This is a genomic window from Amycolatopsis sp. NPDC059235 (assembly GCF_042754125.1).
Taxonomy (GTDB): Bacteria; Actinomycetota; Actinomycetes; order Mycobacteriales; family Pseudonocardiaceae; genus Amycolatopsis; species Amycolatopsis albidoflava.
In genome coordinates, this window is record NZ_JBHZAG010000006.1 from 157,919 (window position 1) to 214,737 (window position 56,819).

The 56,819-nt window shown below is 69.0% G+C and carries 55 protein-coding genes (2 of these 55 running past the window's edge); 29 read left to right on the forward strand and 26 right to left on the reverse strand.

What is annotated here, in order from left to right; translation table 11 throughout:
* From ACFXI3_RS06490 to ACFXI3_RS06505, 4 genes are all read right to left on the reverse strand, one after another.
* A protein-coding gene (locus tag ACFXI3_RS06490; protein WP_378398419.1) for a helicase HerA domain-containing protein crosses the window boundary here: on the reverse strand, positions 1-435 show its beginning. The gene continues 2,835 nt to the left of window position 1, outside the view; 435 of the gene's 3,270 nt are visible here — the first part of the coding sequence; the start codon lies at positions 433-435; its stop codon lies beyond the left edge, outside the window.
* Positions 432-1,058, reverse strand: coding sequence for a hypothetical protein (locus tag ACFXI3_RS06495; RefSeq protein WP_378398421.1), 627 nt, complete (start codon positions 1,056-1,058; stop codon positions 432-434). Before ACFXI3_RS06495 ends, ACFXI3_RS06490 begins: the two co-directional genes overlap by 4 nt.
* A gap of 69 nt (positions 1,059-1,127) precedes the next feature.
* Positions 1,128-2,738 carry a KGGVGR-motif variant AAA ATPase gene (locus ACFXI3_RS06500; RefSeq protein WP_378398422.1) on the reverse strand — a complete coding sequence of 537 codons (1,611 nt, stop codon included), beginning with the start codon at positions 2,736-2,738 and terminating at the stop codon, positions 1,128-1,130.
* Positions 2,739-2,742: 4 nt separating this feature from the next.
* The gene (locus ACFXI3_RS06505) at positions 2,743-3,318 is read right to left on the reverse strand and encodes a TIR domain-containing protein (RefSeq protein WP_378398424.1); all 576 of its coding nucleotides are present in this window, start codon (positions 3,316-3,318) and stop codon (positions 2,743-2,745) included.
* A 192-nt stretch (positions 3,319-3,510) separates the two neighbouring features.
* Here ACFXI3_RS06505 and ACFXI3_RS06510 point away from each other — a divergent pair, with 192 nt between their 5' ends.
* Positions 3,511-4,479: an SEFIR domain-containing protein gene (locus tag ACFXI3_RS06510; RefSeq protein ID WP_378398426.1), complete on the forward strand. Its 969-nt coding sequence runs from the start codon at positions 3,511-3,513 to the stop codon at positions 4,477-4,479.
* Between the two features lie 288 nt (positions 4,480-4,767).
* Here ACFXI3_RS06510 and ACFXI3_RS06515 read toward each other — a convergent pair whose 3' ends face one another.
* Together ACFXI3_RS06515 and ACFXI3_RS06520 are read right to left on the reverse strand one after the other, a co-directional pair.
* The gene (locus tag ACFXI3_RS06515; protein WP_344279412.1) at positions 4,768-5,673 is read right to left on the reverse strand and encodes a serine hydrolase; all 906 of its coding nucleotides are present in this window, start codon (positions 5,671-5,673) and stop codon (positions 4,768-4,770) included.
* A 4-nt stretch (positions 5,674-5,677) separates the two neighbouring features.
* Complete coding sequence (locus ACFXI3_RS06520) at positions 5,678-6,556, reverse strand: LysR family transcriptional regulator (protein ID WP_378398427.1); 879 nt, start codon at positions 6,554-6,556, stop codon at positions 5,678-5,680.
* A 111-nt stretch (positions 6,557-6,667) separates the two neighbouring features.
* On the opposite strand from ACFXI3_RS06520, the gene bla reads away from it, so the two are divergent.
* The 8 genes from bla to ACFXI3_RS06560 all read left to right on the forward strand — a co-directional run bounded on the left by bla (position 6,668) and on the right by ACFXI3_RS06560 (position 12,464).
* Positions 6,668-7,564, forward strand: a complete 897-nt coding sequence (bla, locus tag ACFXI3_RS06525; protein ID WP_378398429.1) for a class A beta-lactamase — start codon at positions 6,668-6,670, stop codon at positions 7,562-7,564.
* Complete coding sequence (locus tag ACFXI3_RS06530) at positions 7,561-8,082, forward strand: D-alanyl-D-alanine carboxypeptidase (RefSeq protein ID WP_344279404.1); 522 nt, start codon at positions 7,561-7,563, stop codon at positions 8,080-8,082. Before bla ends, ACFXI3_RS06530 begins: the two co-directional genes overlap by 4 nt.
* 133 nt (positions 8,083-8,215) lie before the next feature.
* The gene (locus ACFXI3_RS06535) at positions 8,216-8,974 is read left to right on the forward strand and encodes a hypothetical protein (protein WP_378398431.1); all 759 of its coding nucleotides are present in this window, start codon (positions 8,216-8,218) and stop codon (positions 8,972-8,974) included.
* A gap of 172 nt (positions 8,975-9,146) precedes the next feature.
* The gene (locus ACFXI3_RS06540) at positions 9,147-9,893 is read left to right on the forward strand and encodes a hypothetical protein (protein ID WP_378398433.1); all 747 of its coding nucleotides are present in this window, start codon (positions 9,147-9,149) and stop codon (positions 9,891-9,893) included.
* 169 nt (positions 9,894-10,062) lie between these two features.
* Positions 10,063-10,794 (forward strand): hypothetical protein, encoded by a 732-nt coding sequence (locus ACFXI3_RS06545; RefSeq protein WP_378398435.1) that lies wholly within the window; start codon positions 10,063-10,065, stop codon positions 10,792-10,794.
* Between the two features lie 40 nt (positions 10,795-10,834).
* Entirely contained in the window at positions 10,835-11,560 is a 726-nt protein-coding gene (locus ACFXI3_RS06550) for a decarboxylase (protein WP_344279393.1), read from the forward strand.
* A gap of 53 nt (positions 11,561-11,613) precedes the next feature.
* Complete coding sequence (locus tag ACFXI3_RS06555) at positions 11,614-11,976, forward strand: VOC family protein (RefSeq protein WP_378398437.1); 363 nt, start codon at positions 11,614-11,616, stop codon at positions 11,974-11,976.
* A 32-nt stretch (positions 11,977-12,008) separates the two neighbouring features.
* Positions 12,009-12,464, forward strand: coding sequence for a MarR family winged helix-turn-helix transcriptional regulator (locus ACFXI3_RS06560; protein ID WP_378398439.1), 456 nt, complete (start codon positions 12,009-12,011; stop codon positions 12,462-12,464).
* Here ACFXI3_RS06560 and ACFXI3_RS06565 read toward each other — a convergent pair whose 3' ends face one another.
* Positions 12,465-13,097, reverse strand: a complete 633-nt coding sequence (locus tag ACFXI3_RS06565) for a hypothetical protein (protein WP_378398441.1) — start codon at positions 13,095-13,097, stop codon at positions 12,465-12,467.
* Positions 13,098-13,226: 129 nt separating this feature from the next.
* On the opposite strand from ACFXI3_RS06565, the gene lexA reads away from it, so the two are divergent.
* Positions 13,227-13,880: a transcriptional repressor LexA gene (gene lexA / locus ACFXI3_RS06570; protein WP_344279381.1), complete on the forward strand. Its 654-nt coding sequence runs from the start codon at positions 13,227-13,229 to the stop codon at positions 13,878-13,880.
* Between the two features lie 64 nt (positions 13,881-13,944).
* On the opposite strand, the gene ACFXI3_RS06575 is transcribed toward lexA, so the two are convergent.
* From ACFXI3_RS06575 to ACFXI3_RS06590, 4 genes are all read right to left on the reverse strand, one after another.
* A complete protein-coding gene (locus ACFXI3_RS06575) occupies positions 13,945-15,204 on the reverse strand; it encodes a Bcr/CflA family multidrug efflux MFS transporter (protein ID WP_378398443.1) in 1,260 nt (419 codons plus the stop codon).
* A gap of 104 nt (positions 15,205-15,308) precedes the next feature.
* Positions 15,309-18,446, reverse strand: coding sequence for a GH92 family glycosyl hydrolase (locus ACFXI3_RS06580; protein WP_378398445.1), 3,138 nt, complete (start codon positions 18,444-18,446; stop codon positions 15,309-15,311).
* A gap of 121 nt (positions 18,447-18,567) precedes the next feature.
* On the reverse strand, positions 18,568-19,431 hold the full coding sequence (locus ACFXI3_RS06585) for a phosphotransferase (RefSeq protein WP_378398447.1): 864 nt from the start codon (positions 19,429-19,431) through the stop codon (positions 18,568-18,570).
* A gap of 15 nt (positions 19,432-19,446) precedes the next feature.
* Positions 19,447-19,914, reverse strand: coding sequence for a glycine-rich domain-containing protein (locus tag ACFXI3_RS06590; RefSeq protein ID WP_378398449.1), 468 nt, complete (start codon positions 19,912-19,914; stop codon positions 19,447-19,449).
* A 163-nt stretch (positions 19,915-20,077) separates the two neighbouring features.
* Here ACFXI3_RS06590 and ACFXI3_RS06595 point away from each other — a divergent pair, with 163 nt between their 5' ends.
* From ACFXI3_RS06595 to ACFXI3_RS06615, 5 genes are all read left to right on the forward strand, one after another.
* Positions 20,078-21,271, forward strand: coding sequence for a helix-turn-helix domain-containing protein (locus ACFXI3_RS06595; protein WP_378398451.1), 1,194 nt, complete (start codon positions 20,078-20,080; stop codon positions 21,269-21,271).
* Between the two features lie 137 nt (positions 21,272-21,408).
* A complete protein-coding gene (locus ACFXI3_RS06600; protein ID WP_344279364.1) occupies positions 21,409-21,717 on the forward strand; it encodes a cupin domain-containing protein in 309 nt (102 codons plus the stop codon).
* A 79-nt stretch (positions 21,718-21,796) separates the two neighbouring features.
* Positions 21,797-22,624 (forward strand): peptidoglycan-binding protein, encoded by an 828-nt coding sequence (locus ACFXI3_RS06605; RefSeq protein ID WP_378398452.1) that lies wholly within the window; start codon positions 21,797-21,799, stop codon positions 22,622-22,624.
* A gap of 57 nt (positions 22,625-22,681) precedes the next feature.
* Positions 22,682-23,500 (forward strand): LLM class flavin-dependent oxidoreductase, encoded by an 819-nt coding sequence (locus tag ACFXI3_RS06610; protein ID WP_378398454.1) that lies wholly within the window; start codon positions 22,682-22,684, stop codon positions 23,498-23,500.
* Between the two features lie 46 nt (positions 23,501-23,546).
* A complete protein-coding gene (locus ACFXI3_RS06615) occupies positions 23,547-24,569 on the forward strand; it encodes an NADPH:quinone reductase (protein WP_378398456.1) in 1,023 nt (340 codons plus the stop codon).
* On the opposite strand, the gene ACFXI3_RS06620 is transcribed toward ACFXI3_RS06615, so the two are convergent.
* On the reverse strand, positions 24,562-25,422 hold the full coding sequence (locus tag ACFXI3_RS06620) for an SDR family NAD(P)-dependent oxidoreductase (RefSeq protein WP_378398458.1): 861 nt from the start codon (positions 25,420-25,422) through the stop codon (positions 24,562-24,564). The genes ACFXI3_RS06615 and ACFXI3_RS06620 overlap by 8 nt on opposite strands.
* Positions 25,423-25,489: 67 nt before the next feature.
* On the opposite strand from ACFXI3_RS06620, the gene ACFXI3_RS06625 reads away from it, so the two are divergent.
* The gene (locus tag ACFXI3_RS06625) at positions 25,490-26,062 is read left to right on the forward strand and encodes a TetR/AcrR family transcriptional regulator (protein WP_378398460.1); all 573 of its coding nucleotides are present in this window, start codon (positions 25,490-25,492) and stop codon (positions 26,060-26,062) included.
* A 25-nt stretch (positions 26,063-26,087) separates the two neighbouring features.
* On the opposite strand, the gene ACFXI3_RS06630 is transcribed toward ACFXI3_RS06625, so the two are convergent.
* The gene (locus ACFXI3_RS06630; RefSeq protein WP_344279346.1) at positions 26,088-26,543 is read right to left on the reverse strand and encodes a MarR family transcriptional regulator; all 456 of its coding nucleotides are present in this window, start codon (positions 26,541-26,543) and stop codon (positions 26,088-26,090) included.
* A gap of 96 nt (positions 26,544-26,639) precedes the next feature.
* On the opposite strand from ACFXI3_RS06630, the gene ACFXI3_RS06635 reads away from it, so the two are divergent.
* Positions 26,640-27,515, forward strand: a complete 876-nt coding sequence (locus ACFXI3_RS06635; protein ID WP_378398462.1) for an alpha/beta fold hydrolase — start codon at positions 26,640-26,642, stop codon at positions 27,513-27,515.
* A gap of 392 nt (positions 27,516-27,907) precedes the next feature.
* Positions 27,908-28,336, forward strand: a complete 429-nt coding sequence (locus ACFXI3_RS06640; protein WP_344279339.1) for a DoxX family protein — start codon at positions 27,908-27,910, stop codon at positions 28,334-28,336.
* 20 nt (positions 28,337-28,356) lie between these two features.
* On the opposite strand, the gene ACFXI3_RS06645 is transcribed toward ACFXI3_RS06640, so the two are convergent.
* Positions 28,357-29,382 carry a LacI family DNA-binding transcriptional regulator gene (locus tag ACFXI3_RS06645; RefSeq protein WP_378398464.1) on the reverse strand — a complete coding sequence of 342 codons (1,026 nt, stop codon included), beginning with the start codon at positions 29,380-29,382 and terminating at the stop codon, positions 28,357-28,359.
* A 118-nt stretch (positions 29,383-29,500) separates the two neighbouring features.
* Here ACFXI3_RS06645 and ACFXI3_RS06650 point away from each other — a divergent pair, with 118 nt between their 5' ends.
* The 4 genes from ACFXI3_RS06650 to ACFXI3_RS06665 are packed head-to-tail and all read left to right on the forward strand — an operon-like array spanning position 29,501 to position 34,501.
* The gene (locus ACFXI3_RS06650) at positions 29,501-30,937 is read left to right on the forward strand and encodes a purine-cytosine permease family protein (protein ID WP_378398466.1); all 1,437 of its coding nucleotides are present in this window, start codon (positions 29,501-29,503) and stop codon (positions 30,935-30,937) included.
* A 20-nt stretch (positions 30,938-30,957) separates the two neighbouring features.
* Positions 30,958-32,022, forward strand: a complete 1,065-nt coding sequence (locus tag ACFXI3_RS06655) for a C45 family autoproteolytic acyltransferase/hydolase (protein ID WP_378398467.1) — start codon at positions 30,958-30,960, stop codon at positions 32,020-32,022.
* Complete coding sequence (locus tag ACFXI3_RS06660; protein ID WP_378398469.1) at positions 32,019-33,611, forward strand: amidohydrolase; 1,593 nt, start codon at positions 32,019-32,021, stop codon at positions 33,609-33,611. The genes ACFXI3_RS06655 and ACFXI3_RS06660 overlap by 4 nt, the downstream gene beginning before the upstream one ends.
* Before the next feature lie 32 nt (positions 33,612-33,643).
* The gene (locus tag ACFXI3_RS06665) at positions 33,644-34,501 is read left to right on the forward strand and encodes an LLM class flavin-dependent oxidoreductase (RefSeq protein ID WP_378398471.1); all 858 of its coding nucleotides are present in this window, start codon (positions 33,644-33,646) and stop codon (positions 34,499-34,501) included.
* Positions 34,502-34,562: 61 nt separating this feature from the next.
* On the opposite strand, the gene ACFXI3_RS06670 is transcribed toward ACFXI3_RS06665, so the two are convergent.
* The 3 genes from ACFXI3_RS06670 to ACFXI3_RS06680 form a co-directional block, all read right to left on the reverse strand.
* Entirely contained in the window at positions 34,563-35,024 is a 462-nt protein-coding gene (locus tag ACFXI3_RS06670; RefSeq protein WP_344279323.1) for a MarR family transcriptional regulator, read from the reverse strand.
* Positions 35,021-36,379 (reverse strand): MFS transporter, encoded by a 1,359-nt coding sequence (locus ACFXI3_RS06675; RefSeq protein ID WP_378398473.1) that lies wholly within the window; start codon positions 36,377-36,379, stop codon positions 35,021-35,023. Before ACFXI3_RS06675 ends, ACFXI3_RS06670 begins: the two co-directional genes overlap by 4 nt.
* A 278-nt stretch (positions 36,380-36,657) precedes the next feature.
* Positions 36,658-36,972, reverse strand: coding sequence for a hypothetical protein (locus ACFXI3_RS06680; RefSeq protein WP_378398475.1), 315 nt, complete (start codon positions 36,970-36,972; stop codon positions 36,658-36,660).
* Positions 36,973-37,429: 457 nt separating this feature from the next.
* Here ACFXI3_RS06680 and ACFXI3_RS06685 point away from each other — a divergent pair, with 457 nt between their 5' ends.
* On the forward strand, positions 37,430-37,843 hold the full coding sequence (locus ACFXI3_RS06685; protein WP_378398477.1) for a hypothetical protein: 414 nt from the start codon (positions 37,430-37,432) through the stop codon (positions 37,841-37,843).
* Positions 37,844-38,185: 342 nt separating this feature from the next.
* On the opposite strand, the gene ACFXI3_RS06690 is transcribed toward ACFXI3_RS06685, so the two are convergent.
* From ACFXI3_RS06690 to ACFXI3_RS06700, 3 genes are all read right to left on the reverse strand, one after another.
* Positions 38,186-39,499 carry a M14 family zinc carboxypeptidase gene (locus tag ACFXI3_RS06690; RefSeq protein ID WP_344279315.1) on the reverse strand — a complete coding sequence of 438 codons (1,314 nt, stop codon included), beginning with the start codon at positions 39,497-39,499 and terminating at the stop codon, positions 38,186-38,188.
* Between the two features lie 109 nt (positions 39,500-39,608).
* Entirely contained in the window at positions 39,609-40,262 is a 654-nt protein-coding gene (locus ACFXI3_RS06695; RefSeq protein WP_378398479.1) for a hypothetical protein, read from the reverse strand.
* Positions 40,263-40,412: 150 nt separating this feature from the next.
* Complete coding sequence (locus ACFXI3_RS06700; protein WP_344279309.1) at positions 40,413-41,270, reverse strand: NAD(+)/NADH kinase; 858 nt, start codon at positions 41,268-41,270, stop codon at positions 40,413-40,415.
* A gap of 65 nt (positions 41,271-41,335) precedes the next feature.
* Here ACFXI3_RS06700 and ACFXI3_RS06705 point away from each other — a divergent pair, with 65 nt between their 5' ends.
* A complete protein-coding gene (locus ACFXI3_RS06705; RefSeq protein ID WP_378398480.1) occupies positions 41,336-42,571 on the forward strand; it encodes an FAD-binding protein in 1,236 nt (411 codons plus the stop codon).
* A 49-nt stretch (positions 42,572-42,620) separates the two neighbouring features.
* Here ACFXI3_RS06705 and ACFXI3_RS06710 read toward each other — a convergent pair whose 3' ends face one another.
* From ACFXI3_RS06710 to ACFXI3_RS06725, 4 genes are all read right to left on the reverse strand, one after another.
* Positions 42,621-44,795 (reverse strand): helix-turn-helix domain-containing protein, encoded by a 2,175-nt coding sequence (locus tag ACFXI3_RS06710; RefSeq protein ID WP_378398482.1) that lies wholly within the window; start codon positions 44,793-44,795, stop codon positions 42,621-42,623.
* A 39-nt stretch (positions 44,796-44,834) separates the two neighbouring features.
* Positions 44,835-47,942, reverse strand: coding sequence for a DEAD/DEAH box helicase (locus ACFXI3_RS06715; RefSeq protein ID WP_378398516.1), 3,108 nt, complete (start codon positions 47,940-47,942; stop codon positions 44,835-44,837).
* Positions 47,939-49,156, reverse strand: a complete 1,218-nt coding sequence (locus ACFXI3_RS06720; protein WP_378398483.1) for an SEFIR domain-containing protein — start codon at positions 49,154-49,156, stop codon at positions 47,939-47,941. Before ACFXI3_RS06720 ends, ACFXI3_RS06715 begins: the two co-directional genes overlap by 4 nt.
* A 136-nt stretch (positions 49,157-49,292) precedes the next feature.
* Positions 49,293-50,006 (reverse strand): hypothetical protein, encoded by a 714-nt coding sequence (locus tag ACFXI3_RS06725; RefSeq protein WP_378398485.1) that lies wholly within the window; start codon positions 50,004-50,006, stop codon positions 49,293-49,295.
* A gap of 649 nt (positions 50,007-50,655) precedes the next feature.
* On the opposite strand from ACFXI3_RS06725, the gene ACFXI3_RS06730 reads away from it, so the two are divergent.
* The 4 genes from ACFXI3_RS06730 to ACFXI3_RS06745 are packed head-to-tail and all read left to right on the forward strand — an operon-like array spanning position 50,656 to position 53,831.
* Positions 50,656-51,630, forward strand: coding sequence for an amino acid ABC transporter permease (locus ACFXI3_RS06730; RefSeq protein ID WP_378398487.1), 975 nt, complete (start codon positions 50,656-50,658; stop codon positions 51,628-51,630).
* On the forward strand, positions 51,627-52,412 hold the full coding sequence (locus tag ACFXI3_RS06735) for an amino acid ABC transporter ATP-binding protein (RefSeq protein WP_378398488.1): 786 nt from the start codon (positions 51,627-51,629) through the stop codon (positions 52,410-52,412). The genes ACFXI3_RS06730 and ACFXI3_RS06735 overlap by 4 nt, the downstream gene beginning before the upstream one ends.
* The gene (locus tag ACFXI3_RS06740) at positions 52,409-53,398 is read left to right on the forward strand and encodes a transporter substrate-binding domain-containing protein (RefSeq protein WP_344279298.1); all 990 of its coding nucleotides are present in this window, start codon (positions 52,409-52,411) and stop codon (positions 53,396-53,398) included. The genes ACFXI3_RS06735 and ACFXI3_RS06740 overlap by 4 nt, the downstream gene beginning before the upstream one ends.
* Positions 53,399-53,447: 49 nt before the next feature.
* Positions 53,448-53,831 (forward strand): VOC family protein, encoded by a 384-nt coding sequence (locus tag ACFXI3_RS06745; protein WP_378398518.1) that lies wholly within the window; start codon positions 53,448-53,450, stop codon positions 53,829-53,831.
* 1 nt (position 53,832) lies between these two features.
* Here the strand turns inward: ACFXI3_RS06745 and ACFXI3_RS06750 are convergent, their stop codons facing one another.
* On the reverse strand, positions 53,833-54,525 hold the full coding sequence (locus tag ACFXI3_RS06750) for a GNAT family N-acetyltransferase (RefSeq protein ID WP_378398491.1): 693 nt from the start codon (positions 54,523-54,525) through the stop codon (positions 53,833-53,835).
* Positions 54,525-55,874: an aminotransferase class I/II-fold pyridoxal phosphate-dependent enzyme gene (locus tag ACFXI3_RS06755; RefSeq protein WP_378398493.1), complete on the reverse strand. Its 1,350-nt coding sequence runs from the start codon at positions 55,872-55,874 to the stop codon at positions 54,525-54,527. Before ACFXI3_RS06755 ends, ACFXI3_RS06750 begins: the two co-directional genes overlap by 1 nt.
* A gap of 188 nt (positions 55,875-56,062) precedes the next feature.
* On the opposite strand from ACFXI3_RS06755, the gene ACFXI3_RS06760 reads away from it, so the two are divergent.
* A protein-coding gene (locus ACFXI3_RS06760) for an ABC transporter ATP-binding protein (RefSeq protein ID WP_378398495.1) crosses the window boundary here: on the forward strand, positions 56,063-56,819 show its 5' portion. It continues 74 nt past the right edge of the window; only the first 757 of its 831 coding nucleotides appear in the window; its start codon is at positions 56,063-56,065; the stop codon falls past the right edge of the window.

A 56,819-nucleotide genomic window follows, 5' to 3' on the forward strand; every position in this document is an offset into this window, starting at 1 on the left:
TCCGCTGACCAGCGCCGAAGTGCTCTCCCACGGCACGTCGCCGCGTTCGCACACCCGGCGCACGAAGCTGCGCACCTGCGGCTCCCCCGAGTCGTCCGAGCGCAGCAGGCCTCGCCGCAACGCGTCGGCGGTGTCCTCCCAGAACGCGTCGCCCGCGGTGAGATCGTCGAGGAAGAAGTAGCCGCCCGCCCGGTGCGCCGCTCGCCGGACCATGCCGAGCAGGTGGGTTTTGCCGACCCCCTTCATGCCCTGCATGACCAGCCCGATCGGGCTCGGCCCGTCGCTCGCCGCGGCGTCGCGGATGCCGACGTCGATCGCGGCCATCACGTCGGGATGCAGCCCGTCGACGTGGTACGGCGAATCCCGCCACACGTGGTCAGGCGTGTCCGCCCAGTCGAAGCGCAGCGTGGCCAAAACCGCTAGATGTTCGATCATGACGCCTCGATGGAGAGCAGATGATTGTCCTCACCGCCGATGCGCACGGCCGCCTCCTTGTCCTCGGCGGTCAGTGCCTTGCGGTTGGACTCGGGCACCAGATGCGCCTGCCCGGTACGGCTGAGCTGCTTGAGCACCGCGTCGACCTCGGCGACCGCCGCGTCGCCCAGCAACGGCCGCAGATCCGCCAGGCCGACCCAGTCCCGGGGCGAGCGGGCGAGTTTCCGGTACGCCGTCCGGATCAGTTCTTCCAAGTCCGCCGCCTGCGGAGCATCGCTGCCCGCGAACACCTCCTTCAGCGAGACCCGGTGCAACCGCAGGTACTCGAAAAAACCGTGCAGCGCCCGATAAGCCACCACGGTCAGCGTGCTCCGCACCGGTTGCGGCGGGGACAGCGCGCCCAGTTCCTGCTCGCACCATTCCCAGCCGTCGTCGGTGAGCTGGTGCACGAACGCGCGGCCGGATTTCCTGCTGCTGACGTAGCGTTCGTTGAGCTTGAGCCGGTCCCTTCCGTCGAGCGCGAAGCCCGCATCCCTGCGCAGCTCCGGGTTCGACATCTCCCGGCCGTGCACCATCAGCGCGATCATCGCCGCGGACTGCTTGTGGCTCAGTCTTTCGTGCATCCGCCGTCCTTCCTCGGGGCATCCCGGCCGCGGGCGCGGCCGGGGCGTTCTGGGGTCGCGCGGGTGCGGCTAGCTGCCGTTCACCCGCACGTCGAGCACTCGCTGGGCCCACGCCAGGGCGTTGCGGACCCGTTGCGGCGGCGGCACCGCGCCGTCGTCGTCGCGGCGCGGGCGCAGCAGCACGGCGAGGTCCGCGCCGAGTTCCTGCGCGCGCACGCTGTCCCCGGCTCCGACCGCGGCCAGCATTTCGCTGGCGAGATCGTCGACGACGTCCCACAGTCCCGGCCGCAGCCGGGCGTGCACCGCTTGCCGCAGAAGGGAAACCAAATCGGACTGGCCGGTGTCGACCAGTGTGCGGCCCGCGCCGATCTCGTCGGCGAGGCTGCGCGCGACCTTCGCCGGTCCGGTCGCCGGGCCGAGTCGCAGGTACCGCACGCTGCCGAGATAGCCGGACAGGTCGCGGGGGTCGGTGCCCTCGGTGAGCACCAGGATCAGCTTGCGGTCGTGGCCCAGCGTGCGGTGCAGGAACAGTTCCGCCTCCGCGGATTGCCAGCGGCTCGCCTTGCCGTCGATCACCAGGCACAGGTGCTGCGCCTCGGTTTCCGCCCGGCCGAGCCGCGACCGGTCTCCGGACAGCGATTTCCCCACCTGGACCCCGAGTTTCTCGAGTTCTTCCGCCACCGCCCGGGACGCCGTCAGGTTCGAGCGCGGCATGCTCACCTGGATGTCGTAGGCGAAATCCTCCTTCTGCGGGCGCACCGCGGCCACGTACGCGTCGCGGTTTTCCTCCAGCAACTCGGTGCGGTCAAAGGAATGCGCGATCACCGCGGCGACCGTTTCGAGCGCGAAGCCGACCTGGTCCGCGCCGGGGCTTTCCTCGTGCAGCACCGGAAGCTGCTCGCCGAAGGTCCAATACGACACGTACGGCAGGGTCAGGTGCCGGGCCATCGTTTCCGGCGCGACGTCCTGGTCGAGCCAGGGTTCGAACAGGCTTTCGGTCTCCTCGACGCAGAACTTCCGCCACTTCTCCGACCGGTCGTACTCCTCGCGCGTGTCGAATCGCGAGAGCACTGGCAATACCGGCAGCTGCGGACGGTCGTACGGCAGGGCGTTGCGGGCGACGTTGGCCCGTTTCGCGATGTCGACCGCGCCGCGGACGCTTTGCCGGTTCGCGGTGTAAAGGACGACGAGCCGGTCCGGCAGGTGCGCCGCGCAGATGCCGCCGACGTCGGAGATTCCGGTGCGGCTGTCGAGAAGAACGTAGTCGTAGTTCGAGGTCCAGTGCTCCCGGCACTTTTCGAGATACGCGCCGAAGCGGTCGTCGTACAGGCTTTCCCAGTCGATTCCCTGCACCTGCGCGGGATAGTCGAGGCTGTCGCGCCCGGCGGCGAGGAAATCCAGGGTGCCCGGCGAGTTGTCGCCCGCGGCCAGCCGGAGGATGTGCCGGTCCGGCCGGACGGTTCCGGCCCGGAAGTCGGCCACGAGGTCGACCACGCCGCCCTCCGGTTCGCGGTCCAGCATCGGGCGGAAGTAGTCGCTCAGGCCGGGCGCTTCGAGGTCCCAGTCGACGCACAGCACGCGATGGCCCCAGCGCGCGAGCAGCACGGCGATGTTGGCCAGCGCGAAACTGCGGCCGACGCCGCCCTTGAACGAGTAGAACGTGATCACAGTGCCGGTCATCGGCTCAGAATTTCGGGACGCGGGAGGTCGGCGGGTCGTCCGGGGCCGGGGTGAGCACGGGCCAGTCCGGCCGCCACGGAGGAGCCGCGCTGATCAATTCCTCCACCTCCGCGGCGATTTCGTTCATTTTGTCGTGGAAACCGATGTACTTGGGCGAAACCTGGAAATGCTCGTACGGATGGTTCCAGTCGGTCAGGTTCTGCCACCGGCGCTGATGCGCGAACGGCGGGAAATTCTTCGAATCGGCGTAGATCACCGGATAGATCAGCGTCGCCGGACGGTCGCCGCCGGCGAGTTTCTCCCGATGCGCCATCGACGCCCATTCGGCGAGGCACCATTCGTTGTAGAAGTACTGCCCCGACGCGACCGGGACGAGAATCCTGGTGCGCTGCAACGCGTTGCGCAGTTCGTCCGGCCAGCGGTCGCCGACCCGGACCGCACCGTCGAAGAACACCCGGACCTCCCGGTCGAGGTTTCCGTCGAGCAGTTCGCGCAGCCGCGGCTGGAAATGGTTGCGCACCCACCGGGCGATCGGATCCGCGGTCCGCAGATAACTGATGAAAACGTCGTAGTGGTACACCTGGGCAGCGCTCCCCGTCGACTCCCGCGTCCTGGCGATCCGACCTCTCGGCCCCCGACGATACCTTTGGCGGCCGCCTCGACAAGGGACAGATTCTGGACACTTTGTGGCCGAAAACCCGCGCCCGCCCGCCGGGTCCGGAACCGGGACCGAAACTGGACCGGTCGCCGCCGCCGGAATTCGAGGAGCCCGATGTCCGCCCCCGCCGCACCCCGGATCTTCATCAGCTACGCCCACGACACCGCCGCCGAGCACTACCGGCAGGTCGGGACCTTCGCCACCTTCCTCCGCGCCCGGATCGGCCTCGACGTCCGGCTGGACCAATGGGACGACTCCTCCCGGCTCGACTGGTCGGCCTGGGCGATCCGGAACATCCGCGCCGCCGATTTCGTGCTGGTGGTCGCCTCCCCGAACTACCGGCGGCGCGCGGACGGCGAGGCGCCCTTCGACGAGGGCCGCGGCTCCCAGTTCGAGGCGCGGATCATGCGCGACGCGCTCACCCGCGACCTGGAGCGCGAGACCAGCCGCATCCTGCCGGTGGTGCTGCCGGGCGCTTCCGTCGAAGACATCCCGGCGTTTCTCACCCCGTATTCCACCACGCATTACCGGGTCCCGGAATTCACCGACGACGGCGTCGCCGGGCTGATCTCCGCGATCACCGGACGCAGCCAGAACGAACGCCCGGTACGCGGGATTTGGCGCGGCGCAACGGATTCCGCGGCCGCACCGGTGCTGGCGACCGAACTGCCGTGGCACGAGAAGAGCGCCGACATCACGGCCGGCTCAGCGCGGATCGACGGGATCAGTTACGAGCACAGCGTCGTTTTCCGCACCTCCGGACCGACTTCCGGAGCGTGGGCGTTCGCGGAAATCGACCTCGGCGGCGCGTACGCGCATTTCACCGCGGTCGCCGGCGTGCTCGACGACGCCGAAGACGCGGCTTTCCAGACCGGCCTGTTCTGCATTCGGCTCGACGGGGAAATCCGCCACCTCGACCATTCCGCTTTCGGCAGCCCGCGCCACACCGAACTCGACGTCACCGGCGTCCGGCGGCTGCGACTGGAGATCCGCCGCCCCGCCGCGGGGGTCTCGCCGACGGGACCGGCCGCCGGGACCACGCGCCCCGCGGCACTCGCCTGGGGGAATCCGACCCTGCGCTGAACTGCTGTTTCCTGCTTCCGAGGAAACAGGAAACCCCTTGTCCGCCCTCCTTCCCGGATCGCATTCTGGGTGCACGCCGCTCGTTCCGGGCGGGTCGCCGAGAATCACGGAAAACCGGAAAACCGCGAATTCACGCTGTTTCGCGGCCGGGATTTTCCGTGCCTGGATCCGGGAGGGAGGTGCGCGGAAATGCAGACGCACGGAATCGTTCTCATCCTCACGCTGCTGGGCCTGGCCTGAGGCGGAGCCGGCCGGATTCGCCGCGAGGGCGGATCCGGCCGGACCGGCTTATCCGCGAGCCCGCAAATGGTCCCGCAACGCCCGCGCGACCCGCGCCATCAAGATCTCCGCTTCCGGCTGGATCGCCGCGGGCACCCGGGATTCGGTCAGCGCCGCGACCGCGAACGACTGGCCGTCCGCATGCTCCACCACCCCGATCTCGTGCCGCAAGTTCAAGAGAGTCCCCGTTTTCGACGACCACTTCGCGGAATCCGACGCGAAATCCGGTGCCAGCCGTTGCCGCAGCAGGTTGTCGCCCATCAGTTCCCGCACCCGCGCCGACACGTCCGGGTCAATCTTCGACGGCGTCCACAATGCAGTCAGCAGGTCGGCGAACGCGCGAGCCGAACCCGAACTCGCGCGCGAAACATCCAGTTGCCGCACCGGATGCCCTTGTCCCTCGGTCACCGCGCCGATCGCGAGCGAGTGCGCCAGATGCACGTCGGCCGCGGCGAATCGTTCCACCGGCGTATCGCTCAGCTCCCGCACCGAATGCCGCACCGAGATGCCGGCGATGCCCCAGTCCCGCACCGTCCGCGTGACCTCCGCGGGCGAGGTGAGAGCGAACAGTTCGTCGGCCGCGGCGCTGTCGCTGATCGAGGAAGCCAGGTACATCAGGTCAGCCACCGCGACCCGCGCCGGATGGCGAAAGCGCGACAGGCCGGTCGGCCCCGCGGTGTCGATGCGGTCGGGTTCGATCTCCACCTGCCGCGCGCCGTCCAGTTCGCCGCGCCGGATCCGGTCCTGGGTCACCGCCACGAGCGGGACCTTGACCAGCGACGCGGTCGCGAACTCCAGGTCGGGCTCGATCCCGATCTCGCGGCCGGACCCGAGGTCCCGGACGAGGAACGAGCCGCGCAGCCCGCCTTCGTCGAGTTCGTCCCGCAGCCGCGCCAGCAGCGCCTCAGTGTTCACCGCGTCAGTCTGCCGCAAGGCTCGCGCCGAGACAGCGGGCGATCGCGGCGCGCAGCGGCGTCCGCACCCGGTCGACGTCGTCGCCCAGCCCGGCCGCCACGTCGTACCCGCGCGCCAGCCGGACGCCGCCCGCCGGACGCCACGCCAATCCCAGTTCCCGCGCCTGATCCGCCGAGCACAGCAGCAGATCCGCCGACCCGATCACGCTCGCAGCGGCCGTCGTGAGCGTCCCGGCGACCTCGACCTGCGCGGGCAGCAACCCGGCCGCGTCCCGCGCGCGGAACACCCGGTCGCGAACATGCGGCACGTCGTCCTCCGGCTGCACCCACACCCGGCGGCGCGCACCGGCCGCCCGGCCCGCGCGCAGGGTTTCCAGGTACACCACGGCTTCGTCCGGCTCCGCCTCGCCGGCCAGCCCGAGCGGCACCGTCCACACCCCGTCTTCCGGCGGCACCGCGACGAGCGCGGCCCGCACTTCCTGCGTCCGCACCAGTTCCGCCCGCTCAGCCGGCCCGGCGACGCGAAACTCCAGGAACACCTCGACCGTCCGCGCCTGCGCCTCGAGCTCGGCGAGGTCGCGAGTGGTCGACGTGTCCGGGACCGCCAATCGCAACGGCCGCCGACGCGCGCGCTGAGCGTCGTGTTCCATCGCCTCAGCGAGGCGGACCAGGCGTTGCGCCGACGGAAGCAGGTCCCGCCCGAACGGCGTGAGCTGCGCACGCCGCGTGGACCGGTCGAACAGCCGCTCCCCCAGGTGCCGTTCGAGCGCGGCGATCCGGCGGCTCGCCACCGGCTGCGGGATCTGTGCGACCGCCGCCCCGCCGGTGAAGCTCCCCGCTTCGGTCACGCTCACGAACGCTTTGCAGCTGCCGACCAAGTCCACGACCAGAGCTTATGCCAGATTCGCATCATCTCGCACAAAAGTGTCTTGGCCCGCATGAACCGGCCGGGGGCACGCTGCTGGGGAGTTGATCGACTTCGGAGGGAGAACCCCGTGTTCCGCAGGCTGACCCTGGCCACGTTCGCATTGGTCGCGCTAGCCTCATGTGCCACACCAGCAACACCGGAATCCCCGGCGAGCGCGGCGCAGTCCGCCGCGCCGGTCGCGGCCAAAACCGTCGTCCAGCCGGATTTCGCCGCGCTGGAAAAGGCTTTCGACGCCCGGCTCGGCGTCTACGCGATCGACACCGGCGACGGCCGCGAGGTCGCCTATCACGCCGACGACCGCTTCGCCTACGCATCAACGCACAAGGTGTTCAACGCGGCAGCCATCCTGCACCGCGGGGACGATCTGACCCGGACGGTCACGATTCGGCAAAGCGATCTCGTGCCCAACTCCCCGATTACGGAGAAGCACATCGGGGAGCAAATGTCGTTACTGAGCGTCCTCGACGCTGCGCTGCGTTACAGCGACAACACTGCGGATAACCTCATGTTCCGCGAAATCGGCGGTCCCGCCGGGCTGGCCGCGGAGGTCCGCGGGCTGGGCGATACGGTCACCCACGTGGACCGCATCGAGCCCGCTCTCAACGAGACGAGCCCTGGTGACGTCCGGGACACGACCACCCCGCGAGTCTGGGCCAAGGACCTGCGCGCCGTCGCGCTCGACTCGGGACTCCCGGCGGACAAGCAGGCCGTGCTCACCAAGATCATGCGCGCCAACACCACCGGCGCGAACGTGATCCGCGCCGGCGTGCCCGCGGACTGGCAGGTCGCGGACAAGACCGGATCCGCCGATTACGCCACGCGCAACGACATCGCCGTGGTATGGCCGCCGAACCGGGCTCCGATCGTGCTCGCCGTGCTGTCCGACCGCCCGCGGAAGGACGCGAAGTCCGACGACAAACTGATCGCGCAGGCCGCCGCCGCGGTCGTGAAGGCGTTGCAGTGACCGGAATCTACCGAGTGATCACCCACGTGCTCGCGGTGCTTTTCGTGCCCGTCGCGTGGGTGGTCGCGCGGGGCCGGGCGCGGCACGTCGCGTGCCAGTGGGCGCTGGGGGCCCGCTATCCGGCCGAAAACCTCGCCGGGCTCACGCCCGGCACGCACGCCGCGTTCACCGCGGCGCGCACCGAAGCCTTGTGGCAGCACGGAATCCTGCTCGGCCTGACGTCCGGCCACCGCGACGCCGCCACGCAGGCCGACCTGTTCCACGCCGAAGTGCAGCGCGCCGGTTCGCACGAACTCGCCCTGCACCTCACGCTCCCGCCCGCGCAATCGCAGCACGTGCAAGGCGTCGCGCTCGACGTGCGGCCTTACGAAGGCGCGCAGTGGCTCGAAGTCCACGGTGGACGGTTCGGCCTGTATCGCGTGTACGACAACGAATGGTGGCACTTCGAGTACCACCCGAACGGCCGCCCGCAACGGCTGCCGCACCCCGGTTACGCGACGACCCGCGCCGCCAGCTGAGGCTGAATAGTCCACAGTGGACCCCGAAGTCACGGATATGTGACGAAACCGGGCAAGCCGTAACGAACCTCCGCATCGGGCGATAAGCGGATGTGCCCGGGGGCGTCCCGGGCCTGTCCCGAACGGAAATCGCATGATTCGCCCGGTCTCGAACCGTCTCTTCCTGCGCTACGGCACCGTCGCGGCCGCCGCCACGCTCGCGTGCACCGCCTGCTCCGGCTCCGGTTCCGGCGGAAACGCCGCGCAGCCGCCCGCCGCCGCCAGCCCGGCCGCGAGCTCTTCGGCCGCGCCGGCCGCCGCCCCTCCCGACGCCGCGACCGTCGGCGAAACCGTCAAGGCCGCGATGAAGAAGTCGACCGCGGTCCACGTCAAGGGCTCGAAGAGCGAAGACGGCAAGATGAAGGTCGACATGCAGTTCAACAAGGACAGCGTGAGCGGCTCGATCGAGAAGGACGGCGTCGAGGTCCCGGTGCGGCGCGTCGGCGACAAGGTCTGGATGCGGTTCAGCAAGTCGCTGACCAAGGAGGCCGGCCTGCCCGCCGAGGCCGCCGCGATGGTGAACGACAAGTGGGTGTCGCTCGACTCCCAGCTCGGCCAGGGTCTCGGCGAGGCGTTCAAGCTGTTCCTGGACTACGACGTCTTCGTCGGCTCCACGGCCGACGACGCCGCCAAGCCCGGCTACTCCGCGGGCGAACCCGCCGACGTCGCGGGCACTCCGGCGCTGCGGTACAAGAACGGCACCCGGACGATCTTCCTCGAGGCCGCCGGCTCGCACCGCTTGCTGCGCCTCGAATCCCCGTCGGAAGGCACCATGGAGTTCAGCGGCTGGGACCAGCCCGTCCCGGCCCAGGCCCCGCCCGCCGCGGAGATCTACTCCGGCCCCGGCTCCTGATCGGACTCCCCTCGCGCTCCCGCGCCGCTCGGGAGCGCGAGGCCTTCGTCCACTGTGGACAAAAGCGTCACGAATCCAATACAGAGCCAGACAGAGGCGTAACAGACCGCTGGACCAGGCGATAAGCGGATGCGCCCGGGGATGTCCCGGGCCTGTCCCGAACGGAAATCGCATGATTCGCCCGGTCTCGAACCGTCTCTTCCTGCGCTACGGCACCGTCGCGGCCGCCGCCACGCTCGCGTGCACCGCCTGCTCCGGCTCCGGTTCCGGCGGAAACGCCGCGCAGCCGCCCGCCGCCGCCAGCCCGGCCGCCAGCTCATCGGCCGCGCCCTCCGCCGACCCGCTCGACCCCGCGGCCATCAAGGCCGCGATGAAGAAAGCGACCGCGGTCCACGTCAAGGGCACGAACAACAACCGCGGCGAGATGAAGATCGACCTGCAGATGAACAAGGACAGCGTGAGCGGCTCGATCGAGCAGGACGGCGTCGAGGTGCCCGTGCTGCGCGTCGGCGACAAAGTCTGGATGAAGTTCACCAAGTCGCTGACCAAGAAGGCCAAGCTGCCCGCCGCGGCCGCCGCGATGGTGAACAACAAGTGGGTCTCGCTCGACTCCCAGCTCGGCCAGGGTCTCGGCGAGACATTCAAGCTGGTCACGGACTACGACGTCTTCGTCAGCGGCATGGCCAGCGAGACCGACCAGCCCGACTTCTCGACAGGCCAGCCCGCCGAAGTGGCAGGCACCCTGGCACTTCGGTACCAGAACGACAACACGACGATCTTCATCGAGGCCGTCTCGCCGCACCGCTTGCTGCGGATGGAGTCCCCGAAGGACGGCACGATGGAGTTCAGCGGCTGGGACCAGCCCGTCCCGGCCCAGGCGCCGCCCGCCGCGGAGATCTACTCCGGCCCCGGCTCCTGATCGGACTCCCCTCGCGTTCCCGCGCCGCTCGGGAGCGCGAGGCCTTCGTCCACTGTGGATCCGGATCACGGATCCATGACAGCGGCGGACAAGCCGTAACGGACGACTGGAGCAGGCGATAAGCGGATGCGCCCGGGGGTGTCCCGAGCCCGTCCCGAACGGAAATCGCATGATTCGCCCGCTCCACAAACGTTTCCTCCTGCGCTGCGGAGCCATCGCCGCCGCGCTCGTGTGCGCCGCTTGTTCCAGCTCCGGCGGCACTCCTGCCCAGTCGCCGGCCAGCGCGGCCCCGAGTTCGCCGGTCAAGCCGGCCGACGCGCCGCCGGACGCCGCGACGGTCGGCGACACCGTCTCGGCCGCGATGAAGAAATCGACCGCTGTCCACGTCAAAGGCAGCGACGGCCCGACGAAGTTCGACGTGCAGCTCAACAAGGACAGCGCGAGCGGATCGATCGAGAAGGACGGCGCGGAGATTCCGGTGGTCCGCGTCGGCGACAAGCTCTGGATCAAGTTCACCCGCGGGATGGCCAAGATCGCCGGGCGACCCGCTGGGGCCCGCTCTCCGCTGGACGACAAGTGGGTGTCCATGGACTCGCCGATGGCCCAGGGGTTGGGCGAGGGGGTCAAGATCTTCCTGGATCGCGACGTCCTCGTCGGCGCCATGGCCGACGACCTCGACCAGCCCGGCTACTCCGCGAGCGAACCCGCCGACGTGGCGGGCACTCCGGCTGTGCGATACGAGAACGGCGGCAGGACGATCTTCCTCGAGGCCGCCGGCTCGCACCGCCTGCTGCGGTACGAGTCCCCGAAGCAAGGCACGATGGAGTTCACCGGCTGGGACCAGCCCGTCCCCGCCAAGGCCCCGCCCGCCGCGGAGATCTACTCCGGCCCCGGCTCCTGAAGTTCTGCCAGCCGGGCGAACGAGTGCGACACTGCCCGAGATGATCGGTCTGCTGTATCCCACTCGCGATTGCGCCGAAGACGACTTCACCGCCCTGGCCGGGTGCCTGGACGCCCGGCCAGGCGTGGAATTCGCCTACGTGCCCTGGGCCCGGCGCGTGGTCGAGCGGGAAAACGTCCAGGCCGCCGTGCGCGAGCTGAGCGAACCGGACCGGCTGGTCCAGGCTGCGGGGACCTTCACGACGTCGCCGCGCGTGGTCAGCTGGGCATGCACGAGCTGCAGTTTCCTCGACGGCGTCGCCGTGGCCAAGACGCAGACCGACGCCCTGACGGACGCACTGGATGTCCCGGCGAGCAGCACATCGCTGGCGTTCCTCGCCGCCGCGCATCGGCTCGGTTTGGAGCGGATCGCGCTCGCCTCGGTGTACGCGCCCGAGATCACCGACGCGTTCGCGGCATTCCTTGCCGAGGAAGACATCGCCACCGTGCACGCCGTGTCGGCCGACGCCGGTTCCGACCGCGACCTGGCAACCTGGGACAGCGCCCAGATCCGCGACCTGGTCGATTCCGCGGCCTCCCCGGACGCCCAAGCCGTCCTGGTCCCGGAGACCGCCCTGCACACCGCGCCGCTGCTCGCCGAACTCGAAAAGCGCGCGGGAAAACCCGTGCTCACCGCGACGCAGGTGACGCTGTGGCACTGCCTCACCCTGCTCGGCCGACCAGCCGCCGGACCGGGTCTCGGCGCCCTTCTCGCCCATCCGCACTGATGTCCACTGTGGACAGATGAGTACCCGGGGCGGATCGCGGGTAGCCACCGATCATGAGCAGCCACCTGATCGCCGTCGCCGTCGACTGCCGGGACGCTGACGCGCTCGCCGAATTCTGGCGGGAAGCGCTGGGCTATCCGCGGGCCGAGCGGTGGCCGGACAGTCACGGACTCACCTACGTCGAACTGAAAGCGCCGGACCGGCCGTCGCTGCTGTTCCAGCCGGTGCCCGAGGGGAAGGCCGGCAAGAACCGGCTGCACCTGGACATCGCGCCGGACACGGTCGAGCAGCGCGACGAGGTCGCCCGCCTCGTGACGCTGGGCGCGAGAGTCATGGAAGATCCGGAAAACGACCACTGGATCGTGCTGAAAGACCCGGAAGACAACGAATTCTGCGTGCTGCCCCGGCGGTCCTGACCCGCGTCCGGCCGGGGGCTACGATCTTCGCCGTGCCCGACTCCCGAGTGCCCGCGCAACCCGACCTGGGGATGCTCGCCGGGCGACTGCTGTTCGCGGTGCAGCGGGAACTGTTCACCGCGCTGGCCGCCGAAGGCTTCGGCGACCTGAGCCCGCGGCACGGCGCGGTGCTCGCCTACCTCGGCCCGGACGGTGCGCGCGCGACGGAACTGTCCCGGCTGTCCGGACGGCGCAAGCAGGTCATCGGCACGATGGTCGACGAACTCGAAACCCTCGGCTACGTCGAACGCCGCCCCGACCCGGCCGACCGGCGCGCGAAACTCGTCTGCCCGACCGAGCGCGGGTCGGCCATGATCGGGGCCTCGACCCGCGTCCTCGCCGGGATCGAGGACCGGCACGCCCAGCGGCTCGGGCGGGGCGAGTACGCGGATTTCAAGCGGGCGCTGGCCGAGGTCACCGACCAGCAGCGGCATTTCGCGGGGCAGTGATCACTGGCCCGGGCGCCCCTGGTGCGGCGGACCCTGCGGAGGCCATTGCCCCGGCATCGGCTGCTGCGGATACTGCTGCTGGGGTTGCTGCGGGTACGGCTGCGGCACTCCCGGAGCGCCGTACTGCTGCGGATACTGCGGCGGAACCGGAGCCGGCTGCGGATATTGCTGTCCCATCGGAACCTGCGCCGGATACTGCGGCATCCCCGGAACCGGTGCCCCGTAAGGCATCCCGTAGCCCACGGGCGGAGGCGTCTTCGCCGACACCGCGGGCAGCCACAGCACCACCGCCAGGACGGTCATCAGGCCGAACGCGGCGCTGTCCCACCAGGAATGGGCAAGGATCACCCCGGCGAGCGAGCACACCAACTGCAGCGGCACGCCCCATAGCAGAATCCGGCCGACCGATTGCCGTCGCGCGAAAATCATCCCTATGCCGACGAGCACGACGATCGCCAGCACCAGGGACAACGCGAACAGGTAATCGGAGGCGCGGACGCGGCTTCCGCCGCTCACGATTTCCCCGACCGACCAGATTCCCCCGCGTACCGCGTAAATCTCCAGCACCACGAGCAACACCGCCACCGCGATGCCGATCCCCGTCACCTTCGGCCGTTCCCTCGGCTGAGTCATCCCCGGTCCCCTCCGTCACCCTCCGGAGGGACAAGCCTACCAACCGCATCCACAGTCCACAGTGGAGCAACCGCGGGAACAACGCCCCCGGCCCCCGCGACCGGCCCGGACGCCCTCTACGATCGGCCCGTGACCGCCTACGACGACGTCTTCGACCACCTCGACGCTTCGGCCCTGCCCGAGCGGCAGCAGCACATCCTCGCCACCATCCGGGACTGGGTGGGCCAGCACGGGTATTCGCCGAGCACGCGCGAGATCGGCGAAGCGGTCGGATTGCGGTCGACGTCCTCGGTGTCGAAGCATCTCGCCGCGCTGGAGGACAAGGGTTTCCTGCGCCGCAGCTCGACGATGTCGCGGCCGATCGACGTGCGCGCGTTCCTCGGCGACGTCCCCTCGCGCGACGGCGGCGACTCCGTGCCGGTGCCGGTGGTCGGCGACATCGCGGCCGGCACGCCGATCTCCGCGCTGGAGCACGTGGACGATGTCCTGCAACTGCCGCGCGGGCTCACCGGCCGCGGCACCGTTTTCGGGCTTCGCGTGCGCGGCGATTCGATGGTCGACGCGGCGATCTGCGACGGCGACATCGTGGTGGTGAAGCAGCAGCACGAGGCGCATTCGGGGCAGATCGTCGCCGCGATGATCGACGAGGAGGCGACGGTGAAGGTCTACCGCCGCCGCGACGGGCACGTCTACCTCGAGCCCCGCAACCCGGCCTACGACGTGATCGACGGCGACCGGGCCGCGGTGCTCGGCGTGGTCGTCTCGGTGCTCCGCAGCATGTGAAGGTCCGTGAGGGGAACCCCGAGGGAATCAGAGTCCCTCGGGGTTCCCCTCACGGACAGCGGGGTCAGTCGACCGCCACCGGAACCCTGGTGTCGACCAGTTCGTCCTGCTCGACCGCCCGGCCCTGCCACGGCCGCGCGATCAGCCACAGCACCAGCCCGGACACCACCAGTCCGCCGAACATCACCGTGGCCATCGCGGCCGCGTTGTTGCCCAGCAGGCCGACCACCGGCGAGACCGCCGCGCCGACGCCGAACTGCACCGCGCCCAGCAGCGACGCCGCCGTCCCGGCGTTGTTCCCGTGCGCGTCGAGCGCGACCGCGGGCGCGTTCGGCAGGATCAGCCCGGCGAAGAACAGCACCGCCCACACCGGCACCGCGACGCCGAACATGCCGCCGAACCCGGTCAGCGCGGTCGCCAGCAGCACCGCCGCCGAGCCCGCCGCGGCGAGGCTCGCCACGAGCAGCACCTGGTGCGGTTCGAAGCGGTTCATCAGCCGGGCGTTGACCTGCGTCGCGGCGATCAGCCACACCGCGCTCGCCCCGAACATCAGGCCGAACTGCTGCTGGTCCAGCCCGTACTGCTGCTGGAACACGAACGACCCGCCGCTGACGAACGCGAACAGCCCGGCCATCGCGAACCCGGCCACCAGCACCAGCCCGACGAACGAGCGGTCGGTGAACAGGCTCCGGTAGGACCGCACGGTCGCCCGGAGCTGGAACGGCTGCCGCCGAGCGGGCGGCAGCGTCTCCGGCAGCGCGAGCGCCGCCGCGATCCCGCTCGCCAGCCCGATCGCGGCGAGCACCACGAACACCCCGCGCCAGTGCGTCCACGCCAGCAGCGCGCTGCCGAGCGTCGGGGCCAGCACCGGGGAAACGCCCATCACCAGGATGAGCTTGGACAGCAGTTTCGCCGCGGCGCGATCGGTGTAGAGGTCGCGCACCACGGCCAGCGCCAGCACCGCGCCCGCCGAGGCGCCCAGCCCCTGCAGCACGCGCGCCGCGCTCAGCAGCTCCACCGTCGGCGCCACCAGGCACAGCAGCGACGCGACGACGTGGATCAAACTTCCCGCGACGAGCGGGATGCGCCGCCCCATCGCGTCCGAAAGCGGGCCGGCGATCAGCTGGCCGAGCCCGAGCCCCAGCACCGTTCCGGTGAGGGTCAGCTGGATCGTCGACTCCGTCGTCGACAGTTCGCGGGTGATGTCCGGCAGCGCCGGCAGATACATGTCGATGGACAGCGGCCCCAGTGCCACCAGAACGCCGAGCACGAGCACCAGCTTCAGCTGGCTCCCCGCGTTCGGCGCTTCGCGTGTTTCGTTCACGCCACTCCCCTTCGTCGTGAGCACTTGGGCACCTACGAAGAAGACGGCCGAGAAATTCCGGAACCCGCGAACAGATCACACCCTGGGAATCCTGCTTGACAAACTCACCCGAGGCCGAGGGCGAAAACGTGGAGGTCCGGATCGGCCGGAAGAGTCACCGTCGCGATCTTCTTGCCCGCCGGGATTTCCAGCGGCGACGTGGCGTAAACCGAGGCGCCGATTCCCTGGCCGCCGGGCTGATTCCGGTGCGCGGTGCGGGCCACGAGCGTATTGCCGAACACTGGTTCGGTATTTCCGCCCGGCAACACCCAGTCACCGAACGAAAGATCGGCGGTCGCCGTCGTGCCGTCGGTGAACGCGACGGTCGCGCTCCCGCGATGGTCTCCGTTCGTCGCCGAACCGACGAAAAGCAGGCGGCCGGCTGAAGTTCCACCCAGATCGAGCTTCTGCCCGGAGGCCACCGCGTTGTCCGGGCGGCCGGACGGCGCGGCGGGCCAGACGAACGTCGTACCCGCAGCGTGTCCGGTCGAACCCGGAGCGAGACCGGCGTCGGCCAGCGCTTTCCGCGAATAGCTGTTTCCGGCACCGTCGAAATTCGCCGAACCGCCGTCGCCGTCCTCGGAAATTCCGACGTTGCCGAAGGATCCGGCCAGGCTTCCCTTCGGCGCGACCAACACAATTATCGAGGAAGAAACCGAATGTCCCTGGCCGCGCAACGTTACGGGCACTTCGTAGTAACCCGCGCGAGTTCCCGCCGCGGCCGTAACGGTCAGATCCGTTTTCCCGCTTCCGGTGCGGTCGTCGAGCCGCACCGAACGCGGGCCGGACACGGTGATTCCGGCCGGGGCCGACGTCGCCAGGTTCAGCGAGCTCAGCTGTCCGCCGAGCCGCTGGCCGTTCACCGCGACGGTGCCGGAGCCACCCGGTTCGACGGTGACCTGGTTGGCCACCGAGGCGACGTACGGCTCCTCGCCGTCCCGATAGGACGGTGGCTGCGTGTTCGCGGCCCAGTTCCGGTCCGGCTGCGCGGACAGCGCGAAGTCGAGCCGTCCGCCATTGCGCGCCAGGTCCTGCGGCAGCGACGTCCGATCCCACCGATGCCCGTTGAGCGCCAGACCGTGGACGTACTGCGTGGTCGTCGAAGCGCCCGGCGCACGGAGGTCGAGGGTGCGGCCTCCCGGCAGCGTCAGCACCGCGCGCTCGAACAGCGGGCTGTGCACCGTGAGATCCGGCGTGCCCGGGGTCGACGGGTAGAGCCCGAGCGCGGCCCAGACGTACCAGGATGACTGCGCGCCGAGGTCGTCGTTGCCGGGTTCGCCGTCCGGCGTCGCGCTGAACAACGTGGTCGCGATCCGGCGCACCACTTCCTGCGTCTTCCACGGCTGGCCGACGTGGTTGTACAGCCAGGGCACGCCGAAATCGGGCTCGTTGCCCGCCCACATGTACGGCTCGTTCGGGCCGACGTTGAGCTTCTGGAAGAACGTGTCGAGCCGCGCGGACACCGCCGCCGGGCCGCCCATCGCGGTCACCAGCCCGGCCGTGTCCTGCGGGACGAGCCAGGTGTACTGCGCGGCGTTGCCCTCGTCGAAACCGTCCTGGCCGAAGGTGCCGGGCGCGGGCGGCTGGTACGCGGGACCGTCCGGGAAGCGTCCGTCCTGGCCGCGCGGCTGGAGGTAGCCGGTGGCCGGGTTGAACAGGTGCTGCCAGTTCTGGCCGCGTTCGGCGAAGTCGCGGGCGACGCCGCGGTCGCCGATCGCGCCCGCGAATTGCGCGATGGCGAAGTCGTCGATCGCCCATTCCAGCGTGATCGAGGCCCCGACGCGCGCGTGGTCGCCGCGGGAGGCGTCGTTGTTCGGCAGGTAGCCGCGCGCGAGGTAGTCCGCGATCCCCCGGCGTTCCTGGTACGCGCCCGGCGTCTCGTCCACCGACGTAGCGCCCTTGACCAGGTACTTCAGCGCGGTCTTGACGTCGAAGTCGCGCGCGCCGAAGGCGTAGAGGCTGGACAGCAGCGCGACCGAACTGTCGCCGGTCATCTGCCCGGTGTAGCCGTTGGCCATCGGCCAGCGCGGCCACCAGCCGCCCTGGACCGCGTCGTTGGTCAGCGATTGCGCCATGTCGCTGGCTTCCTTCGGGAACAGCATGCCGTGCAAGGGCGCGAGCGAGCGGTAGGTGTCCCAGTCGGAGAAGTTGGCGTATTGCGAGTGCCCGGCCGGGAGCGTGCGGACTTGATTGTCGAAGCCGATGTAGCGACCGTCGACGTCGTTGAACGTGTTCGGGTGCATCAGGCTGTGGTAGAGAGCGGTGTAGAACGTCTTGAGCTGCGCGGAATCCTTGCCCGCCACGCGAATCCGGCCGAGCGCGTCGCGCCAGGCGTCCCTCGTCTTCTGGCGCATCGCGGTGAAGTCCCAACCGGGCTCCATGTTCTCCTTCGCGCCCTGAACGTCCACATAGGACATCGACACCTTCGCGCGGACCGCGCCCGCGTCGCCGAACGTCAGGTACGCACCCGCTTTCGGCGCGTCGACCTGATCACTGCCCGGCTGGACGGTCTGGCCGTCCCAGGTGCCGTGCGCGGTAAACGGACGGTCGAAGGTGATGTCGTAGTAGACGGTGTACTTGTTCGACTTGCCGCAGAAGTGCCCAGTCGTCGCCTGCCCGCTGACCTCGCGGTCGCCGGTGATCCGCAGGCCAGCAGCGGAGTTGCCCGCGAGACTCGCGCCGCCCTTCACCAGCACCTGCGCGTTCTGCCCGGCGGGGAAGGTGAACGCCGCCATCCCCGTGCGCGTGGTCGCCGTCAGCTCGGTGCGCACGCCGGAATCGGGAAACGTGACAGCGTAATAACCGGGTTCCGCCTGCTCACCGTCGTGCGTGAACCGCTCGACGCGGTCCCACGGCTTCGCCCCGACATCGCCGGTGACCGGCAGAATCGGGACGTCGCCGAACGCGTTGCAGCCGACCGACGCGTGGTCGAGGCTGAAGCCGCGGATCTTGTCGCTGTGATACTGGTAGCCGGCGTAGGACCCGTCGGTGTCCGGCGAAAACTGCATCATCCCGAACGGCGCGGCCGGCCCGGGGAAGTTGTTGATCTCGCCGACCGAGGTGCCGCCGCGCCCGGTGCCGACAAGCGGATCGACGTAAGCCGCCGGGTCGCTCACCAGCGGGACCTGCGGCGCGGCCGCCGCAACGCTTCCCGCACCGACGACCGCCGCCGTCACCAACGCTGTCACGACTGAGTACCGCACGCTGCCTCCCAGACCTCGTGTTGTCCGACCTTTCCGGCTGGCGGGCGGCGAGGTCAACGGAATGACAGAGATCTGGCCGGTTTTGTGCGGACAGACATCCGACAGGTTGCCTGGGAGGCGGTCAAAGCGCCAGGCGATGCCGGACGTAGCGCCGCGCGACCTCGGTCAGCCGGGGGAAAGCGCCCCGATACGTCCACATGCCCAGGACAAGGACGGAAAAAGCGGTGATTCCCCGGTCCGGGGCGTCGCGGTAGGCCGGAATCCGCCGAGCCCACTCCTCGGCCTGCGCCGGAGTGTGACCGTCCGCGACGAGCCGCAGGACCAGTGACGTCGCGTCGAGCCAAGGCGCGCCGAGGCTCGACCAGGCCCAGTCGACGACCCGAGCCCGGTCGGACACCAGGATGTTCAGCGGATGAAGGTCGCCGTGCACAAGGCTGTCGCCGCGCACCCAGTCGATTCCCTGGCGCTCCCGCTCCACGAGTTCGTCCAGATGCCGCCGATCCCAAAGACCCAGTTTGCCGTCGGGCTGCTTCGACAGCCGACGCCACGGGCTCGACCAAGCCCACTGCTCGGCGGCTGACGGAAGGTCCAGCGAACATCCCGCCAGCGCCTGCGCCATCGTCACCGCGGCGTCCGCGACCAACGGGAGATCGGGCGAGCCCGGCTCGAGGTTCGCATGCCGTCCCGCGACGTGTTCGAAGCCCAGCAAGGACCATCCGTCCGCCTCGGCTTCCCAGAGAAGGCGCGGAGCGACAGCATGCGGCAGGCCCGGATTCGCCTTGGCCTCGATCCGCTGCATCCGCTCCTGGCGGGTTCCCGCCCGGACCCCCTTGACGAAGAAGCGTCCCCGCTCGGCCTGAAGCGTCGCCAGGAAGTCCGAGTTCCGTCCGTCGGACGGGGAAACGGAGCTGGAAACCTTTCCCGTTTCCTTCTCGACCGCCCGCCGCACCGGGGCAGGAATGTCCTCCCAGGCTCGGCTGGACATTGCCTTCCCTTCGCGTCAGCACGACGCCGACGGCGGCGGATCGTCGGTGCATCCGTTCTTGCACTGTGAGCACTTCGCGCACTTGGCGGCCGAAGTAAACCACAGCTCGGGATCCACGGCGAAACCTGCCGCCTGAATCGCGGACGTCGTGCGATCCATCTTCTCGGCGAAGGCCGCGCCTCCGCCCTCGGCCTCGTCGTCAGGTACGTGATGGATGAATCCTCCCGAGATCCGCTCGCAGAAATCCGCGTATTCGCGGGTATAAAGGACGAACGCGTGCCACCCGATATCGACAATTTCGCTCGGAGCCAACGGCCGGGAAGTCCGTGCACAGGCTGCGAGGAAAGCCAGCGCCTGGTCCATGACGCGCGCCGCGTATTCGCGCGGCCAGGTGTTCTCTTTCGCGATCCGGGCGACGAGACGAGCGAACAGCGCTTCGGTGACAAGGCCCTTGCCGGCGAGGTCGTCTACTGCGATAGTCATGTTGTTTCCCCTCTGCTTCAAGACGGCCCAAGGGCATCGCCCCTGACGCCTTTCCCGCACTCGGCCGCGACGCTACGACAAGCCCGGCGCGGGAAGTGACAGGAAAATGACAACCCGAATAGAGCACTCGCCAGGCATCGGGAAATTGCGGAACGATGCTCTCGTGGACTCTGGAATCGGTGGGCGGATCGCTGCGGCCCGGAAGCTGGCCGGCCTGACGCAGCATGCTCTGGCACGCAGGATCAGCTACAGCACGAGCATGCTCTCGAAGGTGGAACGCGGGGAGGAAATCCCGGCGCCCGAGTTCCTCGGCCGGGTCGCCGACTCCCTCGGAGTCCGCGTCGAGAGGCTGGCCTGGAACAGATTCGAGTGGCGGCGGGAGGACGACGAACTCGCCGCCCGGCTGTCGCCTGTCCGTGCCGCGCTGGACCTGCTCGATCTCCCGCCGGACTCGGCTGTCGCGCCGCGCCCGCTCGCTGTGCTTCAGGCCGATGTCCGGTATCTCAACCGGCTCGCGCAGGCCGCGCAGTACGAGCCGATGATCGCGCTGCTGCCCTCCCTCGTCGCCGAGTTGCACATCGCCGCCGAGAGCTGCGCCGGACAAGACCGGCATGACGCATGGGCGCTCCTCGCACTGACGACTCGCTGCGGCCATTCGGCGGGGATCGCCGTCGGAGACAACACGCTGTCGGTGAACGCGCTCGGCAAAATGGATTGGGCCGCGCGGCAAGCCGGAGGTCGCGCGCCCGGCCTCCGCGCTGCCCGGGAATACCTGCGGGTGACCGCATACCTTCGCGACGAGGACTATGCGGCGTGCTGGCGGTTGAACAACGCAGGCGCAGCGCTCCTGGACGGCGCGGAGGACGCTCCGGGAGCGCTGGTGGCTCGAGGACAGCTGCATCTCGGCGCATCGGTGATCGCAGCTCGCACCAGGGACCGCGACGCCATGACGGGCCACCTCGAGGAAGCTGCCCGGATCGCCGCGTTGACGGGAGAAGAGCCGGAAACCTTCTGGTTCGGCTTCGGACCCGCGAACGTTCAAGTCCACCGCGTGGTGACCTTCGGTGCCCTCGGGGAGCACAACCTGGCTGTCGAAGCCGGCCGGGGGCTGCGGATCCCGGCCGGCTGGCTTCCCACCCGGATCGGGCATCACCATCTGGACATGGCCCGCTCGTACCGTTGGCTGAATCAGCCGGAGAAGGCGCTGAAACAGCTGCAACGCGCACGCATGGTCGCGCCGGGTCAAGCCCGGAGGCACCCGATGACCCGCGAAACAGTCTCGGCGCTCGTCCGTTCCGCGCGGCGGCAATCGGAGACGCTGACGAGCTACGCCGCGTGGCTCGGTTTGAAGCTCTGAGATCTGCGATCTCTCGATCCGCTCGATGCCATGGCGAACGGCACTCTGGCGCGCCCAAGCCAACGCCACCACCACCCAGCCGGGATCCGCCCGATTTTCGCCCCAGCCACCGCCCCGGCGGGCTAACGTTCACGGACATGACTGAACCCGCAACCCGGGACGTCGAGGGCTACGAAGTCGGCTCCAGCGTCTCCGTCATCCGCGAGTACGAAACCGAGCCCGGCTCCGGGCCGCGCCTCCACCGGCATCCTTACCGCGAAACCTTCGTCATCCAGCGCGGCCGCGCGTTGTTCACCATCGGCGACGAGCAGCGCGAAGGCGTCGCCGGGGACGTGCTAGTCGCGCCGCCGGACATGCCGCACAAGTTCGTCTCGCTCGGGCCCGAACCGTACGAGGCCGTGCACATCCACGAGAACGACCGGTTCGTCACCGAGTGGCTGGAGTGAGGTCGGGGCGCATTTGTACGTCCCGTGTATCCCGCTCGGCGATGCTCGGCCCGGACCGACCAGGACCGGGAGGACACGGATGCTCAGGAAACTCGCAGTGCTCACCGCCGGGGCCGCGGCGGCGGCCACGGTCGCCGTCGCCGCTCCGGGCGTAGCCGCGGCGCTGCCGGCGGCGAACATGGAAGCCGTGCTGCTGGCGGCCCAGATCGACCCGCAGCGCGCCGACAGCACGCAGACGCCGGGCGCGCACGACAGCGTCCTGCTGGTCGAGAAGGCGTTGCAGGCCAAGGGGCTGCTGGACGCCAAGTACGTCGACGGCTACTTCGGGACCACCACGATCGACGCCTACTCGAAGTACCAGAAGTCCCTCGGCTACACCGGAATCGACGCCTCGGGCCTGCCCGGCAAGACGTCGCTGGAGAAGCTCGGCTCCGGCCGGTACACCGTGTCGAACCCGGTATCCGCGGGCAGCCACGTGACCTATCACGGCGTCACGCTGAACACGCGCACCAAGGCGATGCTTCAAGCAGCCGAAAAGCTGTTCGGCAAGGACGTCGGCCTCACGCAGGGTTCGTACAACCCGGGCGGCGTCGGCGCGTCGGCCGGAACGCACGACGGCGGCGGCGCTTTCGACGTTTCGGTGGCGGACATGTCCTCGGCGACCCGCACCGAATTCGCCAAGGACCTCCGGAAGGTCGGGTTCGCGGCCTGGGTGCGCACACCCTCGCAAGGCGACTGGGGCTACCACATCCACGCGATCGCGGTCAACGACCCGGACCTGTCCTCGGGCGCGCAGCACCAGGTCGGAGCCTATTACCTCGGGCAGAACGGCCTCGCCAACCACGGCAAGGACGACGGCCCCGCGGTCAACCCGAAGCTGACCTGGGAGCAGTACCAGCGCGGCTGACTCACCCGGCTGCCGCATTTGCTGGCGCGAGTGCGGCGGCCGTGGTTTTCTGGTGCCATGGCGGGAAAAACTTTTCGGTTCGGGGTTGTCGCGGCGCCGCAAGAAGGCGGGGCGAAATGGCGGGAAACCGCACGGCGCGCGGAGGATCTCGGATATTCGACCCTGCTTTCGCCGGACAATCTGCATCTTCCGACCCCGACCGCGTCGCTGGCCGTCGCGGCGGCGGTGACGACCGAACTGCGGGTCGGGACGTTCGTCTTCGCCAGCCCGCTGCGCACGCCGCGCGCGGCGGCGTGGGAGGCGCACAGCCTCAGCGTGCTCACCGACCGCCGGTTCGAAATGGGGATCGGCACCGGGATTCCGCTGATGCGCGAAGCCGCCGCCGAGCTGGGCCTGCCGTACGGCACCGGTCCGGAGCGGCTGGCCCAGGTGTCGGACACGATCTCGCACCTGCGCCGTCTCGACGGCGATGAGCACACGCCGGTGATGGTCGCCGCGGGCGGGCCGAAAGCGCGTCGGCTGGCAGGCGAACGCGCGGACGTCGTCACCCTCGCCCACAGCATCCTCGCGAGCCGGGCGGAGACCGCCGAGTACGCCGCCGAGATCCGGGCCGCGGCCGGCGGCCGGGAGGTCGAACTGGCGATGAACATTTTCGTCGTCGGCGAGGAAATCCCGCCGTGGATCCGCACCTTCATCGGCCACGACATCGAGACCCTGATCGAGCACGATTCGCTCACCCTCCTGCGCGGCGGACCGGCCGCGATGGCCGAGGAGCTGCAGCGGCGGCGCGAGGAACTCGGGGTGTCGTACTACAGCGTAAACGGCGCTTTCCTCGAGGACTTCGCCCCGGTGGTCGCGCGGCTCGGCGCGCGCTGACGCGCGCGGCGGGAATAGCCGCGCCCGCCGGTGAATTGCACCGAGGGTGAAAGCTGTGACCTACCGCCAGTTCGGCGGCCCGGAAGTGCTGACGTTGTCCGAACTCGCCGTGCCCGAGCCGGGGCCGGGCGAGGTGCGCGTGCGGATCGCGGTGTCCGCGGTGAACCCGACCGACTGGAAGGCGCGCTCCGGCTCTCGGTTCGGCGTCGAGGCGGAGCTGTCCGTGCCCAACCAGGACGGGGCCGGCGTCGTGGACGCGATCGGCGCCGGGGTGGACGGATTCTCCGTGGGCGACCGGGTGTGGCTGCTGCTGGCCGCCGCGCACTCGCCGTTGTCCGGGACCGCGCAGGAGTACACCGTTCTTCCGGCGGACCGGCTCGTGCCGCTCCCCGACGGAATCGGCTTCGACGAAGGCGCCGCGTTCGCGATCCCGGCGCTCACCGCGCACCGCGCGCTCACTGTCGCGGAGGACGGACCGCAGCGGCTGGCTCCGAATGCGTTGGCCGGCAAGACTGTTCTGGTCAGCGGCGGCGCGGGCGCGGTCGGCAACGCCGCGATCCAGCTGGCGCGCTGGGCCGGAGCGACCGTGATCGCCACCGTCAGCACCGAGGACAAGGCCGCGCTCGCGCGTGCCGCCGGTGCGCAGCACGTCGTGCGGTACACCGAAGGAGATGTCGCCGCGGCGATCCGGGAAATCGCGCCGGACGGCGTTGACGTGATCGTGGAGGTCGCCGTCGGCGTGAACGCTCCCCTGCACGCCGCGGTACTTCGCCCGCGCGGGGTCGTCGCGGCCTACGGCGACGACCGCGGAACCGGGACCGTGACTGTCGACTTTGGACAGAACGTTTTCCTCAACAGCCGCTACCAGTTCCTGGTGCTCTACACCGTCGGATTCGACCGCCTGCGCGCCGGAGCGGAAGACCTGAACGCCGCCCTGGCCGACGGCGGACTCCGGCTCGGCCCCGATCACGGCCTGCCCGTGCACCGGTTCCCGCTGGCGGAAACCGCTCGCGCGCACGAGGCGTCGGAAAAGGGCGTCACCGGGAAGGTGCTGATCGACGTCAGCTGATCGACGGCTCGACTCCGGTCAGCTCCACGCTCGCCGCCCACAACCGGGCGGCGGCTTCGGCGTCCGCGTACGGCCCGCGCACCGGCTCCGGCCGGGGCCGTCCTTTGAGACCGAACACCCGCGGACCCCAGATCTGGCCACTGTGGACATCCGGCCCGACCGCCGCCCGCACCGCTGGCCGCGCGCCGCCGTCCTTGCCCTGCAAGGCAATTCGCGCGAGGCTCAGCTTTTGTTTCGTACTGCGCACATGCAGCGGCGGCCGGTCCGGAGTCAGACTGTCCAGCGCCCCGCCAGGATGCGCGACGACACTCAGCCTGCTGCTGCCCGCTGTCCTTAGCCGTCGATCCAACTCCAGCGCGAACAACGTTTGCGCGAGCTTCGACCGTTCGTACGCAGTTTTGGGCTGGTAATCGCGCATGCTCTGCAGATCCTCGAAATCGAGCTTCGCCGACTTCGCCGCGAAGCTCCCTGTCGTCACAATCCTCGCGCCCGGCTTCAGCTGATCTTGAAGCGCCGCAGTCAGCGCGAAGTGCCCGAGGTGATTGACCCCGAACGTCATCTCGTGCCCGTCCTTGGTCTCCCGCCGCTCGGGCCCGTCGAGATACACGCCCGCGTTCAGCACGACCGCGTCGAGTTCGCCGACCTCGACTCCCTTCACCGAAGCCAAGTCGGCAAGGTCCAGCCGCGCCCACGACACGCGCGCCCCCGGCACCCGCTCGCGGAGGACCTTCAACGCGACCTCCGCCTTCGCCGGGTCCCGGCTGCCGAGCACCACCTCCGCTCCCGCCTCGGCCAGCTGCTCCGCGACGAAGTAGCCGATCCCGGCATTGCCCCCGGTCACCAGCACCGCCATGACACCCTCCTAAACCTGAAGTGATTCCAACTTTAAACCCACTTCAGATTTGGGTACAGTGGGGGTCGTGGTCAACACCGGACGGCGCGAACGCCGCAAGCTCGAAACCCGGCGCAGGCTGGACGAGGTCGCGCTGCGGCTGTTCCTGGCGCACGGCTACGACGGAGTGACCGTCGCGCAGATCGCCGAAGAGGCCGACATCTCCGTCGCGACCCTCTTCGCCCACGTCCCGGACGGCAAAGACGCCCTGATCTTCGACGACGGCTCAGAACGCCGCGCGGGAATCGTCGCCGCGGTCCGCGACCGGGACGAGCCGATCCTCGCCGCCCTGCACCGCTTCTTCGCCGCGCGCGGCCCGTACTCGACGGACATCCCGCCGGAGCACGCCCCGAAACGCGACCTGATCGTGCAAACGCCGGCCCTGCGCGAGTACGCGCGGAAGCTGTGGCATTCCTGCGAACCCGGCCTGACCGCCGCGCTCGCTGACGACAGCGGCCTTCCGCCGGACGACCCAGCCGTACGTGCCTTGGCGCGGTTCGTGCTGGAAATCCCAGATCTCACCGGTACCGCGCCAGATCCCGCCGCAGCGCTGGCTTCGGTGTTCGCACTGCTGGAATCCGGCTGGCCGCCGCGCACCTGACCCCAGCCTCTCCCGGGGCTTGCGCTCAGTCCTGCAAGTCGTCGGCAGTGAACGAGCGGTGCTCGGTGAGCTGCGCCAGGTGCGCTTCCAGGGTCTCGAGCTGCGCGGGTCCGATCCGGGTTGCCCAGCGGCTGCGCACGTCGTCGAACAGGGCGCCGCCGATGGCCATCAACTCGTGGCCTCGCGGGGTGACCCGCACCCGCTTGCGGCGCGCGTCGCTCGGGTCGGGCTCGCGGTCGACGTAGCCGAACTCCTCCAGTGCGGCGATGGTCTGCGCCGCCGCCTGCTTGGTGACCGACAGCCGGCGACCGAGTTCGGACGCGGTGTCCGCACCCGCGTCCACGGCGCGCAAGGCGAACTCGTGCACGGGGCGGACGCCCGCGTGGCCGCGCTTCGCGAGCTCCGCGTTCACCTCGTCGACCATGGAGTGGAACCCGCCGAGCAGCAGAAGCGCGAGCTCGGCACCACTGGACTGCGCCATGCGGCCGATCATACGAGGCCCCGCCATATAGACAAGTTACTTGTCCATCTCCTAGAGTTCGACAAGTTACTTGTCTATCGACTCGAAGGGGTCTCCATGAACCGCCTCGCCGCAACCATCCCCGGTGTCGACCACCACCGGATCCGCCTGAACGGCACCGAACTGCACTACGTCGCCGCCGGCACCACCGGGTCTCCCGTGCTGCTGGTGCACGGCTTTCCGGAGACCTGGTGGGTGTTCCGCAAGCTGATCCCCCTGCTCAGCCGGCACCACCGGGTGTTCGCTGCGGACCTTCGCGGATTCGGCGACTCCGCCACCGCCACGCCCGAGCACGACAGCACGACCGCGGCGAAAGACCTCGGCGACCTGATCGCCCGCCTGGACGTCGGCCCGGTCCACCTCACCGGCCAGGACATCAGCGGCCCCACGACGTTCCGCGTCGCCGCGACCCGCCCGGAACTCGTCCGCAGCTACACCGGAATCGAGACCGCGCTCCCGGGATTCGGCGCCGAGGCGCTCGCCGACGTCGCCCACGGCGGCGCCTGGCACATCGGCGTTCTCGCCGCCCCCGGCATTCCGGAGATGCTCCTCGCCGGACGCGAGCGCGAGTTCCTCGCCGACTACGCGATCCCCTCGCTCGCCGCGAAACCCGACGCGTTCACCGACGCCGACATCGACGAGCTCGTCCGCTCCTACTCCCGGCCCGACGCGTTCGCCGGCGCCGCGGGCCTGTACCGGTCGCTGCTCTCCGAGGGCGAAGAACTCCGCGCGCTCGCGGCCCGCAAACTGGACATGCCCGTACTCGCGGTCGCAGGACGCTCGGCGAACTTCACGCCCGCAACGCTGCGGCAGGTCGCCAGCAGTGTGACCGCCGTGCACATCGAGCGGATCGGCCACTACGTGGCGATGGAGGCCCCCGACCAGCTCGCGGCCGCGCTCCGCTCCTTCTACGCGGACATCGACCGGAAATGACACCTCGATTTCACTGCGGGGCCACAAATCTCGTCGTCGGCCATAGCGAGGTCCCAGCCGTCCGCCCGCATTAGGCGGTACCGCCCCAACGCGGCGATGCGATAACTTCCGCTGCGTCCGCCCCGCCCGCGTCCCGTCCCGCGCGACTCACCGGCAAACGCCGGAAACCCCGTTCCCCCCAACGGACCCGCCGGTTCCCCGAACCGGCCGCCACCCCCTTCCCCGGCCGTTACCACAGCCCGCGGATCAGGCGAAACCTGACTTTCGCAGGTATCGCCGAGACTCCGGTCACCGGTATACCTGACACCGGTCCAGGAAAGGTCTGGACCACTCTGCGGACGGTGGCGATGTCCGAACGGCCGTCCGCCCGAGTCGTCCTATGTGGAGGCATCATGCACCGGCTGGACGCGGCACAGGATTACGCGCTCGGTTTGTTCCGCATCGTCGTCGGGTTCCTTTTCGCCTGCCACGGCGTGAAATCGCTGTTCGGAGTGCTCGGCGCGCACGGCGCGGCACAGGTGGGCTCGTGGCCGGGGTGGTGGGCCGCGCTGATCCAGCTCGTCGCGGGCGGGCTCGTCCTGCTCGGCGTCGCCACCCGGATCGCCGCGCTGATCGGGTCCGGGTCGATGGCGTACGCCTACTTCTCCGTCCATGTGTCGCAAGGGCTTTTCCCCATCGAGAACGGCGGCGAGGCGGCCGCGATGTTCTGCTGGGCGCTGCTGCTGCTCGCGTTCACCGGCCCCGGCCGGCTCGCGCTCAGCGGGGCGCTCTCGGGACTGCGGCCGCGCGAATCGCGCGTCGGAGCGGTCCCGCACGCCTGACCCGGAACGAGAACATCCGCTTATCCCCGGGTCGACCCGCGCACTATCAGCTCGTACTCCGCCGGCCCGGGGACAGGCGGCTCAATGCCTTCGACCCGGTCGGCGAGCACGGCGACCGCGGTGCGGGCCAGCCGCACCGGCCGGAGGTCGACGGACGTGATCGGCGGGGCGGACGACCGGGTGTGCTCGGAATCGGAATCCGCGCCGCAGGCGATGCGCACGTCGCCGGGCACCGCCAGTCCCCGCGCTCGCGCGGCGGCCAGCACCCCGGCCGCGTGCCGCCCGGTCTGGCAGTACACCGCGTCCGGCGGCTCGGCCATCCCGAACAGTTCCTCCCCCGCCTCGCGTCCGCCCGCTTCGCCGGCGACCTCCGCGCGGCGCACCGCCAGCGGCCGCTGCCCGCGAGCGCGAACCCAGTCCAGGTAAGCCGTTTCGGCGTCCAGGTTCCACTCGTTGCGATCGGTGCCCAGCACCGCCGCGACCCGCGACCCGCCCGCCGCGGTCAGGTGGTCGAGCACCTCGGCGACGATCCGCCCGGTGCCGAGGTCGAGGTAGTCCGGCGACGCGGGCCGCGCCGGGTCCCGCCCGACGCCGAGGAACGGCACGCACTCGCGGGTCAGCATCGTGATCAGCGGATCGTTCTCGACCGGTTCGGTGATCAGGAACCCGTCGCAGGCCAGGCCGACCGCGGGCGCGTCGGCGCGCGTCGGGTCCGGCACCAGCATCAGGCCGTACCCGCGTTCCACCGCGGCCAGCGCGGCCGACCCGGCGAACCGCAGGAAGTAGTCGACGCCTTCCAGGAACGCGGTGTCCAGCGGGTCGAGCGGCCGCACCACCAGCCCGAGCACCCCGAGCCTGCTGGAGCGCAGCCCGCGGGCGACGGTGTCCGGCCGGTAGCCCAGCTCGCGCGCCGCCTCCCGAACCCGCTCCGCGGTCTCGGCCGCGACGGTCCCGTTCCCGCTGAAGGCGTGCGACACCGTGGTCGGCGAAACCCCGGCGCGGCGGGCGACGTCCTTGATGGTCGCCCGCGTTCTCTTCCCGGCCATGGCGCAGCAGCCTAACCTCGTCCAAATCGTTTTGGAAACCGCTCCGGGCCGACCATTGCCCAAATCGATTTGGGTCCTTACCGTGACCCGGGTCGATTCCCCGGTCCGGAGGTTCGCCATGACCGCTCCCGCCACCCCGCCCGCGCCGCCCGGCACGTCCGCGCCGCCGCCCGCCCGCTCCGGGCGCGGCCCCCGGGTGGAAGCCCACGGCATCGACGTCATCGGCGACGACGAGCGGCACGGCCGGGCCCGCGACCTGTTCGGGGTGTGGGCCGCGCCCAACGTCAGCTACCTCAGCCTGGTCGTCGGCGGCGCGCTGGTGCTCAGCGGATTGAGCCTGCTGCAGGCGCTCGCGGTGATCGTGGTGGGCAACCTGTGCTGGGCGCTGGTCGGCCTCGTCGCGGTCAGCGGCCCGGCGGCGGGCGCGCCGAGCGAGGTCATCATGCGGGCGATGTTCGGCACGCGCGGCAACCGTTTCGTGATCGGGCTGAACGGCTGGCTCGTTTCGGTCTGCTACGTGGCCTTGAGCTGGTCCGCGGCCTCGGTGACCGCGTTCAGCCTGTGCGCACGGCTCGGCATCGAGCTGAACACCCTGGGCAAAGTCCTCGTGATCGTCGCGATCGCCGCCGCGACGCTGGTGATCAGCGTCTACGGCCACTCCGTGATCGTGCGCCTCTACCTGCCGCTCGCCATCGTGACGACCGCGGTTTTCCTGGTGCTGGGCGGATTCCTGATCCGGCACACCGCGTGGAGCTACCAGCCCGCGACGCCGCTGCACGGGGCCGCGCTGTGGGCGGCGCTGGCCGGCGGCGTGGCCCTGGTCGCGTCCGCCGCGTTGTCCTACAACACCAGCGCGGACTTCGCGCGCTATCTTCCGCGCGACACCAAGCCGTTCGCCGTCGCCGCGTGGACCACCGCCGGAGCCTTCCTGCCGAGCGTCGCGTTCACCGCGCTCGGCGCGTTCGCCGCGACCACTTTGGACATGAGCGATCCGCAAGCCGCGCTGGAATCCGTTCTGCCGTCGTGGTTCACCCCGATCTTCCTGATCGCGGTGATTCTCGGCGCGATCGCCAACAACGCGATGACCGTGTACAGCTCCGGCCTCGCGCTGCAGGCGATCGGCGTCCGCCTGCGCCGGTCCCGCAGCGTCCTGCTCGACGGCACCGCCGGAGTGCTCCTCACGCTGTACGCCTTGCTCGTGTCCGATTTCCTCAAGGCAGTCAACGACCTGATGCAGCTGATGGTCGTCGTGCTCGGCCCGATGATGGCGATCTACGTGACCGACCTTCTGCTGCGCCGCAACCGCTACGACGGTCACGCGCTCGCCGACGAGAGCCGCGGCGGCCCGTTCTGGTACGTCGGCGGCGTGCACTGGCCCGGCATCGCCGCCCTCGTCCTCGGCGCGACCGCGTCCGCCTGCTGTCTCGCCGTTCCCGGGATGTACACCGGATTCGTGGCGAGCGCGGCCGGCGGGATCGACTTCTCGCTGCCCGCCGGAATGCTGATCGCCGCCGCGATCTACCTGCTCGCCGGCCGCCCGCGCGCCACCGCCTGACCTCGATCGCAAGGAACAGAATGCACCTGCTCGTCAACGATTCCGATCCGCACGCCCGCGGCGTTTCGCGCGGCACCCAGCTGCGCGCCGGCCTCGCCGACACGCTGGAGCTGTACCTGCGCTGGTTCGACGCCCTCGGCATTCCCGAACAGCAGATCCGGACCGACGCGCTCCGGTTGCTGGACAACGTCTCCGCTTGGCGGAGCTGCTACGCCGACGAAATCACCGGCATCGCCGAAGGTGCCGGGATCGAACTGTGGCAAGCGGCAGCGCTCAACGGACGCACCGAGATCATCGCCGCCGACCCGCGCACTCAGCCAGAATGCTCAACCCTCGTGCGGGTTCCCGACTCCACCTCGCCGTTCGGGATCCAAACCTGGGACTGGCACACCGAACTGTCGAACTGCTGGCACACCCACGAAGTGCACGGCACGCGATACGCCTTCGCCGGGATCACCGAGCACGGTATCCTCGGCAAGATCGGCGTCAACAGCGCAGGTCTCGGCCTGTTCTTCAACATCCTCGGCCACCAGGACGATTCCGCCGCCGGTGTCCCGGTCCACGTGCTGGCCGCGGCCGTCCTCGGCGAGGCGAGCAGCACCGCCGAAGCGCTCGATCTGCTGCGAACAGCCCCCATCCGCACGTCCGGAGCCTTCACCCTGCTCGACCCCGACTCAGCCGTCTGCGCCGAGCTGAGCCCGGCCGGAGTGACCACCCTCGACCCTGAAGCAGGTTTTCTGGTGCACACCAACCACTTCCTCGACCCTGACGCCGCCGCCCGCGAGAAACGCGGCCTGTTCGAACCGGATTCCCAGCTGCGGCACGCCCTGGTGACCACCCGGCTGCAGGACTACCCGACGCCCGCCCATGCCGTCGACCTCGTCGCCTTCCTCCGTTCGGGGCCAGGCGAACCGAAGCTGTGCTGCGTCCCGGATCCGGACGCCGCGTTCGGCGACCGCTGGGCGACCTTGGCCACCGTCCTGATCGAACCCGCCGCCCGAACCGTCCGCGTGCACGCGGGCAGCCCGAACACCTTGGCGGGCTGGCGCACGTTCGCCGCCGCGGAAACGGTGGTGGCCCGATGACCCCGGTGCACTACCGCGGCGGCCGGATCTTCACGGCGAGCGCGTCCGGATGGGCGGAATCCATGGTCGTACGCGGCGAGACGATCGAATACGTAGGCAGCACCGCGGAGGCCGACCGGATCGAGGCGCAGGTGGTCGAACTGGACGGAGCCTTCGTGCTGCCCGGTTTCGTCGACGCGCACACGCATCTGGTGTCGATGGGCGAAGCGCTGGAGCAAGTGGACCTGTTCTCCGCGACCTCCCCCGAAGACATCCAGCACCGGCTCGCGCGCGCCGCCGCGGACGCCCCGGAAGCACCGCGAATCCTGGGCCGCAGCTGGCTTTTCGACGCACTCGGCGGCCAAGCGCCGCACCGGAAACTGATCGACGCGGTGGTCCCGGACCGGCCGGTCTACCTCGCCGCGAACGACGTCCACTCCGCGTGGGTCAACAGCGCCGCCTTGCGCGAACTGGGCATCGACCGCGACACCCCCGACCCGCTCGACGGGCGCATCGGCCGCGACGAGACCGGGGAACCGGACGGGATGCTGTACGAAACCGCTGCGCTGCAACTGATGCGGCATTTCCTCGACGACCAGACCAGCGACGCCGACCGCGACCGCGCACTGGCGTCGGCGTTCGCGCACTACCTCGCGGACGGCGTCACGACCGCTGTCGACATGGCGCTCACCGAGGCCGATCTCGCTACCCTGGAACGAGCTTTCGAAGGCGGACGGCTTCCGATCCGCGTCGCCGGACATTGGCTGATCGAGCGCACCGGAAACACGCGGGACGATCTGCGGCAGGTCGAGCGCGCGGCCGAACTGAGCGCCCGGCTGTCCGGGCCGTGGCTGCGAGTGGCCGGGATCAAGCTGATGGTCGACGGAGTCATCGATACCTGTACCGCGGCCATGAAAAAGCCGTTCGCCGACGGCAGCCACCCCGGGCCGTTGTGGCCGCCGGAGGCGCTGGCCCCGGTCGTCGCGGCGGCGGACGCGGCGGGTCTGCAGGTCGCGATGCACGCCATCGGCGACGAAGCGTCGGACATCGCGCTGTCGGCGCTGGAGCACGCGATCAAGGTGAACGGACCGCGCGACCGGCGGCATCGGCTCGAACACCTGGAGACCGTGACCGCGGAAAACGTCAAGCGGCTGGCCAAGCTCAGTGCCGTCGCGTCGATGCAGCCGGTGCACGCCGACCCGGCGATCCAGGAAAACTGGCGCGCGAAACTGGGCGACGACCGCGTGCGGCGCGGCTTCCCGTGGCCGGAACTGACTGCCGCCGGTGCCGTCCTCGCGTTCGGTTCCGACGCCCCGACCGCGCCGCATCCTCCGCTGCCGAACATGTACATCGCGACAACCCGCCGGTCCGCCTTGAATCCCGACCTGGAACCCAACCTGCCGGAATACGCCCTCCCGTTGGCCGAAGCCCTGGCCCACGGCACCCGCGATGCCGCCTACGCGTGCCGCTGGGACGGGCTGACCGGTCAGCTCGCGCCGGGCCTGGCCGCGGATTTCGCAGTGCTGGACGTCGATCCGTTCGCCGAAGCCCCGGACGCACTGCTGCGGGCCCGGGTGCGGCAGACCTTCGTGGCGGGCAAATCCGTTTGACGCGTTCGCCCGGGCTGGGCAGGGTTGCGATCATGCGCTTCTCGTTCTGCATCCCGAACTTCGGCGACTTCGCCGACCCGCGCACGGTGGCCAAGGTCGCGTCGGCAGCGGAAGAGGCAGGCTGGGACGGCCTGTTCGTCTGGGACCACGTAGTGCTGGACAAACGTCCCGGCCGTCTCTTCGGCGATCCGTGGATCCTGCTCACCGCCGCCGCGCTCGCCACCAGCCGGATCCGGCTCGGCCCCATGGTCACGCCCGTCGCGCGCCGCCGCCCGCAGCAGCTCGCCCGCGTGGTGTCCACTTTGGACAACCTCTCCGGCGGCCGGGTGGTGTTCGGCGTCGGGCTGGGCGCGCCGCTGGAGGCGGAGTTCGGCGACTTCGGCGAATCGGCCGACCCGAAGACGGTCGCCGAGAAGCTGGACGAGGGCGTCGATCTGATCGCGCGGCTGTGGACCGGCGACCCGGTGACGTTCTCCGGCAAGCACTTCACCGCCCGCGACATCGCGCTGTTGCCGACGCCGGTGCAACGCCCCCGCCCGCCGGTCTGGGTGGCGGGCCGGTGGCCCAACCGCCGCCCGATGCGCCGCGCGGCCCGCTGGGACGGCGTGGTGCCGATCTTCGAGTCCGCCGGCGCCACGGGTTTGCCGGAGGTTGCCGAAGTGCGGGACATGATCGCCTACATCCGGAGCGAGCGGGACACCGACGCACCGTTCGACGTGGTACTCGGCGGTACGAGCCCCGCCGACCCGGCGCAGGCGCGAAGCGTCGTCGAACCGTTCGCCGAGGCCGGTGTCACGTGGTGGGAGGAGAGCCTTCCGTTCGGAAGCCCGGAGGAGGACAAGCTGGACCCCGTCCTGCGCCGAGTCGAAGCCGGACCGCCCGCGCTTTAGCCGCGTCGTCTCAGGTCCGTGAGGGGAACCCTGAGGGACTCTGAGTCCGTGAAGGTTCCCCTCACGGACGCGCCGGATCCGACTCCGCCAACGCGTCGATCGCCCCCACCAGCTCGTTCAACGCGGGCACCGCCGCCGCGATCAGGTGCCGCCACGCCGGATGCACCCCGTCCAGCGCGGCGGCCAAGATCGCCGCGTTGTGCCCCTGCCACCGCTCGACCGCGGCCCGGCCGGTGTCGGTGAGTTCGAGCGCCACCGTCCGCCGGTCGTCACCGCCGCTGGTGCGCGTGACGAGGTCCCGCGAACGCAGCCCCGTGACCATCGTCGTCACCGAATTCGGCGCGAGTTTCAGCAACTGCGCGATCCGGCTCGGCCGCGCGCCGGGATTCTCGAAGAGGCACGACAACAATTCCAGCTGCGCCACCGACAACGTGTTGTCCGGATCCGCGGTGCGCGCGGCCCGCCGCATGGCCCGCCGGAGCCGGGCGACGACGTCGGCGAGCGCGGGTTCGGGCGCGGTCACCGGGCCCGCTCCGGGCGCGCCGCCAGCCCGGTCGCCGCGGCCAGGACGCCGGCCCCGGCCAGCACCGCCAGCGCGGCCGTTTCGCCGCCGGAGTGCAGGCACAGTGTCACGAGCGCCACGCCCAGCGCCGTCCCCAGTCCGCGCGCCATGTTCACCAGTCCTCCTCCGGTGGCCGACATCCGCGCCGGGATCGCGCTCATGACAGCCGAGTTGTTGGCCGGAATGAACACTCCCAGACCGAGCCCGGCCACCACCAGCGACACGCCCACCTCCCAAGGAGCGGACGCCGGCCCCAGCGCCGCGCATCCCGCCGCCGCGACGAGCGCGCCCAGCACCGTGCGTCCGCGAGACCCGAGCCGCTTCGGCAGCACCCGGTCGGCCAGCACCGCCGCGACCGCGAACCCGGCGGGAAGACACGTCAGCACCGCGCCGGTCCCGCCCGCCGTGCCGAGCACCTGCGGCAGCAGCGTCAGCGGTCCGAACAACACGAGGTATCCGCACAACGCCCCGGCCAGCCCCAGCGACACCACCGGCGGCCGCAACACCGACAGCTGCAAAATCGGGCTGCTCGCCGCCTTCTCCCGCACCACGAACCCGATCGCGGCGAGGACGGTCGCCCCGGCCAGCGCGACGAGCAGCCACCCCGGCATCTCCAGCCCGGACACTCCGGAAATCACCAGCAGCAACGCCGTCGACGCGGTCGCCAGCAGCCCGACCCCCGCCCCGTCGAAGCGGCCCAGCGGCGTGCGCTCGCGAGTGCGCGGCAGAAGGTAACGCCCGGCGATCAGTCCGGCGAGCCCGACCGGCGCGTTGACCAGGAAAACCCATCGCCAGCCGACGGTGTCGACCAGCAGCCCGCCCACCGCGGGTCCGAGCGCGAGCCCCAGCGCCTGCGCCGCCGCCTGCACCCCGAGCGCGGCGCGTGCCCGACCCTCGCGGACACTGCGCACCACCAGCGCGACACTGTTGGCCTGCAACATCGCCGCTCCGATCGCCTGGACGACACGGAACGCGACCAGCCAGCCGAGCGTCGGCGCAAGCCCGCACGCGATCGACGCGACGGTGAACACGCCGAACCCCTGCACGTAGGTCAGCTTCCGCCCGACCGCGTCGGCCACCCGCCCGACTGCCGCCAGCAATCCGACGAGCGCGAGCAGATACGCCAGCGACACCCACTGGACGGCGGCCAGCGGAGCCCCGTACTCGTGCTGCAGCGCGGGAAAGGTGAGCGTGACGATGCTGGCGTCGAGCTGCCCCATGAAGGCCCCGAAACACACCGCGCCGACGGCGAACCACCCAGCCTTCGGATGATCCCGCACGACCGCCGGCCGAGCCCGCTCCAGGCCGATCGTCACTGCCGCCTCCCACTTAAGTAGTTCTGCTACAGAACTACTGTACGGGATGTACGTACATATGGCATCGCCAGGATCGTGACGTTCTTCTGGATGACGTGGTGAGATAGGTCGCCTGCCGAGTTAACTGGAGGTAACGGCTGACGTCTCGCGGATCGCGCATGACGAGACTTTCTCCGTCGCTGCACGCTCGCCCGATGCGCAGAAGCCGACTGTGATCACGCTCACCCTCTTGCCCGGGGCCTTTGGGCAGAACTGCGAGCAGAGGGCCGGGCGGCCGCTTAGGCCGACACCTGGGCGATCAGACCCGCGCGCAGCAAGGAGGATTTCCCCGCTCCGGACCGGCCGGACAATGCAACGAAGCGCTTCTCCCACACGCGGCCCGTCAATTCCGCAATCGCCAAGTCCCTCCCGTAGAAATACTCCGCGTCCTCCGCGTGAAACACCGCAGTCTCGGCATACGGACATTGCCGATCGTCCCGTCTGCGGTTTCGTTCGCCCGACTGAGACTTGGGTCCGTTTTCGGCTTTCCGACCAACCGCCAGTTCACACCAGCCGCGTTCCCACTCGACCGCGTCCCCGCCGCATGCCTTCACGCACGCCAGCGTGACGGGAAGACTGGGCAGCTTCCGACTCGCAGCAGCCTCGGACAGACTGGCCGCTGAATAGTGCGCCTGAGCGCCTAAATCACGGTACGTCGGGTTCCCGCCGCTTGCGCGCGGCCGGCGCAGACCGGCCGCGAATCGCAACCATTACACGGCGATGCCGCGTCCGGCCGGACTGAAGGCGCATCAGGTCCGGGACGTTCCCGTACGGCAGCCCGGCGGAGATCACCGAGATCGTCGTCAACATCGCCGGCGTCGCGCTGACCGACGGCGTGCCCGCAGCCGAGGCAGACCTCTCCGCCATTCTGGAAAACTGCTGATCAAGAGAAGTATTCTCCATGTCGATCTTCTGCTACAGTTAAGACAAATACATTCATTCAGGAGAACCGCAATGCCGAAAAGCGGTCAGGAAAGCTTGCGCAAGGGGATCGGAAGCCTTGTTGTCACAATGACAGCACTCTGGCTGGATCCGACGTCGGGCCCCGGGGAATCCGATACGCTGCCGAGCCGAGCAGGCGCGGGCGTGCTCGCCCTGTGGACCGCGCTCGGGATCGGGCTAGGGGCCGCGGTTTCGGCGTTCCGGCTGCTGACCGCGTCCGACGAAGTGCAGCCGATCTGGTTCGCCGTCGCCGTGCCGATGTTCCTGCCGTTGCTGCTCGGCTTAGTCAAGCTGCCCCGCTTTCGCTACCGAGCGCTCGCCGCGGCGCTGCTCCTGGGCGCCGCGGCCGGCACCGGGGTCGGATTCCTGATGCCCGCGGCGGCAGGCACCTTCTGGACTACGTACCTCGCGCTGTCCGCAGGTGCCTTGATCGCCGCAGTGGTCTACGGTCTCATCGCACGACCCAGTACCGAGGACAGCTGATCACTGCTGGCGTCGGCGCGTCCAGTACGCGGGTCCCGCACTTCCCTCACCATCTCAGGGCAAGCATGGCCCACGGCGAATTCTCCTCGCGTTGGCAACGGCAGTCTCGGCAAGCGCCATACAGGCATGACCCAGGCCGCAGTGCCCTCCCGCCTTGCAGCCAAGTCGACCTTGCCCAGTCAGCGCATTCGCCTAGACCCGGAGCAGGTCGCCGCAGACAGCCTGAAATACGCAGCAGGCAGCGACCGATTGCTGAGCGCGTCGTCCCGCCATTGCCGGCAGCCCCCGTGAAGCACGCCACCTGGCTCCGAAGGGGTTGCCGGCCGGCATCTCAACCGCACCTCACTGCTGATACGGAGCCGCCGCAGACTGGGCCGCGGTGATCAGTGCGCCCTTGTTTTTCGGCCAGAACGTGCTGTCCACGCACGAATACCGCGGCAAGAACCCGCCGCAACTGCCGCTCTGGCCGCCGACCTCGAACGTGAAGCTCGCGACACCCAGCGCGCCGTAGGTGAAGTCGTCCGTCGTGCCGCTCGTCGAGTAGCCCACGGTTTCCGTGTTCGTCCCCACCAGGTACCCGTTCGAATCGCTGAACTTCGCGCCGAGCTTGCGCAGGGCGGCGTCGTTCGGCGCGGGATCGGAGGTGAAGCCCCACGGGACGATGATGTCGTTTCCGTAGCTGTGCAACGTGATCATCGTGCCGCGGGCGGTGTCGGGAGCGGGGTCGTTGTCGCCGCTGCCGCGCTGTTCGGGGTAGATCGAGCGGAACAGCTTCTCCAGCGCCTGGACTTCGGGTTCCGAGCCGGCCTCCGGGCCCTGGTAGGTCTCCGCGCACGGCGAGTTCGAGTCCGCGCCCCAGCGGAAGGTCGAGTTGCGGTTCAGGTCGATGCCGCTGTTCGTCCCGCCGCAATTGCCGTTGCTGGTGTCCGCGTTCTTGCGCTGCAGTTTCGGCGAGTTGCCGCCGGAAGCGACGATGTCGACACCGTCCGGGTTCGAGATCGGCACCACCCACACCTCAGTGGTGTCCAAAATGGACTTCGCGGTGGCGTCGGTGCCGTAGCCGTCGGCGAGGTAGTCGATCCAGCGCCAGGCAAGCTCGCCCGTGGAGATCTCCCGGGCGTGGATCTGTGCCATCACCACGAATTTCGGCTTCGGCGACGTCGTGGACAGCGTGCAGTCGCCGTCCTGTTTCTTGGTCAGGCAGATCGCGTTGATGTCGTGGCCGCCCCTGCCCTGGGTCTTCAGCCACGATTCGCCGAGGGTGTACTCGGTCGCCAGATCCGGGTGCGCGGCCGCGACTTTCGCGAGATGCGCTTCCTGCGCCGGAACAGTCCGATAACCGCCGTAGAAAGTGTCGCCCGCGGCGCGCGTCGTCACTCCTTTGTAGACAGTGTCGAAGAATTCCGGTGCATAACCGCGGTCTCGCAACTGCCCGGCGACTGCCTGGTTCCCGACCACGTAGGCCACACCGGGGCTGGTTTCGGCGACATCGAACCCGGCGCGGGCCAAGTCGGCGGCCTGCGCGGGCGTAGCGGGTACGCGCCACGAAACCGGATCGTCCGGCGCGGCGGCGGCTGTGGCGGTCGTGGTGCCGCCGAGTGCGACCAGCACTCCGACGACGCTGAGAGTGAGCCGGATCGAGAACTTGCCCGCCATCGGAGCTCCTCACGCAGCGAAGGAAGGTCACCCCGTGCGGACGGTGACCAATCGGCCGCGCACAGTGTGCTCTCCGCGAGGAATCCGGCCCACCTCCGAAAGTCGGGTGTCAGCAGGTGACCGAGACCTTCGCGCCGCGCTCGAACGAAACGTGGACGTGGTCGTAATGGTTCGCGGTCTCGCCGCCGCGGTCCTCCATCGCCGACCAGCCGCCGCCGTCGTTGTAGCGCTGCTGCCAGATCACGTACTTCGCGCCGAGTTCGCTCTGGTGCTCGAGAACATAAGCGGCCAAAGCGTTTCCGGTCTTAGTGTCGACCATGAAGTCCAGCGCGAGACCCGCTGGATGGTCGCTCGCACCGGACCGTCCGGCCCGGCCGCCGACCGTCTCCACCGAGAACTTCTCCTTGAGATAATTGCCCGCCTGGGCCACCGCGGGCTGGGTACCGGCCAAAGTGGACGAACACGCTTTCGCCGCCGGGGTCGCCGAAGTGCTCGTGGTCGTTTTGCTAGTCGGCGAAGACGAAGACGTCGTCGGGGCAGCGCTGGAAGACGTCGTGGGCGGCGTCGAGGTGGTGGACGGAGCGGTGCTCGACGCCCGTGGCGCGCTGAACGCGTGCATCTCCGCGGCGGCGGCCGGGAACTGCTGCGGCTTGACCGCGCCGGCGGTCAGCCACACCGGCACCGCCAACGCACCGACAGCCAGCACGCCCGCCGCGGCCGGCAACCGCCACGACTTCGACCCGTCCCGATGTCTACCGGACACCTCGCACCACCATCTCCTCGTTCGGACCCGCAAAGCCGCCCCGACATTACGAATAGGACACGGCAATGTCACCGACAAGTGACAGCGGGCACAGAACAGAGGAGATAACGGCAGGTCAGCGCGCGATTACCAGGTGAACGCGCGGCCTGCTCAGGACAGCGGAATCTCCGCCGAATCAGTCAGCCGCAGCTTGCGCCGGGCGCGCTGGTAGAAGGTCGTCATGCCGAGCCGGACCACGCGGGCCGCGTTCGGCCGGGCGTGCAGGTCGATCGTTTCGCCAGGCCCGACATACCCGGCCACCTGACCGTCGACCTCCACCGCGAGCCGCCCGCTCGACGGCAGCACCTCCAGCGTCACGGTGTCGTGCACGGACAACACGACGCCGCGGCTGTACGCCGAATGCGGCGCGGCGGGCGTGACCAGCAGTGCTTCCACCGCCGGGCTCGTGATCGGCCCGCCGGCGGAGAAGCTGTACGCGGTGGATCCGGTCGGCGTCGCGACCACGACCGCGTCGGCCGCGTAGCTCACGAACTGTTCGCCATTCACCAGCACCGCGACCACAGCGCTCCCGTCGCCAGGCACGCGCACCACCGCGACGTCGTTGAACGCGGTCTCGATCCGGCCGCCGAACCGCGCGTCAACCGCTATCCGGGGCTCGACGGTGAACTCCTCCCGGTCGATCGCGGACAACGCGAGCGGCAGGTCCGGGACGTCGACCTCGGCGAGAAACCCGAGCTTCCCGAGGTTGACGCCGAGCACCGGCGCGTGCTGCCCGTCGGCGAGCCGCATCGCGCGCAGCATGGTGCCGTCGCCGCCGAGGCTGACCACCAGATCCGACCGTTTGCCCAGTTCAGCAGGCTGGACTCCGGTCGCCGAACAGTCGACTCGCGCGATCTCGTCCTCGATGCCGAGGATCTCGATCCCGCGCCCGGCGGCCCAGCCCAGCACCGCGTCGACCGCGGCTTTCGAGTCGCGGCGCGGGTGCAGCACGAGTCCAGCGGAATGCATGTCGGGTCTCCTCGCCTCAGCCTGTCCCCAGTCTGCCGCGCCGGGGCCGGTTAGGCTCGGCGTTCGTGATCGAAAACTGGGCTGGCAATCTCACCTACCGCGCCCGCGAGATCCTCGCCCCGCGCACCCTTTCCGAGGCACAAGAACTCGTCGCCGGTGCGACCCGGGTCAAGGCGCTCGGCAGCCGGCACAGCTTCAACACGGTCGCCGACAGCCCGGACGGCGTCCAACTCGATCTCTCCGCGCTCGACATCGCTCCGGAAATCACCGCCGAGACACTCACCATCGGCGGCGCGACCCGCTACGGCGACGTCGTCGCACAGGTGCACGAGGCCGGGTACGCCCTGGCCAACCTGGCGTCGCTCCCCCACATCACTGTCGCGGGCAGCGTCGCGACCGGCACCCACGGCTCCGGACAGCGACTGCCCGGCCTGGCCTCAGCTGTGTCCGCCATCGAACTCCTCACCGCCGACGGCTCCCTGCGCACCTTCTCCCGCGCCGACGCCGAGTTCCCCGGAGTGGTGGTGAACGTCGGCGCGCTCGGCGTCCTCACCCGGCTCACCCTCGATGTAGAGCCGACTTTCTCGGTACGCCAAGACGTTTTCGACGCCCTCCCGTGGTCCGCCGCGCTGGACCACTTCGACGACATCCAGGCGGCGGGCTACAGCATCAGCCTGTTCACGAACTGGGCGCGCGACGTCGTCGACCAGGTCCTGCTGAAGAACCGGGTCCCGGCCGAAATCCCCGGCTCCCTGTTCGGCGCCGTTCCCGCCGACGGTCCGCGCCACCCCGCCCACGCAGCGGGCATTTCGGCAGAAAACACCACAGTGCAAGGCGGCGTTCCCGGACCGTGGTACGCCCGGCTGCCGCATTTCCGGCTGGAATTCGCGCCAAGCGTCGGGGCGGAATTGCAGAGCGAGTACTTCGTGCCGCGCACGCACGCGGCCGCCGCGTTCGAGGCGTTGCGCAGCATTGGCGACCTCATCGCGCCGCTGCTGGTGGTGTCGGAGATCCGCACCGTCGCCGGTGACGAACTCTGGCTGAGCCCAGCGTATGGCGGTGATCGGGTAGCGGTGCATTTCACCTGGCAGCAGCGCCAGCCGGAGGTCGAAGCGGTGCTGCCGCTGATCGAAGAGAAGCTCGCTCCGTTCGGCGTTCGGGCGCATTGGGGGAAGCTGTTCCACGGCGCGGCTTTGGATCTTGACCACCAGGGGGTGCGACAGTTCCGGGCGCTGGCCGCCGAGCTGGACCCGACCGGGAAGTTCCGGAATCCGTTCCTGGACCGACACCTGCTCCGCTAAACATCGTCGGCCTCCGAACAGCAATCCGCACCAACCGAATACGGCCGATTCATGAGCTCAGTCGTCGGCGAGCGACCAACTCGCCGACTATGACCGAGTTGAGCTGCACTGGCAGCTGGTCAGCTGCTGCCCATCGCTGGCCCGCCACGGCTAACTCGCCCTGTTCCGCCGCGACGTTGCCCAAGCCCACAAGCGCCCTCGCAAGCTCTGCAAGTTCGTTCTCGTCTTGAGCCAGGTCTGCCGCCTTGTCATACCAAGCGCGGGCGTCGCCGTGGATGGCAGCGCAGTAACAAACCCAGCCCAGGCAGTTCACCGCCAGCAACACCTCTCGCGGCGAACTCGCCAGCCCGTACGCCCGCTGCGCGTACTCCAATGCTTCGAAAGCCCGGTTCAACGAAGTCGCCGCCAGCGCCATTCCGCGCAGTGTGATGATCTCGTTGCGTGATCGACCAGTCCGGCGGTAGGCCTCTCCGGCTTTGCCGAGTCCAGCCAGCGCTTCGACCGGCTCTCCCCGGTACAACTGGACCCAAGCAAGACTCGCGCGCGAGTCCGTCTCTCCATATTCGTCGCCTAGACCGGCGAAGAGCTCCGCGGCGCGTCCATGACTCCGCGCTGCTTCGGGCAGGTCTCCACGTTCCTGATATGCCATGCCGAGGTTGTTCTCGATCATCGCCACGACCCGCATTTCGCGTTCCCGTTCCGCCGCGGCGAGCGCACGCTGATGAGTCCGGATCCACGGTTCGATCAACTTCTCCCGGCTAAAGAAAGCCCGCAACAGATGTGCAAGTCGCCAGCAATCCTGCGGACGCCCGACCTCGTCGGCCAGCTCGCACAGCGAAGCAAGAGCGGGCCACCGCTTGTGAAACCATTCCAATGCTTGCCCGCTGTCGGCGAACTCGGTTTCTTCGCACCTCGGTACGCCGGGTTGGAATCGGCCAGGCTCGATGAGCGCGTCCGCCACGCCCGTCACCGGCACGACGTAGTCCAGCAGCCGGCACAGTGCAGCGCTGCGGTCAGCTTCGTCCAGTCTGAACGACTCATGTCCGGAAAATAGCGCCCGCACCAGGTCGTGCAGTTCGACGTCGGTCGCTGACCGGCGCTCGACGAGGTATGCCTGGTGGAGTCGGTCCAACAGGAAGATAGTTCTCAACCGGTCAAGGCCGGCCATGGCAGCGGCGAACGCCACCTCGACCCGCCCGCCGGGATGCACCGCCAACTGTGCAAGGAGGCGCTTTTCCGCGGACCGCAGCCGCGTACACGACAGTGACAGGGCACCGGCGACGCTCCGCTCCTCGTCTTCAAGGGCAGTAAACCGACTCGTCTCCGAGGACAACTGCGCGCGGAGTTCCTCGGATGTGACGCCACCGGCATGATATCGAGCTGCCACAATGCGGACCGCGAGCGGAAGATAGCCGCACGAGGCCACAATGTCCTGGACGGTTGGATCCGGTACCGCATAGTGGTCCGAGACCATGCGGAACAAGTCCGCGGCTTCGTCTTCTTGCAATGCTCCGAGGTCGATGTGCCGCGCCTCGTCGAGCGCATTCAACCGGGTGCGGCTGGTGATCACCACTCCGCACTTCGGCTCAGCGGGAAGCAGAGAACGGATCTGGCTCGCCGAACGCACGTTGTCGAAGACGAACAGCATCCGGCGGCCGGCCAGCACGGTGCGCAGCAATATGATTCGACCATCCCGGTCCGGCGGAATGGCAGCGCCTGGGGCGACCACGCGGAGCAGGCGTTCAAGGCCTTCCGCTTCGGTAAGTCCCGGGCTGCCGACCGTGTATCCCTGGAAGTCAAGCATCAGGCAGCCGTCCGGGTAGGTGTGCAGGACGTCCCTCGCCGCCACGACGGCCAGCCCCGTCTTACCCGCACCTGCGATCCCTCCCACGGCCACCGTCTCCGGTCTGCGTTCGAGCAGGGTCGAGACCGCGTCGGCGCGCTCGCGGTGCCGGCCGACGAAATGTCGCGGCCTGTCGGGAAGCCCCCAGGGGATTGCCGGGGACCGAGGGCATCCGGTATCGGCCTGCGCCAGCCCGACCAACGCCCCGTTCGCCTGGAAGTACTTGTCCGCTTCCAGCACAAGCTCGTGTTTGGGACGGGACTTCCCCGTCTCGATACGGCTCAGCTTCGGGATGCTGCAGCCTAGCGCCTTCGCCACCACTCGCAGGGGCAAGCCCTTCTCATCGCGGCGGCGTCTGAGCTCAGTGCCGAACGGGTGCATTTTGCTCCTAGCAATCGTCGGGTATTTCCTCGGACCCGTTCAATCAGAAGGTTCGTCAAGCGCCAAGCTCCCGGTCACTTCCTCGTCCTCGACGGAAGCAGCGGTACGGCGCAGCACTGCAAGTCGCCGTCGATCTCCGCCGAGGCAACCGAGCAGCATGGCGTCATCGCTGGCAAGCAGTTCTTCCCGGCTGGTGATGCTCGCGCGGATAAGCGCGCAGAAAGTTTCCCGGCCCAAAGTTCCCTTGGCCGCGAGCGCGATCGGCGCGAGCCCGGCGCGCACTCCCAGCGCGATCTCCTGAGGCAGCGATGCCGCCAGCGAACCGAACTCGGCCGACGGGTGGACGAACCGCGCGACGTCGAATACCGCGTCCACGACATCCGCAGTCCGTTTCGCTGCTCGCCGCACGGGGATGATGGCTCGAGCTCGGTACTCGGCGGACAGGTATCGCGCAAGTCGTTCTTCGATGTCCGCAAGCGACATCCCGCGGCTCCAGGCCACGACTGCGAACGCTCGCTTGACGCGAGCCGTCGCCTTGTCCTGGCTCGGTCCCGACCGGAGCTTGCGAAACACCGGATCCGCAAGGCGCTGTGCCCGCATTATCCGGTCAAACTCCTCGCGCTCGGGCAAACGATGACGGAAGCTGACCGGAACACTGATCTGCTCGAGCTCCGTCGTGAGCTGTGCGACGGCGATGATCGTCATGCGGTTCAGGTGCCCCGGTCCGATTTCGGCGAATGCCTCGGCAACCCGCAGTACCGAGTCCATCGACAACGCGCCGCGTACTGCGATCTCGCCCAGCTGCGTCGGCCCGTACCCGGCGGCTTCCCGGCGAAGCAACCCGCACTCGACCAATCCCGACAAGATCGCCTCGACCTCCTCGGGCGGGTATGGGTCCGGCCAGCCGTCCATCCGGCTCTGATGCGCGGCGAAAGTCGATGCCAGTAAGGAGGCAACCTGTCCGGCATGCACGCTTTTCGGCCCAGCTCCCGCTACAGCACACGCCGTCAGCACCATGCTTCTGGGATCGCTCAGCTCGCTGAGCAAGGAAGAGCGGAGGACCTCCGGAACCGCGCGCACGTAGCGGTCCCATTTCGATCGCGCATCCAGCCCGCCGCCGGCCAGGATGATCGAGCGTCCCCGGTCAGCGAACCCGGTACGCCCGGCCCGGCCGGCCATGTTCTTGTAGTCCGCAACCGAATACGGCCGCAGTTCGCCCCCGGGGCCGTAGTGCTCGAGCTCGCTCAGCACCACGGTGTCGGCGGGAAGGTTGACCCCGTGGGCCAGAGTGGTCGTCGCGACCAGCACACGCACCTCAGTACCAGCCAGGAAGTGCTCCGCCACCAGCGCGCCTTCGGCGGCAGTCATGTCCGAAGTATGAAATGCGGTCCCGCCGGAAAGACATCGTCGCAATCGCGCCACCGTGGTTCCCATGTCGTCGGGCTCCAATCCGGTAAGCGCGCGGGTCGCCTCCGGAAGGCCAAGCGCCTCAGCGAACTCGAGCGCGCTGCCTTCTGCCGCCGCACGCGTGTTCCGGAACACGAGCACCTGTTCGCCCGACTCGACCAGGCTCCGGACGACAGCGAGGAGTTGGTTTTCCTCCGTCGCCGAGATGAACTGAGCTGTCGTTTCCGCCCCTGTCTCGCCAAGCGAACGCAGCGAACCGCTTCGGTCCAGGACTCCTTCTTCAAGAGGAACCGGCCTCGCCGTGTCCACCAAGGACTCCGCGCCAAGCCACGTGTCGACATGGCCGAGCCCGCCCAAAACCGCCGAAAGACCCACGATCTGGATGTCCCGGCGCGCTTTGCTGGACAGGACGGCGGTCAAGAGAAGCTCCAGTGCCCACCCCCGCCCGGCATCGGAGATCGACTGGATCTCGTCCACCACGAGAACTCCGGCCTGCTCGACGATCGAAGGTCGTCGGAGCACAAGACCGAGGTACTTCTCATAGGTGAGCACTGCCAGACCGTAATCACCGCGGAGAAAGGCCGGCACGTGATCGTTCGTCTCGCCCGTCAGCCGAAGCGTCCGGATCCCGGCGGCTTCGTGCACCCGGGTCAACCGGGCGTAAAGCTCGTCGACCAACGAACGGGTCGGCAACAGGAAGACTGCGCGGCGTCCGCGGTGTACCGCGGCATCGGCGGCAAGAATGCCCACCATGGTTTTCCCGGCCGCGGTCGGCGCGCAGATGACGAGATCCTCGCGAACCAGCAACCCGAACTTGTTGACAGCCGCTAACTGCAACTCGTTGAGAGAACCGATTTCGCGGGTCAAGCCGGCCAGCACGGCGTCGTCGTCGATGCCATGGGCGCGCAGGCTGGCCAGGTCCGCGGTAGCATCCGGCGGGCGGTGCCGGCCGTCGAGTGCCCGGTAGTGCGCCCGCGGCCGCAACACCGGCAGCGATGTTCTTGCGTCGATCTTTCCTCGCAATGTCGGCGTCTGCGGCGGGCGTCGCGACGAGGACGCCGCGGCAACGACTCTGTCTTGCACGAACGAGAACATCCGCAGGAGCGAAACTCGGCCGTTTTCGACGACTTCCTCGGCGCCCATCAACGCCTGAAGCACGAAGTGAGTGAGAACACCGTGGCCGTGCCGGGAATCTTCCCGAGCCTCCTGATCGGCTCCGGCAGCCGTGATGTACACCCTGCCCGCCCCGGATACCTCGGCCAGAACCGCCTCGACAGAGCGAGGCATGCCCGGTCCTCCCCGCGGCGTATGCGACGACGGAATCACCTTTGCCGCCGCCGCACCGGAAAAACAGCAGTCGAGCACGACCAGCATGACCCGGGCCGGGATCTGCTCCGTCAATTTCACCAGCTCGTCGAGCGACAGCCCGGTGCCTGCGAGATCAGCCGGATCCGTGTCGTAAGTCGCCAACTCGTGCGTTGGGCTGCCATGACCGGAGTAACTGATCACGACGACATCGCTTGGCTGGCTGCGGGCGGCAAGCTGTTCCAGCTCCGACACGACCGCTGCCCGGGTCGCCGCCGCGTCGCAGAGCTCACGAGTATCGGAGCCGAGGTTGTCCCTGAACAACGCTTCAAGCGTCCGCGCATCAGCCTTCGCGAAGCGCAGGGGCCGGATCTCCGACGTGGCGAAGCCGTCGACCCCGACGAAAAGACCGTGGAAGCCATTCCGGCCGCTCACGCGCCTGCTCCGCGGCAAGCTGGTCGATAGCCCATCGCTCCCAGCAGCTCGCGAACTGAGTGGAACGTGAACGCGTCCAGGACATAGCGATCGGCGGTACCCGGTTGCAGGAAAGCAGGGATATCCTCGGCCGAGCCTCCGGGCAGAACGACCGGCAGCACCTTCGGTACCCACGTCGACCGGTCGCGGTGAAGGGCGTCGCGCAACAAGGCGAGTTCGGACTGCATGCCGCGATGACGAGGCCCCTCGACGGTTCCGTCCCCGACGGCCTTGCACATCGGCGAGGCGACCACGAGAACAAAGTCCGCTTCCCTGATCTCGCGCTGGGCCCACAGGGACCAGTCCTTGCGTTCGCCGACATCCCAGAAGTCGATGTGCACGTCGAGGCGCAAGCTGACCAGAAACCGTGCGAGATCAAGGGTGCACGTGACATGTTCCGGATTGTCGTGTGCGTAGCAGATGAAGAGACGGGGAACGCTGGACGTCCCCTCTGGACGCTGGCCGGAGCCTGGAGGCGAGGGAGGCAGGAGACCTGCTTCACTCGCCGCGAACCGCTCCTGTTCGCAACCGAGCAAGAGGTCGAACCGCACAGCACGTGCGACTGGGCGATAGTCCTCGCCGTCCACCGGCGGAGCGTCGAACCGCGAGCCGGCCTCCACGTGCAGCTTCCGGCTGCCTCGAGGAGCAGCCAGGATCACGAATGCGACGTGAGAACCCGGGCGAACACCGCCCGTCGTGGCATGCCGCCAGCGCACCGCCGGCCCGCCGATCCCGAACACGTCGACCTTCGACGCCATCGCGGGCAGGTGCACATCGCCGACGATCCCTGACACAGGCGCGAGATTGAGATAGCGGTTGATCACGTACGAGGCCGGGTCCTGCTGTTCCGCGACCGCGTGCGGAACAGCATCGAGCACAGTAGCGCCGCCCGCATCTTCCTCAGTGGCAAAGGCAAATGCTATCTCCAGCCACTGGATCGGGGCGAGGTGGCGATCGACCGCGACCTCGTAGTTGATCCGGACCAAGTAGCAGTCGCGACCGATCGTCGGTTCTGTGCCCGTAGCGACCGGATGCACCTGCCATCCGCTGAGCCGCACCGCTCCCACCGTGAAACCTCGAGGTTCCGTTTCAAGCCATCGAGCGCCGTCATCGACCTGCAAAAGCTCAATCTCAGAACATTCGGACATCGACCACGATTCCGCGTGAGACAACACGCAGCACCTCCTCGACGAAATGGATAGAGCATTCGCCCGTGAGCCGTCAACGCCGCGGCACCAGCGGAGAAGCGGTACCCCCAGGACGGGGAAACACCTTTGATCCGTTGCCGGAAAATTACACAGAAAGTTCCCACTACTCACCTGAAAGGATGAATGACCGCAATTCCTTCTCCGCCCGCTGAAGACGGGAAGCACATTCGAGGTAGGGCAACCGCAGCCGTTCGGCTACCGCCTCCAAGTCCACGTCCTCGAACTTGGCCGCGACGAAGATGTCGGCCTCGATGCCGGTCACCGCACCCGCGCGGACGGCCCGCGCCAGGACAAGATCCACATGCCCCTCCGGCGCTACGACCGGCACCTGGCGCAACAGGTCCGCGCCCGAGAACTCCGGTCGCGGCGCAGGAGCACGGCCGCCGTCGGCGCCGAGCGCACGTTGGTATGCAGCGTCTTGCAGGTTCCACGCCAACTTTCTGCGGTTCGGGTCTGCCGCGCCGAGGGCCTCGACAAGCCCGACAACCGCTGCCGACTCCACCTCTGACCGGTCACCGCCTCGTTTGTTCAGGATTCGCCACGTCACCCGCCGCAACGCCGGCAGCATCAATCCGATCGCATAGGTCTTCCACGGTTCCCCGTTCTGTTGGACGCGCCGGACAATCTCACCCCAGACCGCGTCCCGGACCGACTGGTCGACCGACCGGCCTGCGAGGAGATCCCGCACCTGTCCGCCGCGGAGCCATTGTTGTTCGGTCTCGACACCGAGCTCCCAGGCATCCAGCGAGGGCAACGCGTCAGCCTCGACGAATTCCTGGAAGCGGCGATGCAGAACTTCTAATTGACTAAGCGACATCAGGCGTCACGCTCCCGTGCGGCGATCCAGGATCTGGGGCACGGCAGAGAATGCCGGGCGGACTTCCGGCCGTCAATACCCTCGACGTTTTTGCATCTTCGATGCAAAAACGTGCAAACACTGACCCTGAGAAGCTGCATGTCAGATGCTTTCGCTTGCGATTTCTTCCATATTTCCATCTCGATTCAGCCATTCGAGGCTGTACCGGCCGCGTGGCGTCGACCGCTAAGGCCAGGGACAGGGGCGACACTCCGGCAAACGGGCGACCTAAGCGTCACCAAGGCTGCAGCCCATCTGCTCGTTGGCGATCTGCGTCAGCCCGAATGACTCGCACACCCCGCGACCGATGGACTGACATGCCGCCGGCCGACGACAGCGACCATTGAGCCTCACGACCGTTATGTACGACCTGTCAGCAACGCCGAGCAGATCCGCGACCACACTGCCCCGACTCGCGGGTCTGACCGCTCCGACCCGGCACCATCCATCCACTAATAGTCCACAGTGGACACTCAGTAACAAAGCCGGTACAAAACCTCCCTCCGTACTACCGCGCTCACCATGTGGGAGTCCCAAGAGGACACTCGACAGCCGGGAACCCCGCGGGTCACAGTGGCGATCGCCCTCTCCGCGATCCCCAGGAGCCACTGTGAGTTCTCCTCCGACGCTGCGCGCCGTGCCGGTGCCGTCAGCGGGTCCCGAACCGCCCGGTGAAGCGCGGTTGCGCGAGCTGGCCGCGAAGAAAGTCGCCCCGTTGCGCCGTCCTGGACGCTGGGTCGCTGCTGCGGTCGTACTCGTGCTGCTAGCCCAATTGGCGCACGCGCTGATCACCAATCCGGTGTTCCAGTGGAACGTCTTCGGCTATTGGTTCTTCCGTCCGGTGATCCTCGACGGACTGGTGCTCACCCTCGAACTGACCGGCCTCGCCGCGGTGTTCGGGCTCGTCGGCGGCATCGTGCTCGCGTTGCTGCGGCTGTCGAAAAACCCGCTGATCCAAGCGGTTTCGTGGGCCTACGTGTGGATCTTCCGCTCGATTCCGCTGATCGTGCTGCTGCTGTTCCTCGCCAACGTGACCGCGCTGTACAGCACGCTCAGCCTCGGCATCCCGTTCGGCCCGTCGTTTTTCAGCTTCAGCGCCACCGACGTGCTGAGTTTCTTCGTCGTCGCAGTGCTGGGCCTGAGCCTGAACGAAGCCGCGTACGCGGCGGAAATCGTTCGTGCCGGCGTGCTTTCGGTGGACCAGGGCCAGCTCGAAGCGGCGGCCGCGCTGGGGCTTCCGCGATCCCGGCAATACCGGCGAATCATCCTGCCGCAGGCCACTCGCGCGATCGTCCCCGCCTACGCCAACCAGCTGATCGGCCTGCTCAAAGGCACTTCGGTCGTCTACATCACGTCGCTGCTGGAATTGTTCGGCGTGGTCGAAACCCAGGCCAGTACCAACAGCGGACAGATCATTCCGCTGCTGCTCGTCGGCACGGTCTGGTACATCATTCTCACCAGCGTCCTTTCGGTGATCCAGTATTACGTCGAGCGCTTCTTTTCCCGTGGCGCGCTGCGCACCGTTCCGCCGACGCCGTTCCAGCGGTTCCGCGCCCGGCTGCGCGCGCTGGGGGTGGCCCGATGAGCGCCGAAGTCCGCGTGCGCAGCGCGGTCAAGACGTACGACGGAATCCGCGTGCTAGACGACGTCGACCTCACCGCGCCCGGCGGGCAAGTGACCGTGATCCTTGGACCGTCCGGTTCCGGGAAATCGACTTTGTTGCGGACGATCAACCATCTGGAACGCCTTGACAGCGGCTACGTCAGCATCGACGACGAACTCGTCGGCGTGCGCGTGCACGGCGACCGGTTCAAGGAACTGAGCGAGCGCGCGATCCTACGCCAACGGTCCCGGATCGGCTTTGTGTTCCAGAATTTCAACCTCTTCCCGCATCTCACGATCCTCGACAATATCGTGGAAGCGCCGATCGTCACACAACGGCTCGCGCGTGCCGACGCGGAAGCGCGGGCGAAGGAATTGCTTGCCCGCGTGGGTCTCGAGGACAAGGAAAGGGCGTACCCGCGGCAACTGTCCGGCGGGCAGCAGCAACGGGTCGCCATCGCGAGGGCGCTCGCGCTCGAACCGCAGCTGATCCTGCTGGACGAACCGACGTCCGCGCTCGACCCGGAACTGGTCGGCGAAGTGCTGGCCGTGATCCGCGAATTGGCCCGCTCCGGCACGACGATGATCGTGGTGACACACGAAATCGGCTTCGCTCGCGAAATCGCCGACCATGTCGTATTCCTCGACGAAGGCCGCGTCATCGAAGAAGGACCGCCGTCAGCCGTCCTCGACCACCCTCGCCACGACCGGACCCGAGCCTTCCTCGGGAAGGTCGCTCGCCTCGAAATCCCGGAGCACGCATGAAAACCCGCACGATCCTGCCCGTCCTCGCCGCAGTCGCGCTGCTCGCCGGCGCGTGCGGCGGCAGCACCCAGGCGTCGACCAGCGCGAACGGCTCGCAGACCGTTTCGGTCGCCGCGAACACCGCCGACGCGCACCCGGTTTCGCTGACCGTCCCCGTCGTCGCGGAGATCCGCGCGCAACTGCCGAAGAAGTTTCTCGACAAGGGCAAGCTGACGATCGGCGTCGGCGCGCTGCCGTCCGGCTTCCCGCCGCTGGCCTACGTCGGCACCGATCAACGCACCCTCACCGGAGCCGAACCCGACCTCGGCCGTCTCGTCGCCGCGGTGCTCGGGTTGGAGCCGGACGTCCAGAACGCCTCCTGGCAAAACCTGTTCGTACGCCTGCAAAGCGGCCAGTTCGACGCCGGGTTCTCGAACATCACGGTGACCGAACAGCGCAAACAGCAAGGTTTCGACTTCGCCGCCTACCGCGAGGACAACCTCGGCTTCGAGACGAACCGCGCGAACACGTGGAACTTCGACGGCAATTACGAAGTGCTGGCCGGAAAGACCGTCGCCGTCGACAGCGGGACCAACCAGGAGAAAATCCTCAAGGAATGGCAGCGCAAGCTGACCGCTGAGGGCAAGAAGCTCGACGTACGCAATTTCGCGGACAAGAACAGCACGTACCTGGCACTGGCGTCCGGCCGAATCGACGCGTACTTCGCGCCGAACCCGGGCATTGCCTACCACGCGACACAGACCGCGAAGACCCCGAACCCGACCCGCAGCGCGGGCAAGTACTCCGGCGCCGGGGCCACGCTGCAGGGGCTGATCGCCGCTACGACCAAAAAGGACAACGGCCTGGTGAAGCCGGTCGCGGCGGCGATCGACTATCTGATTCAGCATGGCCAGTACGCGAAATGGCTTGCGGCGTACGGGTTGGAGAACGAAGCGGTGAAGAAGGCCGACGTGAACCCGCCGGGCCTGCCGTTAAGCGATTCCTGAACGCCTGGCAGGCCTCCGGCCCGCCGGAGGCCTGCCAGACTGGGCAGATATCGGACGCTGGCTCGCCCTGGTCGTCGATTGCCCGGAACCGCGGAAACTGGCCGCGTTCTACGAGGCCTTGCTGGGCATGCACCGGGTCGAAGACGAAGAAGCGTGGGTGTCGATCGCCGCGACGTCCGGAGGCGAACCGCGCATCGGCTTCCAGCAGGTCTCCGATTACCGCCCGCCGGCCTGGCCGGACCCGCGCGATCCGCAGCAGATGCACCTCGATTTCGAGGTGGCCGATCTCGACGAGGCCGAACGCCGGGTCCTGGCGCTGGGAGCGCGGCTAGTGGACAGCGCGCCCCTGTTCCGCGTCTACACCGACCCCGCCGGGCATCCGTTCTGTCTTGCCCTTCCCCGGCAAGGAGAGCACTACCGAACCGGGAGCTGATTCAAGCCGCCGCTCGCCAGTCCTCCGGAACGCGCACCCGCCCGAACGTATTAGTGCGCCGCAACCGAAACCCCATTCCCTCATAACGCCGGATCGCGTTCACATTCGTCGCCACCGCGTGCATGAACGGCGTCTCGCCCCGCTCGCGGATCCCCGCGGCCACCGCGCGCACCAACCGCCCGGCGAGACCGCGGTCGCGATAAGCGGGGTCCGTGCACACCGCGCTGATCTCCGTCCACCCCGGCGGGTGCAGCCGCTCCCCCGCCATCGCGACCAGCGCGCCGTGGTGCCGGACGCCGAGATACGTCCCGAGCAGCACAGTCCGCGGCAAAAACGGACCAGGTTTCGTTCGGGCGACCAGATCCAGCATCTCCGGCACGTCGGCCACCGTCAACCGGACAGCCTCCGGGTCGGGCGCGGCGTCGACCCCGGCGTCCACCAGCTGGACCCCGGCCATCTCCTCCAGCAGCTCCCAATCCGGAGGAGGCGGCCCAGCCTGCGAGAAGACCGGCACCACCGCCCCGGGACCGGCGAGCGCGGCGACGTCGTCCCACACGCCGGCAGTCGGCTCGTCGGGCACGGCCGAGAAGACCGAAACATCGACTGGATAGCGCACGGCCTGTCCGACCCGCTCCGCGAAACCGGCATGCGGGCCAGTAAGCGAAGCCCACGCGGCATTGTCCAAAACAGACATCAAGACCGCCGCGCGGCCCGGGCGATCATCCGGGCCAGATCCGCCACGAGAGCCGGATCATCGGGCAACTGCCCCGTCGCTATCCGGATATGCGGCGTCCCCGGATTGCCCGCACGAGTACCCGACCCGGCCGAAACCCCGTTGGCCGCCAAGGTCATCAACGTCCGCGACTCCTCCGGAACCGGCACCCACAACGTCAGCCCGTCCCGCGCTCGCACCGAAATCCCGTGCTCCCGCAACGCTTCCGTCAACGCCGTCCGCCGTTGCGCGTACCGATTCCGAGCCCGGTTCAGCAGTTCCGCGCTGCCGGGATCGGTCAGCAGAAACGCCTGCGCGTCCTGAAGAATCCGGCTCGACCACACCGACCCAGGCCCGCGCTGCTGCCGCACCCGCTCCACCAGCGCCGCCGACCCGCCGATCACGCAGCTGCGCAATTCGAGCCCGAACGCCGTGCAATACGACCGCACCAGCAACACCCGGCCGGGCAAGCGCGTGCCGAGGCTCAGCGACGGGGACGAAGCCAACGGCCCGAAATCGTCGTCCTCGATCACCGTGAGGTCCTCTTCGGACAGTACGGCGGCGAGTTCCGCGAGCCGGTCCGCCGGAACCGAATGCCCGAGCGGCGACTGTGCGCGCGGCTGATAGACAAAGGCGACCGGCCGGTGTTCCAGCGCCGCGGCCAGCGAGGACGGCAGCGGCCCGTCCTCGTCGCATCGCACCGGCACCACGTGGATCCGCGACCGGCGCAGCAATTCGCGCAGCCACGGCGCGGTCGGCGCTTCGAGCGCGATCACGTCGCCCGGCCGCGCGACCGCCTGGCAGGCCAGCAGCATCCCGTCCTGCCCGCCGGCCGCGACCGTCCACGATTCGGCGGCGAACGGCCACGTCGGCTTCACCGCGGCGCGCAATTGCGGCGTGATCGAGTTCTTGACCAGGCCGCCGAACCGTTCCGTGTGGACACCCGCGGCGACGGCGTCCTCCAGCGGCGGCAGCAATCCCGGATCCGGCAGGCCGTGTTCCAGATCGACCGTCTGCCAGCCGGAAAACGCGCGCTCCGGCGGCGGGCTCGAAGGCGGTTCCAGCACTATCGTGCCGCGCCGCCGGCCCGTGCCGATCAATCCGGCCGCCCGCAGCTGCGACCACGCCTCGGCGATCGTCGTGGGGCTCACCGAAAGCTCGGCGGCCAGCGCCCGCACGGTGGGCAGCCGCGTGCCGGGCGGCACCTCCCCGTCGCGGATCAGGCCGGACACCGTCCCGGCCACGCCCCGCGCGGTGCGCTCGCCGATGCGGGACCCGAGCCAGCCTGCCCCGACCGGCAGCGTCGTCGTCGCGAGTTCGCCCGTGGCCACGCACCGGCTCCCCTCGTCACCCGGAAATCCGAAAACCTCTGACCCGATCAGAAGCTAGAGCGGCAACGGCACGCGGCAAAGGCGTTTCACATCCTGGCGGGCCCGCCCGGTACAAAACGCCCGTGACGTCCGACACCGCCGCGGTGTCCGCTTTCGGAATTTCACTCGATCAGGTTAGGCTAACCTTCATGAGTCACTCCTGGCCGGAAGCACCGGCGCTCGCCGGCACCGGGCTCGCGCTCGGCTACGGCGGAAAGCCGGTGGTCCAGGACGCCGAGATCGTCCTGCGCGCGGGCGCGGTCACCGTCCTGGTCGGCCCCAACGGCTCCGGCAAGTCGACGCTGCTGCGCTCGCTCGCCCGGCTGCACCCGTTGACCGCGGGCGACTTCGCCCTGGCCGGACAAGACGCGCTCGCCTTGTCCCCCAAGGAGTTCGCCCGCCAGGTCACGCTGCTGACCCAGTCGCGCCCCACGCCCGGCGGCGTGCGCGTCCGCGACGTCGTGTCTTACGGCCGCCACCCGTACCGCGGCCGCTTCGGCTCCGGCGATCCCGAAGGACCGGAGCTGGTCGAGCGAGCCATGCGGCACACCGGCGTCGACGGGATGGCCGAACGCCCGGTGGACGAGCTGTCCGGCGGCGAACTCCAGCGCGTCTGGCTGGCCACCTGCTTCGCCCAGGACACCGGTGTCGTCCTGCTCGACGAGCCGACGACCTTCCTCGACCTGCGCTACCAGATCGAAACGCTGGACCTCGTCCGCGACCTCGCCGACGAGCACGGTGTCGCGGTCGGCGTCGTGCTGCACGACCTCGACCAGGCCGCCGCCGTCGCCGACGAGGTGGTGCTGCTGTGCCGCGGCGCCGTCCGCGCGACCGGCCGCCCGGCCGACGTGCTGACCGCCGAGGCGCTCAGCGACGTCTACGGCCTGCGCATCGACGTCCATGTCG

Coding starts and splice junctions, on each gene's coding strand:
- ACFXI3_RS06495 (WP_378398421.1), bottom strand. CDS start 1,058: ATGCACGAAAGACTGAGCCACAAGCAGTCCGCGGCGATGATCGCGCTG.
- ACFXI3_RS06500 (WP_378398422.1), bottom strand. CDS start 2,738: ATGACCGGCACTGTGATCACGTTCTACTCGTTCAAGGGCGGCGTCGGC.
- ACFXI3_RS06510 (WP_378398426.1), top strand. CDS start 3,511: ATGTCCGCCCCCGCCGCACCCCGGATCTTCATCAGCTACGCCCACGAC.
- ACFXI3_RS06535 (WP_378398431.1), top strand. CDS start 8,216: ATGATTCGCCCGGTCTCGAACCGTCTCTTCCTGCGCTACGGCACCGTC.
- ACFXI3_RS06540 (WP_378398433.1), top strand. CDS start 9,147: ATGATTCGCCCGGTCTCGAACCGTCTCTTCCTGCGCTACGGCACCGTC.
- ACFXI3_RS06545 (WP_378398435.1), top strand. CDS start 10,063: ATGATTCGCCCGCTCCACAAACGTTTCCTCCTGCGCTGCGGAGCCATC.
- ACFXI3_RS06550 (WP_344279393.1), top strand. CDS start 10,835: ATGATCGGTCTGCTGTATCCCACTCGCGATTGCGCCGAAGACGACTTC.
- ACFXI3_RS06555 (WP_378398437.1), top strand. CDS start 11,614: ATGAGCAGCCACCTGATCGCCGTCGCCGTCGACTGCCGGGACGCTGAC.
- ACFXI3_RS06565 (WP_378398441.1), bottom strand. CDS start 13,097: ATGACTCAGCCGAGGGAACGGCCGAAGGTGACGGGGATCGGCATCGCG.
- ACFXI3_RS06585 (WP_378398447.1), bottom strand. CDS start 19,431: ATGTCCAGCCGAGCCTGGGAGGACATTCCTGCCCCGGTGCGGCGGGCG.
- ACFXI3_RS06590 (WP_378398449.1), bottom strand. CDS start 19,914: ATGACTATCGCAGTAGACGACCTCGCCGGCAAGGGCCTTGTCACCGAA.
- ACFXI3_RS06600 (WP_344279364.1), top strand. CDS start 21,409: ATGACTGAACCCGCAACCCGGGACGTCGAGGGCTACGAAGTCGGCTCC.
- ACFXI3_RS06605 (WP_378398452.1), top strand. CDS start 21,797: ATGCTCAGGAAACTCGCAGTGCTCACCGCCGGGGCCGCGGCGGCGGCC.
- ACFXI3_RS06610 (WP_378398454.1), top strand. CDS start 22,682: ATGGCGGGAAAAACTTTTCGGTTCGGGGTTGTCGCGGCGCCGCAAGAA.
- ACFXI3_RS06620 (WP_378398458.1), bottom strand. CDS start 25,422: ATGGCGGTGCTGGTGACCGGGGGCAATGCCGGGATCGGCTACTTCGTC.
- ACFXI3_RS06630 (WP_344279346.1), bottom strand. CDS start 26,543: ATGGCGCAGTCCAGTGGTGCCGAGCTCGCGCTTCTGCTGCTCGGCGGG.
- ACFXI3_RS06635 (WP_378398462.1), top strand. CDS start 26,640: ATGAACCGCCTCGCCGCAACCATCCCCGGTGTCGACCACCACCGGATC.
- ACFXI3_RS06640 (WP_344279339.1), top strand. CDS start 27,908: ATGCACCGGCTGGACGCGGCACAGGATTACGCGCTCGGTTTGTTCCGC.
- ACFXI3_RS06645 (WP_378398464.1), bottom strand. CDS start 29,382: ATGGCCGGGAAGAGAACGCGGGCGACCATCAAGGACGTCGCCCGCCGC.
- ACFXI3_RS06650 (WP_378398466.1), top strand. CDS start 29,501: ATGACCGCTCCCGCCACCCCGCCCGCGCCGCCCGGCACGTCCGCGCCG.
- ACFXI3_RS06655 (WP_378398467.1), top strand. CDS start 30,958: ATGCACCTGCTCGTCAACGATTCCGATCCGCACGCCCGCGGCGTTTCG.
- ACFXI3_RS06660 (WP_378398469.1), top strand. CDS start 32,019: ATGACCCCGGTGCACTACCGCGGCGGCCGGATCTTCACGGCGAGCGCG.
- ACFXI3_RS06665 (WP_378398471.1), top strand. CDS start 33,644: ATGCGCTTCTCGTTCTGCATCCCGAACTTCGGCGACTTCGCCGACCCG.
- ACFXI3_RS06685 (WP_378398477.1), top strand. CDS start 37,430: ATGACAGCACTCTGGCTGGATCCGACGTCGGGCCCCGGGGAATCCGAT.
- ACFXI3_RS06690 (WP_344279315.1), bottom strand. CDS start 39,499: ATGGCGGGCAAGTTCTCGATCCGGCTCACTCTCAGCGTCGTCGGAGTG.
- ACFXI3_RS06700 (WP_344279309.1), bottom strand. CDS start 41,270: ATGCATTCCGCTGGACTCGTGCTGCACCCGCGCCGCGACTCGAAAGCC.
- ACFXI3_RS06710 (WP_378398482.1), bottom strand. CDS start 44,795: ATGCACCCGTTCGGCACTGAGCTCAGACGCCGCCGCGATGAGAAGGGC.
- ACFXI3_RS06725 (WP_378398485.1), bottom strand. CDS start 50,006: ATGTCGCTTAGTCAATTAGAAGTTCTGCATCGCCGCTTCCAGGAATTC.
- ACFXI3_RS06735 (WP_378398488.1), top strand. CDS start 51,627: ATGAGCGCCGAAGTCCGCGTGCGCAGCGCGGTCAAGACGTACGACGGA.
- ACFXI3_RS06740 (WP_344279298.1), top strand. CDS start 52,409: ATGAAAACCCGCACGATCCTGCCCGTCCTCGCCGCAGTCGCGCTGCTC.
- ACFXI3_RS06750 (WP_378398491.1), bottom strand. CDS start 54,525: ATGTCTGTTTTGGACAATGCCGCGTGGGCTTCGCTTACTGGCCCGCAT.